54 protein-coding genes and 1 tRNA gene (1 of these 55 cut by a window edge) are annotated in these 56,515 nt (G+C 67.6%); 29 read left to right on the top strand and 26 right to left on the bottom strand.

The features are described from left to right. The 3 genes from E3O42_RS13035 to E3O42_RS13025 form a co-directional block, all read left to right on the top strand. Positions 1–277, top strand: the 3' portion of a protein-coding gene (locus E3O42_RS13035) for a transglutaminase-like domain-containing protein (RefSeq protein ID WP_134454343.1). Its footprint begins 2,060 nt before the window's first position; 277 of the gene's 2,337 nt are visible here — the last part of the coding sequence; its start codon lies beyond the left edge, outside the window; its stop codon occupies positions 275–277. Next, positions 274–909, top strand: a complete 636-nt coding sequence (locus E3O42_RS13030; protein ID WP_134454342.1) for an FHA domain-containing protein — start codon at positions 274–276, stop codon at positions 907–909. The genes E3O42_RS13035 and E3O42_RS13030 overlap by 4 nt, the downstream gene beginning before the upstream one ends. Positions 910–1,004: 95 nt before the next feature. Then, positions 1,005–3,962 (top strand): FtsK/SpoIIIE domain-containing protein, encoded by a 2,958-nt coding sequence (locus tag E3O42_RS13025; protein ID WP_134454341.1) that lies wholly within the window; start codon positions 1,005–1,007, stop codon positions 3,960–3,962. A 16-nt stretch (positions 3,963–3,978) separates the two neighbouring features. Here the strand turns inward: E3O42_RS13025 and ald are convergent, their stop codons facing one another. Together ald and E3O42_RS13015 are read right to left on the bottom strand one after the other, a co-directional pair. Next, positions 3,979–5,094, bottom strand: a complete 1,116-nt coding sequence (ald, locus tag E3O42_RS13020; RefSeq protein ID WP_134454340.1) for an alanine dehydrogenase — start codon at positions 5,092–5,094, stop codon at positions 3,979–3,981. A 70-nt stretch (positions 5,095–5,164) separates the two neighbouring features. Then, a complete protein-coding gene (locus tag E3O42_RS13015) occupies positions 5,165–6,874 on the bottom strand; it encodes a BCCT family transporter (protein ID WP_134454339.1) in 1,710 nt (569 codons plus the stop codon). 127 nt (positions 6,875–7,001) lie between these two features. Between E3O42_RS13015 and E3O42_RS13010 the strand changes: the two genes are divergently transcribed. After that, positions 7,002–7,664: a cob(I)yrinic acid a,c-diamide adenosyltransferase gene (locus tag E3O42_RS13010; protein ID WP_134454338.1), complete on the top strand. Its 663-nt coding sequence runs from the start codon at positions 7,002–7,004 to the stop codon at positions 7,662–7,664. Here the strand turns inward: E3O42_RS13010 and E3O42_RS13005 are convergent. Continuing rightward, positions 7,661–8,701 (bottom strand): asparaginase, encoded by a 1,041-nt coding sequence (locus E3O42_RS13005; RefSeq protein ID WP_134454337.1) that lies wholly within the window; start codon positions 8,699–8,701, stop codon positions 7,661–7,663. The two genes, E3O42_RS13010 and E3O42_RS13005, sit on opposite strands and share 4 nt — an antisense overlap. Before the next feature lie 2 nt (positions 8,702–8,703). Beyond that, positions 8,704–10,086, bottom strand: a complete 1,383-nt coding sequence (gabT, locus tag E3O42_RS13000; protein ID WP_134454336.1) for a 4-aminobutyrate--2-oxoglutarate transaminase — start codon at positions 10,084–10,086, stop codon at positions 8,704–8,706. A gap of 89 nt (positions 10,087–10,175) precedes the next feature. On the opposite strand from gabT, the gene E3O42_RS12995 reads away from it, so the two are divergent. Further along, complete coding sequence (locus tag E3O42_RS12995) at positions 10,176–10,664, top strand: OsmC family protein (protein WP_134454335.1); 489 nt, start codon at positions 10,176–10,178, stop codon at positions 10,662–10,664. 287 nt (positions 10,665–10,951) lie between these two features. Here E3O42_RS12995 and E3O42_RS12990 read toward each other — a convergent pair whose 3' ends face one another. The 6 genes from E3O42_RS12990 to E3O42_RS12970 form a co-directional block, all read right to left on the bottom strand. Continuing rightward, the gene (locus E3O42_RS12990) at positions 10,952–12,295 is read right to left on the bottom strand and encodes an aminotransferase class III-fold pyridoxal phosphate-dependent enzyme (protein ID WP_166787994.1); all 1,344 of its coding nucleotides are present in this window, start codon (positions 12,293–12,295) and stop codon (positions 10,952–10,954) included. 105 nt (positions 12,296–12,400) lie between these two features. Continuing rightward, positions 12,401–12,640 carry an EamA family transporter gene (locus E3O42_RS18980; protein WP_478213365.1) on the bottom strand — a complete coding sequence of 80 codons (240 nt, stop codon included), beginning with the start codon at positions 12,638–12,640 and terminating at the stop codon, positions 12,401–12,403. Next, positions 12,576–12,953: a hypothetical protein gene (locus E3O42_RS18605; protein WP_241984822.1), complete on the bottom strand. Its 378-nt coding sequence runs from the start codon at positions 12,951–12,953 to the stop codon at positions 12,576–12,578. The genes E3O42_RS18980 and E3O42_RS18605 overlap by 65 nt, the downstream gene beginning before the upstream one ends. Before the next feature lie 273 nt (positions 12,954–13,226). Next, positions 13,227–13,694, bottom strand: coding sequence for an SRPBCC family protein (locus E3O42_RS12980; RefSeq protein WP_134454333.1), 468 nt, complete (start codon positions 13,692–13,694; stop codon positions 13,227–13,229). Then, on the bottom strand, positions 13,691–14,047 hold the full coding sequence (locus E3O42_RS12975) for an ArsR/SmtB family transcription factor (protein WP_134454332.1): 357 nt from the start codon (positions 14,045–14,047) through the stop codon (positions 13,691–13,693). Before E3O42_RS12975 ends, E3O42_RS12980 begins: the two co-directional genes overlap by 4 nt. A gap of 52 nt (positions 14,048–14,099) precedes the next feature. Then, on the bottom strand, positions 14,100–14,783 hold the full coding sequence (locus tag E3O42_RS12970; RefSeq protein WP_134454392.1) for a lysophospholipid acyltransferase family protein: 684 nt from the start codon (positions 14,781–14,783) through the stop codon (positions 14,100–14,102). Between the two features lie 214 nt (positions 14,784–14,997). Here E3O42_RS12970 and E3O42_RS12965 point away from each other — a divergent pair, with 214 nt between their 5' ends. After that, positions 14,998–16,086 (top strand): 1-deoxy-D-xylulose-5-phosphate reductoisomerase, encoded by a 1,089-nt coding sequence (locus E3O42_RS12965; protein WP_134454331.1) that lies wholly within the window; start codon positions 14,998–15,000, stop codon positions 16,084–16,086. 12 nt (positions 16,087–16,098) lie between these two features. Here the strand turns inward: E3O42_RS12965 and E3O42_RS12960 are convergent, their stop codons facing one another. Continuing rightward, complete coding sequence (locus E3O42_RS12960; protein ID WP_134454330.1) at positions 16,099–17,016, bottom strand: Rossmann-fold NAD(P)-binding domain-containing protein; 918 nt, start codon at positions 17,014–17,016, stop codon at positions 16,099–16,101. A 174-nt stretch (positions 17,017–17,190) separates the two neighbouring features. Between E3O42_RS12960 and E3O42_RS18065 the strand changes: the two genes are divergently transcribed. Beyond that, the gene (locus E3O42_RS18065; protein ID WP_166787993.1) at positions 17,191–17,358 is read left to right on the top strand and encodes a hypothetical protein; all 168 of its coding nucleotides are present in this window, start codon (positions 17,191–17,193) and stop codon (positions 17,356–17,358) included. A gap of 255 nt (positions 17,359–17,613) precedes the next feature. Here the strand turns inward: E3O42_RS18065 and E3O42_RS12950 are convergent, their stop codons facing one another. The 4 genes from E3O42_RS12950 to E3O42_RS12935 all read right to left on the bottom strand — a co-directional run bounded on the left by E3O42_RS12950 (position 17,614) and on the right by E3O42_RS12935 (position 20,533). After that, complete coding sequence (locus tag E3O42_RS12950) at positions 17,614–18,036, bottom strand: hypothetical protein (protein ID WP_134454328.1); 423 nt, start codon at positions 18,034–18,036, stop codon at positions 17,614–17,616. A gap of 5 nt (positions 18,037–18,041) precedes the next feature. Continuing rightward, on the bottom strand, positions 18,042–18,452 hold the full coding sequence (locus E3O42_RS12945; protein WP_134454327.1) for a protein kinase domain-containing protein: 411 nt from the start codon (positions 18,450–18,452) through the stop codon (positions 18,042–18,044). Between the two features lie 231 nt (positions 18,453–18,683). Further along, a complete protein-coding gene (locus E3O42_RS12940; RefSeq protein ID WP_134454326.1) occupies positions 18,684–19,142 on the bottom strand; it encodes a hypothetical protein in 459 nt (152 codons plus the stop codon). Then, positions 19,139–20,533 (bottom strand): serine/threonine-protein kinase, encoded by a 1,395-nt coding sequence (locus tag E3O42_RS12935; RefSeq protein WP_241984821.1) that lies wholly within the window; start codon positions 20,531–20,533, stop codon positions 19,139–19,141. Before E3O42_RS12935 ends, E3O42_RS12940 begins: the two co-directional genes overlap by 4 nt. 69 nt (positions 20,534–20,602) lie before the next feature. Here E3O42_RS12935 and E3O42_RS12930 point away from each other — a divergent pair, with 69 nt between their 5' ends. The 3 genes from E3O42_RS12930 (at position 20,603) to E3O42_RS12920 (ending at position 25,172) form a co-directional block, all read left to right on the top strand. Further along, on the top strand, positions 20,603–21,979 hold the full coding sequence (locus tag E3O42_RS12930) for a M50 family metallopeptidase (protein ID WP_198414138.1): 1,377 nt from the start codon (positions 20,603–20,605) through the stop codon (positions 21,977–21,979). Positions 21,980–22,044: 65 nt separating this feature from the next. After that, positions 22,045–23,205 carry a flavodoxin-dependent (E)-4-hydroxy-3-methylbut-2-enyl-diphosphate synthase gene (ispG, locus tag E3O42_RS12925; RefSeq protein ID WP_134454325.1) on the top strand — a complete coding sequence of 387 codons (1,161 nt, stop codon included), beginning with the start codon at positions 22,045–22,047 and terminating at the stop codon, positions 23,203–23,205. Between the two features lie 197 nt (positions 23,206–23,402). Next, a complete protein-coding gene (locus E3O42_RS12920; protein WP_134454389.1) occupies positions 23,403–25,172 on the top strand; it encodes a proline--tRNA ligase in 1,770 nt (589 codons plus the stop codon). 77 nt (positions 25,173–25,249) lie between these two features. On the opposite strand, the gene E3O42_RS12915 is transcribed toward E3O42_RS12920, so the two are convergent. Further along, positions 25,250–26,083 carry a DUF1206 domain-containing protein gene (locus E3O42_RS12915; RefSeq protein ID WP_241984820.1) on the bottom strand — a complete coding sequence of 278 codons (834 nt, stop codon included), beginning with the start codon at positions 26,081–26,083 and terminating at the stop codon, positions 25,250–25,252. Between the two features lie 142 nt (positions 26,084–26,225). Between E3O42_RS12915 and nusA the strand changes: the two genes are divergently transcribed. From nusA to rbfA, 4 genes are all read left to right on the top strand, one after another. Beyond that, the gene (nusA, locus tag E3O42_RS12910; RefSeq protein WP_110126027.1) at positions 26,226–27,236 is read left to right on the top strand and encodes a transcription termination factor NusA; all 1,011 of its coding nucleotides are present in this window, start codon (positions 26,226–26,228) and stop codon (positions 27,234–27,236) included. Positions 27,237–27,244: 8 nt separating this feature from the next. Next, on the top strand, positions 27,245–27,502 hold the full coding sequence (locus E3O42_RS12905) for a YlxR family protein (RefSeq protein WP_134454324.1): 258 nt from the start codon (positions 27,245–27,247) through the stop codon (positions 27,500–27,502). Between the two features lie 76 nt (positions 27,503–27,578). Next, the gene (infB, locus tag E3O42_RS12900) at positions 27,579–30,422 is read left to right on the top strand and encodes a translation initiation factor IF-2 (protein ID WP_134454323.1); all 2,844 of its coding nucleotides are present in this window, start codon (positions 27,579–27,581) and stop codon (positions 30,420–30,422) included. Positions 30,423–30,605: 183 nt separating this feature from the next. After that, a complete protein-coding gene (gene rbfA, locus E3O42_RS12895) occupies positions 30,606–31,136 on the top strand; it encodes a 30S ribosome-binding factor RbfA (RefSeq protein WP_134454322.1) in 531 nt (176 codons plus the stop codon). A gap of 280 nt (positions 31,137–31,416) precedes the next feature. Here rbfA and E3O42_RS12890 read toward each other — a convergent pair whose 3' ends face one another. Genes E3O42_RS12890 through E3O42_RS12880 form a run of 3 tightly spaced genes read right to left on the bottom strand, consistent with a single transcriptional unit; the run spans position 31,417 to position 34,628 of the window. After that, positions 31,417–32,391 (bottom strand): aldose 1-epimerase family protein, encoded by a 975-nt coding sequence (locus E3O42_RS12890; protein WP_134454321.1) that lies wholly within the window; start codon positions 32,389–32,391, stop codon positions 31,417–31,419. Further along, positions 32,384–33,655, bottom strand: a complete 1,272-nt coding sequence (locus E3O42_RS12885) for a D-arabinono-1,4-lactone oxidase (protein ID WP_134454320.1) — start codon at positions 33,653–33,655, stop codon at positions 32,384–32,386. Before E3O42_RS12885 ends, E3O42_RS12890 begins: the two co-directional genes overlap by 8 nt. A 34-nt stretch (positions 33,656–33,689) precedes the next feature. After that, positions 33,690–34,628, bottom strand: a complete 939-nt coding sequence (locus tag E3O42_RS12880) for an HhH-GPD family protein (protein ID WP_134454319.1) — start codon at positions 34,626–34,628, stop codon at positions 33,690–33,692. Positions 34,629–34,651: 23 nt separating this feature from the next. On the opposite strand from E3O42_RS12880, the gene E3O42_RS12875 reads away from it, so the two are divergent. Beyond that, entirely contained in the window at positions 34,652–35,254 is a 603-nt protein-coding gene (locus tag E3O42_RS12875) for a nucleoside/nucleotide kinase family protein (protein ID WP_134454318.1), read from the top strand. Here the strand turns inward: E3O42_RS12875 and E3O42_RS12870 are convergent. Then, the gene (locus tag E3O42_RS12870) at positions 35,238–36,239 is read right to left on the bottom strand and encodes a ketopantoate reductase family protein (protein ID WP_134454317.1); all 1,002 of its coding nucleotides are present in this window, start codon (positions 36,237–36,239) and stop codon (positions 35,238–35,240) included. The genes E3O42_RS12875 and E3O42_RS12870 overlap by 17 nt on opposite strands. A gap of 36 nt (positions 36,240–36,275) precedes the next feature. Then, positions 36,276–37,733, bottom strand: a complete 1,458-nt coding sequence (locus E3O42_RS12865; RefSeq protein WP_134454316.1) for an MFS transporter — start codon at positions 37,731–37,733, stop codon at positions 36,276–36,278. An 88-nt stretch (positions 37,734–37,821) separates the two neighbouring features. Here E3O42_RS12865 and E3O42_RS12860 point away from each other — a divergent pair, with 88 nt between their 5' ends. The 5 genes from E3O42_RS12860 to E3O42_RS12840 are packed head-to-tail and all read left to right on the top strand — an operon-like array spanning position 37,822 to position 41,309. Further along, a complete protein-coding gene (locus E3O42_RS12860) occupies positions 37,822–38,469 on the top strand; it encodes a TetR/AcrR family transcriptional regulator (protein WP_241984819.1) in 648 nt (215 codons plus the stop codon). Positions 38,470–38,490: 21 nt separating this feature from the next. Then, positions 38,491–39,447, top strand: a complete 957-nt coding sequence (gene truB, locus E3O42_RS12855; RefSeq protein WP_134454315.1) for a tRNA pseudouridine(55) synthase TruB — start codon at positions 38,491–38,493, stop codon at positions 39,445–39,447. Beyond that, positions 39,444–39,812: a hypothetical protein gene (locus E3O42_RS12850; protein ID WP_134454314.1), complete on the top strand. Its 369-nt coding sequence runs from the start codon at positions 39,444–39,446 to the stop codon at positions 39,810–39,812. The genes truB and E3O42_RS12850 overlap by 4 nt, the downstream gene beginning before the upstream one ends. Positions 39,813–39,870: 58 nt before the next feature. Continuing rightward, entirely contained in the window at positions 39,871–40,335 is a 465-nt protein-coding gene (locus tag E3O42_RS12845; RefSeq protein ID WP_134454313.1) for a hypothetical protein, read from the top strand. A 32-nt stretch (positions 40,336–40,367) separates the two neighbouring features. Then, positions 40,368–41,309 (top strand): bifunctional riboflavin kinase/FAD synthetase, encoded by a 942-nt coding sequence (locus tag E3O42_RS12840; protein WP_134454386.1) that lies wholly within the window; start codon positions 40,368–40,370, stop codon positions 41,307–41,309. Here the strand turns inward: E3O42_RS12840 and E3O42_RS12835 are convergent. Then, positions 41,306–41,998 carry a maleylpyruvate isomerase family mycothiol-dependent enzyme gene (locus tag E3O42_RS12835; protein ID WP_134454312.1) on the bottom strand — a complete coding sequence of 231 codons (693 nt, stop codon included), beginning with the start codon at positions 41,996–41,998 and terminating at the stop codon, positions 41,306–41,308. The two genes, E3O42_RS12840 and E3O42_RS12835, sit on opposite strands and share 4 nt — an antisense overlap. A gap of 23 nt (positions 41,999–42,021) precedes the next feature. On the opposite strand from E3O42_RS12835, the gene E3O42_RS12830 reads away from it, so the two are divergent. Together E3O42_RS12830 and E3O42_RS12825 are read left to right on the top strand one after the other, a co-directional pair. Further along, positions 42,022–43,251, top strand: coding sequence for an MFS transporter (locus E3O42_RS12830; protein ID WP_134454311.1), 1,230 nt, complete (start codon positions 42,022–42,024; stop codon positions 43,249–43,251). Between the two features lie 91 nt (positions 43,252–43,342). Continuing rightward, positions 43,343–44,290 carry a sugar-binding transcriptional regulator gene (locus E3O42_RS12825; protein WP_134454310.1) on the top strand — a complete coding sequence of 316 codons (948 nt, stop codon included), beginning with the start codon at positions 43,343–43,345 and terminating at the stop codon, positions 44,288–44,290. 83 nt (positions 44,291–44,373) lie between these two features. Here E3O42_RS12825 and E3O42_RS12820 read toward each other — a convergent pair whose 3' ends face one another. Further along, positions 44,374–45,735: a zinc-dependent metalloprotease gene (locus E3O42_RS12820; protein ID WP_420897881.1), complete on the bottom strand. Its 1,362-nt coding sequence runs from the start codon at positions 45,733–45,735 to the stop codon at positions 44,374–44,376. Positions 45,736–45,875: 140 nt separating this feature from the next. Here E3O42_RS12820 and E3O42_RS12815 point away from each other — a divergent pair, with 140 nt between their 5' ends. From E3O42_RS12815 to E3O42_RS12805, 3 genes are all read left to right on the top strand, one after another. Continuing rightward, positions 45,876–47,000, top strand: coding sequence for a YlbL family protein (locus E3O42_RS12815; RefSeq protein WP_134454309.1), 1,125 nt, complete (start codon positions 45,876–45,878; stop codon positions 46,998–47,000). 87 nt (positions 47,001–47,087) lie between these two features. Continuing rightward, on the top strand, positions 47,088–49,997 hold the full coding sequence (locus E3O42_RS12810) for a UPF0182 family membrane protein (protein WP_174844268.1): 2,910 nt from the start codon (positions 47,088–47,090) through the stop codon (positions 49,995–49,997). A gap of 149 nt (positions 49,998–50,146) precedes the next feature. Then, positions 50,147–50,220 (top strand) — tRNA-Met (locus E3O42_RS12805). A 45-nt stretch (positions 50,221–50,265) separates the two neighbouring features. Here E3O42_RS12805 and E3O42_RS12800 read toward each other — a convergent pair. Further along, on the bottom strand, positions 50,266–50,583 hold the full coding sequence (locus tag E3O42_RS12800; protein WP_134454308.1) for a hypothetical protein: 318 nt from the start codon (positions 50,581–50,583) through the stop codon (positions 50,266–50,268). Between the two features lie 262 nt (positions 50,584–50,845). On the opposite strand from E3O42_RS12800, the gene E3O42_RS12795 reads away from it, so the two are divergent. Further along, positions 50,846–51,694, top strand: coding sequence for a hypothetical protein (locus tag E3O42_RS12795; protein WP_134454307.1), 849 nt, complete (start codon positions 50,846–50,848; stop codon positions 51,692–51,694). A 638-nt stretch (positions 51,695–52,332) separates the two neighbouring features. Here the strand turns inward: E3O42_RS12795 and E3O42_RS12790 are convergent. Both E3O42_RS12790 and E3O42_RS12785 read right to left on the bottom strand, forming a co-directional pair. Then, complete coding sequence (locus E3O42_RS12790; RefSeq protein ID WP_241984818.1) at positions 52,333–53,433, bottom strand: YVTN family beta-propeller repeat protein; 1,101 nt, start codon at positions 53,431–53,433, stop codon at positions 52,333–52,335. 146 nt (positions 53,434–53,579) lie between these two features. Next, complete coding sequence (locus tag E3O42_RS12785; protein ID WP_134454306.1) at positions 53,580–53,837, bottom strand: SHOCT domain-containing protein; 258 nt, start codon at positions 53,835–53,837, stop codon at positions 53,580–53,582. A 699-nt stretch (positions 53,838–54,536) separates the two neighbouring features. Between E3O42_RS12785 and E3O42_RS12775 the strand changes: the two genes are divergently transcribed. The 3 genes from E3O42_RS12775 to E3O42_RS12765 all read left to right on the top strand — a co-directional run. After that, complete coding sequence (locus E3O42_RS12775) at positions 54,537–55,172, top strand: DUF3105 domain-containing protein (RefSeq protein WP_134454305.1); 636 nt, start codon at positions 54,537–54,539, stop codon at positions 55,170–55,172. 273 nt (positions 55,173–55,445) lie between these two features. Next, positions 55,446–55,712: a hypothetical protein gene (locus E3O42_RS12770; RefSeq protein ID WP_134454304.1), complete on the top strand. Its 267-nt coding sequence runs from the start codon at positions 55,446–55,448 to the stop codon at positions 55,710–55,712. Between the two features lie 112 nt (positions 55,713–55,824). Next, positions 55,825–56,515 (top strand): cytochrome c biogenesis CcdA family protein (locus tag E3O42_RS12765; protein WP_134453953.1); only part of this gene is annotated, 691 nt, incomplete at its 3' end.

Raw genomic sequence — 56,515 nt, 5'->3', positions numbered from 1 at the left:
CGTCGGCGGGGTGCGCGCCCTCTGGCTGGCCGGCGAGGTGGACCGGGCCGTCTTCGCACCCGACGGGGCTGCTGAGATCGACCCGGACGGCATCTGGGTGTCGGTGCGTGAGCTGCAGAACAGCATGCGGGCCGGCCTCAACCGCCGCGACCGGCTGCGCGCGGTCATCTCGGTGCGGTCCTTCGGTCGCTACGCTAAGAGAACGGCCGGGCGGGATGGCCGGCGCAGGCGCAGGCTGTGGGGAGCTGGCGAGAGTACGAAGGGACCAGGTCAGTGAACTGCCAGATTTGCGGGGCGCACCTGCCAGAGGGCGCGATGTTCTGCGGCGGCTGCGGCAGCTCGACCTCGGCGACCCCCACGACCCGCAAGCGCGCGGACCCGCGCCCCAGCGACACCACCATCATCCAGCCGCTCGCGCCCCGGACCACGGTGATCTCAGTGCCACTGTGGCCGGCGGGCACCGGCCCAACCGATGACCAGCCTGCCGGTGCGTTGCCGGCGGATGCCCCGTCTGGCGAGGGAGGGCACCCGCCCGCCCGCCCTTTGGGTGCTCATGCGGAGGCACCGGCCGAGAAGGCGGAGCCCGCACGGTACACCCTGCAGTTCAGCACCGGCGAGACCGTCTCGGTGCGCGGCACCGGCCTCATCGGCCGGCGCCCCCTGCCCCAACCCTCGGAACGGTTCGACCACCTGATCCAAATCACCGACCTGGGCATGTCGGTGTCCAAGAGCCACCTCGAATTCGGCCAACACGACGGCGAGTTCTGGGTCAACGACCGGTTCTCGGGCAACGGCACGGTCGTGCGGCGCGCGCCGGCCCCGGCGCTGCGCTGCGAGCCGGGACGCCGGTACCTGGTGGCCCGAGGCGCCAGGGTCGAAATCGGCGACCAGTTCTTCATGGTGCTCTAGGCCCCGCGCCTCCTCCACACCCCCGCACAGTCCGGGTTGTGCACCGGGGCCGCCGGTGGGACCTCCCCTGCCTGCGGGGCGGGTCTGCTGGGAAGATGACCGTCGCCCCCGAACCGCCCACCATGGACCCGATCAGACTGCCGACCCCGCCGGCGCCACCCGGTCGCCCCGGCTTTCCCCTCATAGCCTGCGTGGCGCCCCTGGTTGCCGCCGGACTGATCTGGGGGATCACCGGGTCGGCGCTGGTGCTCGTCTTCGCGGTCCTCAGCCCGATCATCGCCGTCGCGGGGCTACTCGACGGGCGCCGGTCCACCTCGCGGCAGCGCCGCCGGGACGTCGCAGGCTACGCGGCCCAGATGGCCGAGGCACGGGATGCCGTCGATCAGGGTCTTGCCCGGCTGCGGCAAGAGGCCTGGAATGCCGCACCCGCGGCGCACTGGATGCTCCGCAACGCCCACGACGCCACCCGCTGGGCCGACCCGGCCACGGCCTCTCTCGTGCTCGGGGCCGGACCGGGCTTGAGCGGCCTGCGCCTGGAGGGCGGCGACAGCGCCGAGCAGCGCGAGCTGCGAGCCAGGGCGGCGGTGCTCACCGGCGCCCCCATCACGGTGGACCCGGCCGGCGGCATCGGACTCGTCGGACCCGGCCTGGTCGTCACGTCGCTCGCCCGCAGCCTGGTGGTGCAAATGGTGGGCCAGTTCAGCCCCCGCACCCTCGGTGTCCGGATTCCGGCCGGCGACGATTGGGCCTGGGCGGTCGGGCTTCCACACCGCTCGGCGGTGTCACCGGCCGGGTGGCTTACGATCACCGCGGGCACGCCAGAAAGGCCAAACCGGGCGGGTCAGCCCGGTCAGCCGGGGCAATCCGGCGGTGACTTCCGGATCGCGCTCGCCGAAGCCGGTGCCACGCTCCCGCCAGGCTGCGCGACCATCGTGCGGGTGCACGGGGCGAGCGAGGCGGAGCTCGTGCGAATGGGTGGGCATCCGGCCGGCCTGCACTTCGTGCCGCACCTGGTGGCCGAGCAGCAGACTGCCGGATTCGGTGCGATGCTCCGCCGTGAGGCGGAGGCGGCCGGGCTGGCCGGCTCTGGGGACGCCCTGCCGGAGACCGTCGCCTTCACACCGCTCTGTTCGGGGTGGGACGCTGATTCCGGCCGGGTTGCCGGCCGCACCGACGGGTCGCCGGGTGGCCTCGCCTGCGTCATCGGCGCGGGGGAGCAGGGACCCCTGAGCGTGGACCTGGTGGCCGATGGGCCGCACGCCCTCGTCGGCGGCACGACCGGCAGCGGCAAGAGCGAACTCCTCGTGACCTGGGTGGCGGCGCTGGCCGCCCGGTATCCGCCAAGCCAGGTCACCTTCCTGCTGGTCGACTTCAAGGGCGGAGCGGCGTTCGACACCGTGCGGGAGCTGCCGCACTGCGTTGGCCTGATCACCGACCTCGACGACCGCGACGCGCTCAGGGCCCTGGCCAGCCTCGCCGCCGAGCTGCGGCACCGGGAACGGGTGCTCCGCGACACCGGCAGTCGCGACATCACCGACCCGCGCAGCGCCGGCCGGCTGCCCCGCCTGGTCATCGTCGTCGACGAGTTCGCCACCATGCTGGACGCCTTTCCCACGCTGCACGCCCTGTTCGTGGACATCGCCGCACGCGGCCGGTCGTTGGGGGTTCACCTGGTGCTGTGCACGCAGCGGCCCGCCGGCGTGGTGCGGGACTCCCTGCTGGCCAATTGCAGCCTGCGGCTGTCGCTGCGGGTGAACAACGCCGCCGACAGCATGGCGGTGATCGGCTCCGACGCCGCCGCCCGGATCGACACCGGCCGGCCGGGGCGGTGCGTGGTGCGCCGGGGGCCGGCAGCCGCCCAGGCCTGCCAGGTGGCGACAACGACCGACGGCGACATCCAGGCCGTGCTGGATGCCCTGCCGGTGTCCACGCAACCACCGAGGCGGCCGTGGCTCGACCCGCTCCCGCGGCTGGTGACGGCAGGGCAGGTCGCCGCCCTCGCCGCCGAGGGGCCGCTGTCGCCGGCTTTCAAGCTGGGACTGGTCGATGAACCGGAGCTGCAGCGCTACACCGTGGCCGTGTACGACCCACGGGCCGACGGCCACCTGCTGGTGATGGGAGGTGCCGGCACGGGCAAATCGACGCTGCTGACGGCGATCGCGGCCCAGGCCCCACACCGGGTCGACCTCATCCCGGCCGACGTCGAAGCCACCTGGGACGCCCTGGTGCGGGCAAGGGCCGCACTCGACGGCCCGGCCGGCCCGGCGCCGGCAGGCGGCCGACGACACGACGCCGGCCCGGAATGCCGGGTGCTTTTGTTCGATGACATGGATGCCGTGCTCGCCCGCTGGGGCGAGGAACACCGTGCCGCCGCACTCGACCTGCTCATCGGGCTCCTTCGCGATGGTGCCCAGAGCGGGCTGCGCCTGGTGGTGACCGGGCAACGGCTCACCGGGGCGCTGCAGGCGCTGCCTGCCCTGTGCCAGAGCCGCCTGGTGCTGCGGCTGCCCAGCGTTTACGAGCACCAGGCCGTGGGGGAGTCGACAGCGAGCTACGACGAGACCGTGCCGCCCGGGGGCGGACTCTGGCGGGGTGCGCGCATCCAGCTGATGCAGGCCGAGCCCGCCGGGCGCAACCTGGAACCCGCCGCCGTCCCGTCCGTGCTCGACGAGGCGGGCGCGTCGGTGCTGCTCGTGGTCGCGGGGTCAGCCGCCCGTTCGGCCGCTGCGATCCGGGCGGCCGCCTCGCCGGCCTTCCCGCACGTCGCCCTGCTCGGCGCGCACCCGTCGGCTGGAGCCCGGGACGATCGCTTGGTAATCTCAGACGTCGCCGCCGGTACCGTGCTGGTGGGTGACGCGGACACCTGGCAGGCGCACTGGTCGTTGCTGACCGGGCTACGGGGCGTGGCGCCGTTGGTCTTCGATGGCGCCAGCCTGGCCGACTTCCGCCTGGTGACCCGCCGGCGCGACCTGCCCCCGGCACTGGCTCCGGCCGGTTCGAGGGGCTGGCTGGTGCGGCCCGACGGCACCGTGCATCGGGTGACAGTGCCGTAGCCTCTCGGGCAGCGGCTTAGGCGAGCACCTCGGCGACGGGCCGGAACGTCAGCGCATGGGCGGCGGCGACCGGCGCATTCGTCAGGGCCCCGCCGTAGGTGTTCAGCCCAAGCGCGAGCGCAGCGTCGGTGCGGAGCGCCTCACGCCAGCCCAGGTTCGCGATGGCGCGCACATAGGGCAGGGTGGCGTTGGTGAGGGCGTAGGTCGACGTGCTCGGCACGGCGCCCGGCATGTTGGCCACGCAATAGAACAGCGACCCGTGCACGGCAAAGGTGGGCTCGGTGTGCGTGGTGGCGTGGGTGTCGGCGAAGCAGCCGCCCTGATCGACCGCGATGTCCACGAGAACGCTGCCCGGCTTCATCCGCGACACCAGCTCGTTACTCACCAGCTTGGGCGCCTTCGCGCCCGGGATCAGCACGGACCCGATCACCAGGTCGGCCAGCACGAGCGCGGTGTCAATCTCGAACGCGTTCGAGGCGATGGTCTTCACCCTGCCGTAGTACTGGGTATCCAGCTCGCGGAGGCGGAAGAGGTTCGTGTCCAGGACGGTGACCTCGGCGCCCAGCCCGATCGCCACCTGCATGGCGGCGGTCCCGGCGACCCCGCCTCCGAGAATGGTGACCCTGGCCGGGTGGGTGCCCGGCACACCCGGCACCAGCAGGCCAGGCCCGCCGTTGGGCTTGAGCATGGCGTTCGCGCCGACGATCGGAGCCAGCCGGCCGGCGACCTCGCTCATGGGCGCCAGGAGGGGCAGCGACCGGCCGGGCAGCTGCACGGTCTCGTACGCGATGCCGGTGACGCCGGCCGTCAGCAGTGCCTGTGTGAGGCCGGCTTCCGCGGCCAGGTGGAGGTAGGTGAAGAGTATGAGGTCGTCCCTGAAGTAGGCGTACTCGCTCTGCACGGGTTCTTTTACCTTGAGCAGCAGCTCGGCCCCGGCCCAGGTGGATGCGGCGTCCGGCATGATCGTGGCGCCGGCGGAGCGGTACTGCGCATCCGTGATCGATGAGCCGACCCCCGCACCGGTCTCGACGAGGACCTCGTGGCCGTGCAACACCAGGTCGTGCACGCCGGCCGGGGTGATCGCCACCCTGAACTCGTTGTTCTTGATCTCGCGCGGGACTGCAATTCGCATGACGCTCCTGAGCCTGGTGGGGCAGGCTGGTTGGGGCCAGCCTGGGAGCACAGCCTACTGCCGCCGTCGTCTAACCGAGCCTGTCGCCGGGCGGTGGCGGCGCGGCGCCCGGTGGCGGGCCGGCGCCGTCCCCGTCGGAGGCCTGCCGGGTGAACGGCACCGTGCCGAGAACCTCCGAGGAGGTGCGCACCGGCCCGAGCGTGCGCTGACGCAGCGGGTCGCGGCGCAGGTCGACGTACAGCGATATACACAGGCCCATGATTATCAGCACGAATGGGGTCGCCGCCAGGATGGTGAAGGTCTGCAGCGCGCCCAGTCCGCCCACGAACAAGAGCACCGCGGCGACGGCGCCGGTGAGCACAGCCCAGAAAATCACCAGGGGCTTCCACGGCTCCTTCCGGCCCCGACTCGAGAGCGTCCCGAGCACGAGGGCACCGGCATCCGCCCCGCTGACGAAGAACACCGCCGTCAGCACCATCACCACCAGGGCCGAGCCGATGAAGAACGGGTATTGCTGCAGCGCCGCGAAGAACCCTGCCGCCTCGCTGCCGGTGCCGGCGATGTCAACCCCATTCAGCTGCAGATGCAGTCCGGCCCCGCCGAATACCACGAACCAAAGGATACTGACCGCCGTGGGCACCAGCAGCACACCGAGAACGAACTCGCGAATGGTGCGGCCGCGCGAGATCCGGGCGATGAATGTGCCCACGAACGGGGTCCAGGAGATCCACCACGCCCAGTAGAAGATGGTCCAGCTGGCCAGCCAGTCGCTGCCGCCGAACACCGCCGAATGGAAACTCATCGGCACGAGATCGGTCAGGTACGCGCCGACGGCCGACGGAAGCAGGTTCAGGATGAACACCGTCGGCCCGACCACGAAGACGAACACCACGAGCACGGCGGACAACACCATGTTCGTGTTGCTCAGCCACTTGATCCCCTTCGCGAGCCCGCTCGCGGCGGAGAACACGACGCCGACGGTCAACACGCAGATGATGATGATCGGCAGGGTCGTCCCCGGCTCCTCGGAGAAGGTGCCGGTGCGCAGCAGCGAGATGCCGGCCGCGATCTGCAGGGCGCCCAGACCGAGGGACGTCGCCGACCCGAACTTGGTACAGATGATCGCGAGAATGTCGATCGGCTTGCCCCAGCCCCTTGTCTCGATCCGCTCCTTGCCGAAAATGGCCTGGAACGGGGAACTCATCAGGTTGCCGCGGCCCATTCGATAGGTCGAATATGCCAGGGCCAGGCCGACAACCGAGTAGATCGCCCACGGGTGAAGTCCCCAGTGAAAAAACGTGTACGCCATTGCAGCGTTGGCGGCATCGGGACTGTTCGGCGCCGCATCGACGAAGGGCGGCGGCGAGGCCAGATGGGTGACCGGCTCGAAAACGCCGTAGAACATCAGCCCGATCCCCATGCCGGCGCTGAACATCATCGACACCCAGGAGAGCGTCGAGAACTCGGTGCCCTGCCCTTCGCGCGAGAGCGGAATGCTGCCGTACCGGCCGAACGCCAGAACCAGAGCAAAGATGACGAAGCCAGACGCGCCGAGAATGAACAGCCAACCCATGTTGCCGGTAACCCAGCCGAGGGCGGATGCCGCGGCGTCGCCTACGGCCTGGGTGAAGAGCACCCCGAGCAGGCAAACCAGCACGATGATACCGGCGGAGACGCCGAAGACGGTTTTGTCGACGGTGGCCCAACCCGCTCGGGCGGGTTCGCTGACCGCGTCACCGAAAGCGGACTCTGTACTGTCGTCGGAAGATTTCCTGGACATTTCTTTCCTCGCTGATCGAACACCCGTCGATCGATGCTCCGTGCGAACAAGCGAGATGAGCAAAAGACCTGCCCGCGGCGTCCCCCAACGCTACGCGGATGCGGGGGACATTACTATAGTTACCGCTATGGCTGATCTCGACGATCTCGAAACTGCCGGACCGGCGTTGTACACCGGGCGCGGGGATTCCGGGCGCACAACCTTCGGGCGGCACGGCGACGTCGCCAAGACCGACGTGCGCGTCGCCGCCTACGAAGACTGCGACGAGGCCAACGCTGCGGTGAGTGTGGTGATGGCGGTGGGCAATCTCCCGATCGGGATCACGTCCACCCTCGCCAGTGTGCAGAACGACCTGTTCGATCTGGTCGCCGACCTCGCCGTCCCGCTGGACGACCCGGTGGCCGCGACCGCACGGATCAGCGAATCGCACCTGACCCGCCTCGAGCGAGCGGTCGACCATTTCGAGCGGGAGGCCACCGACCTCAGCGGCCGCGTGCTTCCCGGCGGCACCGTGGCCGCCTCGCTGCTCTATCAGGCCCGCGCCGTCGTGCGGCGTGCCGAACGCACGGTATGGGTCGCGGTGGAAGCGCACCCTTCGACGGTCAGCCCGCTGTGTGCGCGCTATCTGAACCGTCTGTCAACGCTGATGTTTGTGCTGGCCCGGGGCGCGAACGCCGAGCACGGTGACGTGCAGTGGGCGCCCGAGGCGTCGGCGCTGGCTATGGCGCAGGAAGACGGCGACGACAGCCCAGGCGCCGCGGCCACTGACGGGGCGAGCGAACGTCCCTAGACGTAGCTGGCGCGGATCTGGCCGATCGGCTGGCCGCCGCCGTGCACGGCGACCTTCAGTTCGGGGATGATCGCGTCGATGTCGGCCCGACGCACGGCGCCGGCATCCGCCAGCAGGCTCAGCGCCACGACGGTGGCCGCGCGCAGGTTGCCGTCGAGGATCTTCAGCGCCACAGTGGTGCCGTTCTCGGCGGAGGCCACCATGATGCCCTCTGCTCCGCCCTTGACGAACAGGCCCAGGCGCTCGATCGTGATCGAGTCCGGCAGGCCGGGTCCGGCGATCACCCATCCGTTTTCCCGCACCGCCTCGGCCAGGAACCCGGCTTCACGGTAGATGGCGAACGGTGAGCTCGACTTCGATGTGGCGATGCGGGCTATGCCGCGGGCCAGGGCGGTCAACGACAGTGCGTGCACCGGCGCTCCGCACCCGTCGACGCCGGTCGCGGCCGGACGCTCGCCGGTGAATCGCTCGACGACGTCGAGAATGCGTTTCTGCAGCGGATGCTCCGGGTCGAGGTACCCGGTGATCGGCCAGTGATTCTGCACGCAGGCGACGAGCATCGCCGCGTGCTTGCCCGAGCAGTCTGAGTAGATCGGGGCGGGTCCGGCGCCCTGGCGCACCAGGGAGTCGCGAGTGCCCGAATCACCCGGCCAGGTGGGCGTGCAACCGAGGTCGGCCTCGGAGAGCCCGGCGCGGGCCAGGAGACCGCGCACCAGGTCGGTGTGCTTCTGGGTTCCGGAGTGGCTGGATGTCGCGATCGCGGCATCCTCTCCGCGTAACACCACGCCGCTAGCCATCACCGCGATGGCCTGGAACGGCTTCATCGACGAGCGTGGGAACACCGGAGCGTTGACGTCGCCGAGGGCGCGGAGCACGGCGCCGTCGCTGCCGAGGACGACCGCTGCCCCCGCGTGGCGAGATTCAATGAAGCCGGAGCGTTCCACGACGGCCAGTTCGACGGAGTCGATCACTTCGATGGTTCCCGCGGTGGCGGGGGCAGCGGCCCCGAAGGCGGCAGGCGTGGTCGACGTCGTCATGATCAGAGCGTCGCCATCGCGTCGTCGATGACCGACAGGGCATCGGCCAGGAGCGCGTCCGTCACGGCCAGGCTCGGCAGGAACCGCAGCACGTTGCCGTAGGTGCCGGCCGTGAGCAGCAGCACGCCGTGCTGCGCCGCGTAGGCCGCGATGGCGGTGACCGCGGCAGCGTTGGGCGCCTTGGTCGTGTTCTGGGTGCCGGGCTGCACGAGCTCGATGGCGATCATGGCGCCGCGGCCGCGGATGTCGCCGATGATGTCGTACTTGTCGGCCAGCGCGGTCAGACCGGCGCGAAGGGACTTCTCGATGCGCTGGCCCTCGGCCAGGAGGTTGTTGTTCTCGATCGCGTCGAACACCGCGATCGCGGCGGCGCAAGCGACAGGGTTGCCGCCGAAGGTGCCGCCGAGCCCACCGGGCTGCGACGCGTCGAGGATCTCGGCGCGGCCGGTCACGGCGGCCAGCGGCATGCCGCCGGCGATGCCCTTGGCCACCAGCACCAGGTCGGGCTCCCAGCCGAAGTGTTCGCTGGCGAAGTAGGCGCCGGTGCGGGCCATGCCGCTCTGGATCTCGTCGGCGATCATCACGACGCCGTTCGCGGTGCACCATTCCTGCAGCAGCGGAAGGTAGCCCTCGGCGGGAACCATGAAGCCGCCCTCGCCCTGGATGGGCTCGACGACCAGGCAGGCCAGGTCGCTTGCGCCGATGACCTTCTCCAGGTACGCGATGGTGCGCGCGGCGGCCTCGGCGCCAGAGAGACCGTCGTGATAGGGGTATGAGCTGGGGGCGTGGTAGACGTCGCCGGCCAACGGGCCGTAGCCGGTGGCGTACGGTGCGGCCTTGTAGTTCATCGCCATGGTGAGCACGGTGCGACCGTGGTACGCGTGGTCCAGTACGGCCACGGCGCGGCGGCCGGTGTACTTGCGGGCGATCTTCACACCGTTCTCCACGGCTTCGGCACCCGAGTTGATCAGCACGGTCTTCTTGGCGAAGCTGCCGGGGGTGTGCGCGGCGAGCAGCTCGGCGACGCGCACGTACTCCTCGTACGGCGTGATGGTGAACAGGGTGTGCACGAAGTCGTTCAGCTGGCCTGTCGCGGCCGCGACGACGCTGGACTCCGAGTGTCCGATCGTGGTCACGCCGATGCCGGCGCCCAGGTCGATGAACTGGTTGTCGTCGAGGTCGACGATGATCGCGCCGCTGGCCTTCTTGATGTAGACCGGCAGCGCGGAGCTGACGCCGGTGGAGACCGCGGCGAGGCGTCGCTGGTGCATCTCCGTCGATCGCGGGCCGGGAATGGCCGTTACGATCTTGCGTTCCTGGGTCACGGTGTAGACCGGGGACGAGGGGGCGGATGCGGCAGCGGAATCAGTCAGCGTGTCAGTCATGATCGCGCCAGTTTACCGCCCGCACGAGCGAGCAGTCGGGCCATTCCCTGCGAGAATTGCCAGCAAGAGTGAAACCCTAAGGAGACGCCATGATCGGTGCACATCACTACGCCGTGCAGATCCACTGGACCGGCAACCGGGGCACGGGCACCAGCAGCTATCGAGCGTACGGCCGCGACCATGTTCTCACCTCCTCAGGCAAGGAAGCGATCGCCGGATCGGCCGACCGCACCTTCCACGGCGACGCCGACCGGTGGAACCCCGAGGAGCTACTGCTGGGCGCACTCAGCCAGTGCCACCTGCTCTCCTACCTGCACGTTGCCGCCAAGCACGGGGTGGTCGTGGTCGGCTATTCCGACGACGCCATCGGCACCATGGCGCAGACCACGGATGGTGGTGGCCATTTCACGGCCGCCACCCTGCGCCCCCGGGTCACCATCGCCGACCCCGACCAGGCGGAGCTGGCCCAGTCCCTGCACGCTGAAGCATCCAAGGCCTGCTTCATCGCCGCGTCGGTCAACTTCCCGGTCGGCCACGAACCGGTCACCATCATCGCGGAGCCGGCCTCGCTGCTCTAGGCGGCGGAATTGAATGCGTGGCGATCGGGAGAGTCGCTGGTCCGCTCGTGCTCGACTACCACGCCAAACTGAGTCGGCCGGACCACGAAGCCTTTGTCTGAGGGTCGCTGGCCTCGGTAACCTTTGCTGACCACCAGCACCACGCCGACGCTCTGGTATCAGCTATTGTTCGGGCGGCCTGCGATGCGGGCACTCTTCGCTCGCCCTCCACACTCGCAAAAACGCGCCCATCCCGCTGGTCGAGGTTCTCGAGACCTGGCGGGATGGGCGCGTTTGTGGGCTGGCGCTTACTTCTGGCTGGCCGCGAACAGCGTGAAAGCCTCTTCGAGCACCGAGGCGGCGTCGTCGATGAGGGCGTCGGAGATGACCACCGATGGCATGATCCGCAGCACGGAGTCCCAGCTACCGGCATCCAGAACGATGACGCCGTTGGTGGTGGCGTGCTTGAGCACGAAGGCGAGCGCCTCGGGGAACGGCTTTTTGGTGCCGGGGTGCACGAGCTCCACGCCGAACATGGCGCCCTTGCCGCGCACATCGCCGACGATGTCGAATGTGTCTGCCCAGCCGCCGATGCGGGCCCAGAGGGCCTTCTCCACGCGCTTGGCCTCGTCCAGCAGGTTGTCGCGCTCGATGATGTCGAACACCGCCAGGGCCGCCGCGGTCGAGACCGGGTTGCCGCCGAAGGTGCCGCCGATGCCGCCGGGCTGCACGGCATCCATGATCTCGGCGCGGCCGGTGACGGCGGCCAGCGGGAATCCGCCGGCGATGCCCTTGGCCGTAGTGACCAAGTCAGGCACGACACCGTGGTGCTCGATGGCGTACCAGGCGCCGGTGCGGGCGATGCCGGCTTGGATCTCGTCGGAGACGAAGACGATGCCGTTCTCGGTGCAGAACTCGCTCAGGCGCTTGAAATAGCCGGGGGCGGGGATGACGATGCCACCGTCGCCCTGGATCGGCTCGACGAAGAACGCCGCGATCTCCGACGCGCCGATGTGGGTCTGGATGTAGTCGATGGTCTTTTCGGCCGCTTCCTCGCCGGACAGGCCGTCCTGGTAGGGGTAGCTGGTGGGCACGCTGTAGATCTCACCGGGGAACGGGCCCATGCCCGCGCGCTCCGGCCACGGGCGGTAGGTCATCGCCATGGTGAGGTTCGTGCGGCCGTGGAACGCGTGGTCCAGGCTCACGATGGCGCGGCGACCGGTGTACTTGCGGGCGATCTTCACCGCGTTCTCCACGGCTTCGGCTCCGGTGTTGACCAGGATCGAGTGCTTCACGAAGTCACCGGGGGTGATCTCGGCGAGCTTCTCGGCAACGCGCACGTAGTTCTCGTACGGAGTGACGGTGAACAGGGTGTGGGTGAGCTTGCCGGCCTGCATGGCGGCGGCCGCGGCGACATCCGGGTGGGCGTGGCCGATGGTGGTCACGCCGATGCCGCAACCCAGGTCGATGATCTGGTTGCCGTCCACGTCGACCAGGATCGCTCCGGCGCCATGGTCCATATAGATGTTGGCGAGGGTGCCCGCACCACGAGACACGGCGCGAACGCGTCGTTCCTGCAGCGCGATTGACCGTGGGCCCGGGAGGGCGGTGACGAGCTTGCGCTCCTGGCTGACCGAGAAGGAAGAAGACATGCCCCCCAGCTTACGGACGTCGGCTGGGTGGGCGCCCCGCGCAGTCCGGGCCAGCTGGGCATTCGTGCAGCCGACGACGGAGAACTTCGTCGGTGGTCGTCACGGTCAGCCTGCAGGTATCGCACGTGAATCCAGGTGGTGTGTCGGGGCGAGGCGGTGCCCCTGCTCGAGGGAACGGCCCCATGCTGTTCCCGCCAGGATGAGTGCGATACCGAAGCATCCAGCCAGGGCCACAGTGTCACGTGCGATCGCAACTCCGACGATTGCAGCCCAGATGGGCTCAGTTCCGAGGAGGAGGCTCACTCTCGATGGCGAGGTGCGCCGGACCGCCCAGGTTTGCACCAGGAACGCGAAGACCGTGCAAGCGAGAACGAGGTATGAGGAACAGGATCGCTCGTCCGGGGTCGAGGTGGGCCAGAAAATGCGGGATCGAGTCGCCGTAGACCAGTGAGGCCGCCGAGAAGAGTGTCGCGCAGGTGGCCAGTTGCACCGTCGTCAGGTGAAGCGAGTCCATCGGTGTGTTGCCGGTGAGGGTGAACATGGAGGTGACGTGGATGGCGCGAACGATTGCGGCAACGAGGATGAGGAGGTCGCCGAGGCTCGGCGTTTGGAATACGCCGTTGCTGGCGAGCAATGCAACCCCACTGATTGCAATCATTGCGGCAAGGAAAAACCTGCCGGGCAGTCGTCGACCGGATGCCGCGGAGTCGAGAATCGGGGGGAGTGAGACACGCATCATGCACCGGATCAACGAGTTCTCCGTGGCTGGCGCAGATCAGGGCGATAGTCGCGACTCTCACCCGCTGATCAACTCTCTACTCATGAGAGAGGAGCAGTCGGTCGGTACGTCGACTGGGCCCTCGTTCCGATGGACCAGGACTGGGCGGCCCGCTTGTTCGCAGGCCGCCTGCCGGCAATCCAGCGGACACCGTTACTCGACGAGTTCGGCGAGCTGACGGATGACCGTGCCCCAGCCGTCGTGGAAGCCGAGCTCCTCGTGCTGGACGCGGTCGGCGAGGTTGCGGTGCATCGCCGTCGCGGTGTATTCGGTGCCGTCGGGGTGATCCTGCATGGTGATCACGGCGGTCACGAACGAGGCGTCGGCCGGGCGCCAGCCGGCCACGAGGGCATCCGTGTAGACGATGCGCTCCAGCTCGTCGACCGCGAGAAAGCAGCCGGTGATGTGCGCTGCGAACTCGAGGCCTTGGTCGCTGATCTCGGTGCGGAAAGAGCCGCCCGGGCAGAGGTCCATCTCGCGAACCCGGCAGATCGTGGGCGCCGGCACCCACCAATGTTCGAACCGGGCCGGCTCGGCCCAGGCCGCCCAGACCGTGGCGCGTGGGGCCCGGATGATGCGGGAAACGGTGAGGTCAAGTTCGGAGTGAGCGGACGCAGTCATGAGAGAGTCTCCGTGTCGAGGCGGGTGTCGGGGTCGGCGGCGGTGACGAACTGCTCGAGGCGGTCGGTGCGGCCCGCCCAGATGCCGCGCTGTTCGCTGAGCCAGCTCTCGATCGCGTCGAAAGAGGCGCGTTCGAGCGTGCAGACGCGCACGCGTCCGGTCTTGCGGGTCGTGATCAGCCCCGTCTTTTCCAGGTAGCCGATGTGCTTCATGAACGAGGGGAGCGCCATACCGAATGGAGCGGCGAGTTCACCGATGCTCGCAGGCCCGGTGCCCAGCCGGCGGAGCACGGCCCGGCGGGTGGGGTCGGAGACGGCGGCGAAGACACCGTCTAGTCTTGAATACTGAGCCATGCGGCTAAGTTAGCCGACACTTGTCACTAAGCGCAAGGGCTAAGTATAAAAGCTACCGGAGCTCCCGCCACCAGATGGCGCGCTTGACGCGCTGCACCACTGTCGTCGGCGGTGATTCGTTGTAGCTGTGCGCCAGTTCCTGCCCGGTCAGCTCATGGATCGCTGCCATGATCTCGTCGGTGGCCTTGCGGCGGGCGCGGCCAGAGTCGGGGGCGCCGTGCACGCTCACGTCGATCGGCTCGCCGAACTTCACGCTGATGCGGCGGATGCGTGGCATCTTCGAGCCCACCGGCATGATCTCCTCCGTGCCGATCAGGCCGACCGGAACCACGACGGCGCCGGTGGTGAGGGCGAGCCAGCCCACTCCGGTGCGGCCGCGGTACAGCCGACCGTCGAGTGACCGGGTGCCCTCCGGGTAGATCGCGAAGGCGCTGTCCGACTCGAGGATGTCCTTGCCGGCGTCGAGGGCGACCTGGGCGGCCTGGCCGGCGCCCCGTTCGACACCGACGGCGCCGATGGAGGTGAAGAACTGGCGCGAGACCCAGCCCTTGAAGCCTGTACCGGTGAAGTACGTGGACTTGGCCAGGAACTGCACCCGCCGCGGGGCGGTGAGCGGAATAACGATGCTGTCGATGAACGACAGGTGGTTGCTGGCCAGGATCACCCGGCCCTCGCGGGGGATGTTCTCCTTGCCCGTGATGCGCGGCCGGAAGACCAGGCGGGCGATGGGCGCCATGATGCCGTAGCCGAGGAAGTAGACGAACCCCGGTCGCTTGGTCTTCACCGGCGTCTCGACGATCTCGTCGGCCGCCGGCACCTGTTCGACGGGGGCTCCCGGCGCGGTTTCGGGCTCGGATGCTGGGTCGTGCTTGGCTCCGGTCACTCAACGACCCTACAGCGCGAGGTAAGTCGCGCCGGGCATATATCCACGGTGCGCCTAGCATGGGGGCGTGCAGCGAATCATCATTCTCGGGTCCACGGGCTCCATCGGAACCCAGGCGCTCGACGTCATCAAGGCCAACCCGACCCGCTTCGAGGTGGTCGGCCTGTCGGCTGGCAGCAACCGCGTACTGTTGGCCGAGCAGGCCGCCGCGTTCAACGTCGACGACACGGCCGTCGGTGCCGCCGAGGCCGAGCAGCTGGTGCGGGATGTCGACGCCGACGTCGTGCTCAACGGCATCACCGGGTCGGTCGGGCTGGGCCCGACCCTCGCCGCACTCAAGGCCGGCCGCACCCTGGCGCTGGCCAACAAGGAGTCCCTCATCGTCGGCGGCGACCTGGTCAAGGCGCTCGCCGCGCCCGGCCAGATCGTGCCCGTCGACTCCGAACACTCCGCCATCGCGCAGGCACTCCGCTCCGGCACCGCCGACGAGGTGCGCCGACTGGTGCTCACCGCCTCCGGCGGCCCGTTCCGCGGGCGCAGCCGCGCCGAAATGACCGACGTGACCCCGCGCGAGGCACTCGCACACCCCACCTGGGACATGGGCCTGGTCATCACCACCAACTCGGCCACCCTGGTGAACAAGGGACTCGAGGTCATCGAGGCGCACCTGCTCTTTGACGTGCCCTACGACCGAATCGACGTGGTCGTACACCCGCAGTCGCTCATCCACTCGATGGTCGAATTCATCGACGGCTCCACCATCGCCCAGGCATCGCCGCCGAACATGCGCCTGCCCATCTCGCTGGGCCTGGACTGGCCCAACCGGGTGGCCGCGGTCGGCGTGCCGATCGACTGGACCACCCCGCACACCTGGACCTTTGAACCCCTCGACGACGAGGCATTCCCCGCCGTAGAGCTGGCCAAGCAGGTCGGCCGCGCTCGCGCCACCTACCCGGCCGTGTTCAACGCCTCCAACGAGCAGGCGGTGCTGGCCTTCCACGCCGGCCGGATCGGCTATCTCGACATCGTCGACACCGTGCAGCGAGTCGTGGAGGCCCACGAGGCGCAGGGCGAGCTGACCCTCGAATCCCTCGCCGAGGCCGAACGCTGGGCACGGGCAAGGGCCGACACCATCATCGATACGATCGCCCGCTGACCCCCGCGCCGACTACGACCCGCTGTAGCTCTCCGCCACGGTGACCAGGGCCGCATCCCACGGCGTGGCGGCGACGCCGAGCTCGCGCTCGGTCTCGGCGGAATCGATCACGTACGGCACCTGGAACTGGTAGCTGGACTTGTAGACCTCGCGCATCAACGGGCTGACAGCGCCGAGTGAGCGCAGCATCCACGAGGGGTACCCGGCCACGGTGCCGTGACTGCCGTTGCGCGCATTCAGCTGCCCGGCGATGTCGGTGCGGCTGTGGGCGCCGCTCGGCACGTGCCAGAGGCGACCCCACGCCCCGGAATACCCGGCCGCGGCGATCATCGTGGCGGCGATATCCGGGAGATAGCTCCAGCTGTGCACGAGATCGGGCCGGCCGACGACCCTGGCGGTCTTGGATGCCAGCACCGCGTCGAAGAACCCCTGGCCCAGGTGGGCGGTCCCGCTCACGCCGGCGCCGAAGTAGTCGCTTGCGCGCACCTCCACGGCCCGGATCTCGCCTCGCTCATGCGCGTCCCGCACCCGGCGCCAGCCGTCGCGGCGAATAAGGCCCTTTGATTCCGTCGTGGTCTCGGGGGAGTGCTCGGTCATCGGCCCGGTCGGCGATCCGTAGGGGTAGAGGTTTCCCATCACCACCAGGCTGGCGCCCGTGACGGATGCCGCGGCGATCGCCGCCGCGAAAACCGGCGGCCACCGCCGCGCCCAGTCCGGGTATGGGGGATTGGTGCACAGGAAGATGGTCTGCATCCGCTCTGCCGCGATGCAGAACGCGACTGGGTCTGACGCGTCAAGCACGCGGGCGAGGGCGCCGGCCACGGGGCTGCCGGAACGGGTGGCCACGGTGACATCGTCACCGCGGGCCACGAGCTGGCGGGCCAGTTCCCCGCCGATCCAGCCGGCTCCGACGATGAGGTGCTGGGGCATGGGATCCTCCGGGAAGAGTGGGCCGACGGGGACAGGCTACCGGGTCGGGGACCGTGCCGCTCCTCAGTCGTCTCCTTAGCCGCGGTCGCCGGACTCGCCGGACTCGCCGGAGTTGTCGGGCTCGTCGGGCTCGTCGGGCCCGTCGGTGGGTTCGGGCTCGGGGCGGGAGCCTGGGTGGCCGGGACCTCCGGCTCGGTGGTGCGCTGCGACGGGTCGTTCGGCGTTTCGGTGGAGGGAATGGGGGTGTCGGGGATCGTCGGTGCCGCGGGGGTCGAGGCCGCGAGCGCTGCGACCAGGTCAGCGTCGACGAGGGCGATGGCAGCGTGGATCCTCGCCGCCTGAGCCTCGGTGAGCCTGCCGTCCGTGACGGCAGCGTCCACCGCGGCCTTCAACTCGGACGCGGCGGACTGCGCGCCCGCGTAACCCCATCCGCAGCGGCTGTCGTCACCGCGAGAACGGCGGCCTGCAGGTGCACCGTCGTGCCGGCCGGCACGCCGGGCGCGCCGCTCGTGCACCCCACTAGCGTGCCCGCGACCACAAGAGCGGCCGCAGCACCGGTTCGGATGCGGCTGCCCAGCGTGACAGGGTGTCGACGATTCACGGGTCGACGCTCTCTTGCAGCTGCTCGAGGTGGTCTCCGAGCTGACCGTCGACCGCCGGATACTCCGGCGGTTCCGGAGCCGGCTCCGTGTGGGGAACAACGAACAACACGGCGGCCGCGGTGAGCAGCGCCACCAGGACTCCGCTGACCACGAGCGGCCACCGGCGCGACGTGCGTGACCGGCGCGAGTGGGCTGCGCGCTCGTCTTGCGGCGTCGGCGTCGTCGCTGGGACGTCAGGTGTCACATCACGCTGCAGCGTCGTCGGCAGGTCAAGCGGTCGGGTGGCGCCGACCTCTCGCGCCACGGCAGCTGGCAGCTCCGGGCCGGCCGGGGGAACGTCGGCGGAGGGGACCAGGGCGAGCAGCCGACCGGCGGCCTCAGCGGGCCGGAGACGATCCTCAGCGTCGCGCGCCGTCATCCCGGTCAGCAGTGCGCGCCACTCGGCGCCGTGCGGTGGGCAGCGTCGAACAGCCGGGCGATCCCTAAGTCGGCGAGCTTGGCGCGGACGAATCTGCCCGGGAAATCCGACGGTGCCAGCAGCACGTTCGCGGGCTTGATGTCACGGTGGGTGATTCCCAAGGAACCCATGCAGTGCAGGGCCTCACACAAATCGGAACCCAGCCTCGCGACCTCGCCAGGGTCCATCGGGCCGGCCAGGAGGTGGCTGCGGAGATCCGTGCCATCGACGAACTCGGTCGCGATGAACGACCGCGGGACACCGTCGACCGCCTCGACGCCGGAGTCATACAGCGTGACGAGGGCGAAGTGATTGAGATGGGCCAGTACCGCCCACCTCGTCGCTGTGCCGCGCCGACCCGGCACCATCGGCAGCATCGAATCGCATCAGCTTCACGGCGACGGTGCGTCCCAGGGCCAAATCAGACGCCTGGTAGACCACAGCCATCCCACCCGACCCGATCAATTTATCGAGGCGGTATCGATTCGCGAAACGCCTAGTCGCACTCGTCACTGTTCTCGCAGTCGGTGTCTGTCGTATCCTGGCCGGGCGCCACGGGCGTGGGAGCTGCCGCTTGCGTCACGGTCGGAGTCGGAGTGCCGCTGCCGTTAGTCTTCGTTCTTTTTGCCCTTGTCATTGTCTTTGTTGTCGTCTTTACCCTTGTCGTCGTCATCGTCAGCAGGCGTGCTGACCGGCTCGGGTGCCGGCGCCTCCACCGGCGCTTCCACTGGTGCGCTCGCAGCGATCGAAGCCGCGAGGTCGGCCCCCACGAGGTCGATGGCCGTCTGAATCTCGGTGGCCCGTGCCGCGGTGACGGCGTCTTCGGCCGACGCGGCGGTCAGGGTGGCCTGCACGGTGCCGAGCTCGGCCTGCGCCGTCGCGAAGTCCCCGGCGGCGGCCGCGGAGCTCACCGCGAGGACGCCGTCCTGCAGCTCGGCCGCCGTGCCGGCGTCCAGCGCGGCGGTGGCGCCTGCGCAGCCGGCGAGCAGGCCGCCGGCGAGGCCGATGCCGGCCACGGCGAGGACGAGCCGGGCGCGCTTGGTGCGGAAGGTCCGGGTGGCGATCATGGGTTCACGCTCTCTTGAAGCTGCTGGAGGTGGGTGCCGAGGTCGCCTTCGACCACGGGGTACGCGGGCGGCTCGGGGGCCGGATCGCCCGGCTGCACAATGAACACCAGAGCGATGACCGCGGCCAGCGCGATGAGTGCCCCAATAATCAGCGGTCGTCGGCCGAACCTGGACGAACGACGGGTCCGCTTGCCGGCGGCCGGCACCGTGGCTCCCGCCGGTTGCAACACCGCCGTGCGGTCCTGCCGCGCGGTCGCGTTCAGGCGCTCCGTCTGCGCTGTGAGATCCGCCGGGCCGGCGGAGGGGAGCACCCGAGTGGGCTCGTCGCCGGTGGCCGCGGGCATCCTCTCGGTGGGAGTCGCGGGGGCTGCGTTCATGGGCGCGATGTTCATCGGCGCAGCACCGGCAGCCATCACCTTGGTCGAGTCGTCCTCCGATGCCGGTCCCGCGGCGAAGGAGGACTCGGTCGACCCTGCGGGAACAAGCTCGCGCAGGCGCACCGCGGCTTCCGCTGACGTTAGTCGGTCGGCCGGTTCGCGGGCGGTCATGCCGGCGAGCACGGCGCACCACTCGGCGCCGAGCTCCGCGGGGATCTCCGGCTGGCGTTGCAGCCGGGCCATGGCCGATTCGATCGCCGTGCCCGGGTAGCTGCGGGTGGCGGTGAGGCTCTCGAGAAGCACCAGGCCGAGGGAGTACACGTCGCTGGGAGGCCCGATCGGCTGGCCCAGCGCCTGTTCGGGGCTGAGATAGCCGGCGGTGCCGAGCACCGACCCTGTGCGGGTGAGGTGGGTGGCGTCGAAGAGCCGGGCGATGCCGAAGTCGGCCAGCTTCGCGTGCGAAACCCGGCCGGGAAAGTCCGACGGGGCCAGCAGCACGTTGGCGGGCTTGATGTCCCGGTGGATGATGCCTCTCGCGTGCACGTAGTGCAGCGCTTCGGCAAGGTCGGCGCCCATCCGGGCCACCTCGGCAGAGGCCACCGCGCCCTCGTTGATGCGGCTGCGCAGGTCGGAACCGTCGACGTATTCCATCACGATGAACGAACGGGTGACGCCATCGACGTATTCGGTACCGGCGTCGAACAGGGTGACCAGCGCGAAGTGGTTGAGGCTGGCGAGCACCATGACCTCGCCGCTCTGTCGTTGCGGGCCTGAATCGTCGGCGGTGTCCATCCGGAACAGCTTGAGCGCGACGGTGCGGCCCAGGGCCAGGTCGGCGGCTTCGTAAACGGTGGCCATGCCACCGGTGCCGATCAGCCGGTCCAGACGGAACCTGTCGGCGAGGACCAGCCCGATCAGGCTGTCTGACCGCGACGGATCGCGAAGCGGTTCGGTCGGTGCAGACAGGGAGGGCCTCCGGGGCAGTGAATCGGGATGTTCGCGGGTGAGTGGCAATTCTGTACGACGAGCCGGTGCCGGTCAACGACCAGCCGACTTGCAGCTAGAGAAGGATAATCTACGGATGTGGAAACCGTGCTGTTATATATTCTGGGCGTAGCCGTGGTCGTCGTTGGCCTCGCGCTCTCCATCGGCCTGCACGAGATCGGCCACCTGGTGCCGGCCAAGCTGTTCGGCGTCAAGGTCACCCAATACATGATCGGCTTCGGGCCCACAGTGTGGTCCAGACGCAAGGGCGAGACCGAGTACGGCGTCAAGGCGCTTCCCCTCGGCGGATACATCTCGATGATCGGCATGTTCCCGCCCTCGAATGGCGGCGTCGCCCGAGCCAACAGCACCGGGTTCTTCAACCAGCTGGTGCAGGAGGGCGAACCCACCAAGAAGCCCGGCGCCCTGGGCACCATGGTCGAGGACGCCCGCCAGGCCAGCGCCGACACCATCGGCGAGGGCGAAGACCACCGCGCCTTCTACAAACTGCCGGTGTACAAGCGGGTCATCGTCATGCTCGGCGGGCCCACGATGAACCTGCTCATCGCCGTGGTGCTTTTCGGCGTGCTGCTGATGGGCTTCGGCACCACCCAGGCCAGCACCACCGTCGGCAGTGTCAGCGCCTGTGTGCTGCCCGCCACCAGCGACCGGCAGACCTGCGCCGAGGGTGACGAGGCCGCGCCAGGCGCAGCCGCCGGCCTCAAGCCCGGCGACCGTCTGGTGAGTATCGACGGCACCGCGATCACCAGCTGGGACCAGTCCACCGAGATCATCCGCGAGTCCTCCGGCACGCCCCTGCAGGTGATCGTCGAACGCGGCGGCGCCGAGCAGACGCTGGTCATCACCCCGAAACTCACCGAGCGCTACGTCACCGACGACGCCAACGAGATCGTCATCGACGCCAGCGGCACCCCGCAAACCATCGAGGTCGGTTTCGTCGGCATCGGCCCTGCAGGCGAACTCGTGCAGCAGCCCATCACCGCCGTGTTGCCAGCCGTCGGCGAGAACATCTCCGGCGTCTTCCACATGATCCTGAACCTGCCCCAGCGCTTGATCGACGTGGCCAATGCCGCGTTCGGCCCGGGGGAGCGGGACCCTAACGGCCCGATCAGCGTGGTCGGTGTCGGCCGGGTCGCCGGCGAGATCGCCAGCATCGACACCATCCCGTTCGACAGCAAGGCCGCGAGCCTGATCGGCCTGCTCGCCTCGCTCAACATCGCGCTGTTCGTCTTCAACCTGGTGCCGCTGATGCCCCTGGACGGCGGCCACGTCGCCGGAGCCCTGTGGGAGGGCATCCGCCGGTGGTTCGCCAAGCTGTTCAAGCGCCCCGACCCGGGCCCCGTCGACACGGCCAAGCTCATGCCGCTGACCTTCGCCGTCGTGGTTGTGCTCGGCGGCATGAGCCTGCTGCTCATCTACGCAGACATCGTCAAGCCGATCAACCTGTTCGGCTGACCTCGCACCCCGCCCGCTCGGGAAGGGTTCAGTTTCACCGGATGCCCGACGCGTAAGCTACATTCGTGGCCGCTATAAACCTGGGTACGCCCAAAGTCCCCGTAATCCTCGCTCCGCGACGCAAGTCTCGCCAGATCAAGGTCGGAAAGGTCCTCGTCGGAGGCGACGCGCAAGTCAGCGTGCAGTCGATGACCACGACCCCGACGACGAACATCAACGCGACCCTGCAGCAGATCGCCGAACTCACCGCCTCCGGCTGTGACATCGTGCGCGTCGCCGTGCCGAGCCGTGACGACGCCGAGGCGCTGCCGATCATCGCCAAGAAGAGCCAGATTCCGGTTATCGCCGACATCCACTTCCAGCCGAGCTACGTGTACGCGGCCATCGACGCCGGCTGCGCGGCCGTGCGGGTGAACCCCGGCAACATCCGCAAGTTCGACGACCAGATCGCTAAGATCGCCGCCGCAGCCAAGGCCGCGGACGTCTCCATCCGCATCGGCGTCAACGCCGGCTCGCTCGAGCCCAGCCTGTTGCAGAAGTATGGCAAGGCCACCGCGGAGGCTCTCGTGGAGAGCGCCGTGTGGGAGGCCAGCCTGTTCGAGGAGCACGACTTCCACGACTTCAAGATCTCGGTCAAGCACAACGACCCGGTGATCATGGTCAAGGCCTACCGTCTGCTGGCCGAGCGCGGCGACTGGCCGCTTCACCTCGGCGTCACCGAGGCCGGCCCGTCCTTCCAGGGCACCATCAAGAGCGCCACGGCGTTCGGCATCCTGCTCGGCGAGGGCATCGGCGACACCATCCGCGTGTCCCTCAGCGCCCCGCCCGCCGAGGAGATCAAGGTGGGACTGCAGATCCTGCAGTCGCTGAACCTGCGCGAACGCAAGCTTGAGATCGTCTCCTGCCCCAGCTGCGGCCGTGCCCAGGTGGATGTCTACAAGCTCGCCAACGACGTCACCGACGGTCTCGAAGGTATGACCGTGCCGCTCCGCGTGGCCGTGATGGGCTGCGTCGTCAACGGACCCGGTGAGGCCCGCGACGCCGACCTCGGCGTGGCATCCGGCAACGGCAAGGGCCAGATCTTCGTGCGCGGTGAGGTCATCAAGACCGTCCCGGAGTCCGAGATCGTGGCGACCCTGATCGAGGAGGCCAACCGCATGGCCGCCGAGATGCCGCCAAGCGAAGACTCCCTCGGCGCCCCCGTCGTGACGGTCGGCGCCAACTAGCCCGGCCTTGCCGGCCCCTCGGGCCGCCGCTCCTCCCACGGGCGCACCTTCGCGCTGACTGTTGCCGAAGCGGACATTTGCGTCCGGCGTACCGGGCGCAATTGTCCGCTCGGGCAACAGTTACGGTGGGCGCGGCTGCTGGGATCGCGCCGACGGGCGGCCTGCTCGCGCCGTAAAGTAGGTGCGTGCCTATTCGTATGTCGAACTACTTCCTCCGGACCCTTCGCGAAGACCCCTCTGATGCCGAGGTCACCAGCCACCGCCTGCTTGTGCGGGCCGGCTACATCCGGCGTCAGGCTCCGGGCATCTTCGCCTGGTTGCCGCTGGGCCTGAAGGTCAAGGCGAAGATCGAGACCATCATCCGCGAGGAGATGGCCGCCGCCGGCGCCTTCGAGGTGCACTTCCCGGCGCTGCTGCCGCGCGAACCATATGAGACCACCGGCCGCTGGGACGAGTACGGCGACGGCCTGTTCCGTCTGCAGGACCGCAAGGGCAGCGACCTGCTGCTGGCCCCCACCCACGAAGAGGTCTTTACCCTGATGGTGAAGGACCTCTACAACAGCTACAAGGACCTGCCCCTGTCGATCTTCCAGATCCAGGACAAGTACCGCGACGAGGCCCGCTCCCGTGGCGGCCTGTTGCGCGGCCGCGAGTTCACCATGAAGGACGCCTACTCCTTCGACCACACCGACGCCGGCCTCGAAACCAGCTACCAGGCCCAGCGCGACGCCTACGAGCGCATCTTCACCCGCCTCGGCCTCGAATACGTTGTGGTGCAGGCGGATGCCGGCGCCATGGGCGGATCCAAGAGCGAAGAGTTCCTGCACCCCACCCCGGTCGGTGAAGACACCTTCGTGCGCTCCGCCGGCGGCTACGCGGCCAACGTCGAGGCGTTCCGCACCCTGGTGCCCGAGTCGATCGACGTCACCGGTTTCCCCGCCGCCCAGGTGCAAGACACCCCGGACACCCCCACCATCCAGACCCTCGTCGATTCGGCCAACGCCAGCCAGCCGCGCCCGGATGGGCGGGAGTGGACCGCCGCTGACACCCTCAAGAACGTCGTGCTCGCCCTCGTCCAGCCCGACGGCAGCCGCGAGATCGTGGTCATCGGCCTGCCCGGCGACCGCGAGGTCGACCTCAAGCGCGTGGAGGTGGCCTTCGCCCCCGCCGAGGTCGAGGCCGCCAACGACGGCGACTTCGCCAAACTGGCCAAGATCCCCGGCCGCCCCGGCTTGGTCAAGGGCTACATCGGCCCGTGGTCTGCCGCCAGCGCGATGCTGGGCGCCGAATCGGCCACCGGCATCCGCTACCTCGTCGACCCGCGCATCGTCGACGGCACCGAGTGGATCACCGGCGCCAACGAGGCCGGGCGTCACGTCTTCGGACTCGTCGCCGGCCGTGACTTCATCGCGGACGGCACCGTCGAGGCTGCAGATGTGCGCGCCGGCGATCCGGCCCCAGACGGTTCAGGGCCGGTGGAACTGGCCCGCGGCATGGAGATCGGCCACGTTTTCCAGCTCGGCCGCAAATACGCCGAGGCGCTGGGCCTGAAGGTTCTCGACGAGAACGGCAAGCTCGTCACCGTCACGATGGGCTCATACGGCATCGGCGTCACCCGCGCCCTCGCCGTGATCGCCGAACTGAACAACGACGAGAAGGGCCTGATCTGGCCCGAGGCCGTGGCACCGTTCGACGTGCACGTGATCGCCACCGGCCGTGACGAGATCGTCTTCGAGACCAGCGAGGCCGTGACCGCGCTGGTCGAGGCCTCCGGTCGCGACGTGCTGTACGACGACCGCCGCAAGGTTTCGCCCGGCGTCAAGTTCGGCGACGCCGAACTGATCGGTATCCCCACCATCGTGATCGTGGGCCGCGGCGCGGCCGACGGCATCGTGGAACTGTGGGATCGCCGCAGCGGTGAGCGCACCCAGGTGGCCGTAACGGAGCTGGCTGCCCACTTCGCCTAACCAGCCCGAAAGCGGTCATCCGGTTGCCTCAGCGAGGCTGAAGCAACTGGATGACCACTTTCGCGAGCAGGCTCAAGTTAGAGGCGGGCGAAACGGGCGCGGAACAGGCAGTAGACGCCGTAGGCGATCAGGCCCACGCCGACGAGCACCAGGATGACCATGCCAAAGGGCAGGGCGGCGAGCGAGCGCAGTGCGCCGTCTAGCCCGGTCGACTGGCTCGGGTCCACCGTGAACCCGGCCACGATCACCAGGACGCCGACGACTCCCACGGCGATGCCCTTGGCCACGTAGCCGGCGACGCCGAGCCCGACAGTGGCCTTGCCCATCGTGCCGGACGGCACGGCCAGGTCTTCGGTGAATTTCTTCGTGGCGCCCTTGTAGACGAAGTAGGCGCCGATCGCGAGCACGCCGAGTCCGATCAGCATGAGCAGGATGGGCCCGCCAGGCAACGCAAGGATTGTCGCGCTGGCGGATGCCGTGCTCTGCGACGAGTTGGCCGACCCCTGTAGCGCCACCGTGAGGGCGGTGGCGGCGACCGCGAGGTAGGCGACTCCCTTTCCGATCTCCTTGAGACGGTGAGCCCAGACCTTCTTGGGGTCACCGCCCGGCACCAGGAACCCCTGCAGGATCTGCCACACGCCCAGCGCGGCCAGTCCGACCACGATGAGCCAAAGCACGAAGATTCCACCTGGGGACTGCGCGACCTGCACAAGCGCGCCGGACTGGTCGGCGCTTCCACCGGCACTGCCGACCGCGACACCGATCGCGATGGCTCCGATCAGGCCGTGCAATAGTCCGTTCACGGCGTAACCGACCCTGGCCAGGGTTTCGAGGTGGCGGCTGTTGCCTGCCTTGCGTGCGGCATCGCCGGCCGACTGGGCGCCCGACTGCGCGGGGGAGCGTGTCATCATGCGGCTCATGCTAGCGCTGAGGCAGGCTCCACGGGTGAAGTCGGGCCGGCGCGGGTGACGGGCGCGCCGGGATTCCGGTACCGTAGGGAGAAGCCCGCTGCGCGGTTTCGCGGCGGCAAGATCTGAATAGAGGAGGCCGGCCATGGACATCGACCTCAGCGTGTTGCGGCTGATGGAGCGCGAGAAAGAGATTCCTTTCGAGGAACTCGTGCAGATCATCGAGCAAGCAATTCTGACGGCCTACCTCAAGCACACCCACCAGGGTGAGCCGCTGAAGCAGGCTGCGGAAGAAGAACCCGGAGCTCGCGTCGTACTCGACCGCAAGTCCGGTCACGTCGACATTTACATTCCTGAGCACGACGAAGAGGGCAACATCATCGGCGAAGCCGTTGACAACCCCGACGACTTCGGTCGCATTGCCGCATTCGCGGCCAAGCAGGTCATCAACCAGCGCCTTCGCGACATCGCGGATGACGCGGTGCTCGGTGAATTCAAGGGCCGCGAGGGCGAGATCGTCGCCGGCGTGATCCAGCAGGGCCCCAACCCCCGCATGATCCACGTCGACCTCGGCACCATCGAGGCGATCCTTCCCCCTGAGGAGCAGGTGCCCGGCGAAAGCTACGTGCACGGTTCGCGCATCCGGGTGTACGTCACGGCCGTCGGCCGCGGCATGAAGGGCCCGCAGATCACCGTCTCACGCACGCACCCGTCGCTCGTGCGCCGCCTGTTCGCGCTGGAGGTCCCCGAGATCGCAAGCGGCGTCGTGGAGATCGTGTCACTGGCCCGCGAGGCCGGCCACCGCACCAAGATCGCCGTGCGCGCCACCGAACCCGGCGTCAACGCCAAGGGTGCCTGCATCGGCGAGCTCGGCCAGCGCGTTCGCGCGGTGACCGCGGAGCTCAACAACGAGAAAATCGACATCGTCGACTACTCGCCCGACCTCGCCACCTTCGTGGCCAGCGCGCTCTCGCCCGCCAAGGTCACCAGCGCCTACGTCATCGACGAGTCGATCAAAGCAGTTCGGGCCCTCGTGCCCGACTACCAGCTGTCGCTCGCGATCGGCAAGGAGGGCCAAAACGCCCGCCTCGCCGCCAAACTGACCGGCGCCAAAATCGACATCCAGCCGGACAGCATTCTGGAGGACGACGAATAGGGGGTACGATGGATCCCGTTAGAACGTGCATTGGATGCCGTTCCCGCGCCTCACGCTCCTCACTTCTGAGGATCGTCGCCCAGAATTGTGACCTGGTGGTTGATGAAACCGCCACCCTCCCTGGGCGAGGCGCGTGGATTCATCCCACCATCGCGTGCTTCCAGGAGGCCGTGAGGCGACGCGCTTTCGGGCGTGCTCTTCGGGTGACCAGCCCCCTGGACGCAAAACAACTAGAGAACAGGCTGACTTGGCTAATGGATAACTAATGAGCGGCTCGAAATGAGAACCGTCCGTTACTAACGGTCTGCCCCTTTCCGGGTGCAGGCCCGGAACAGGAGAATTGTGGCTGCGAAACCACGCGTACACGAGATCGCAACTGAGCTCGGTGTCGACAGCAAGGTAGCCCTTGCGAAATTGAAAGAGATGGGCGAGTTCGTCAAGGGACCGTCTTCCAGCGTTGAACCCCCCGTTGCACGCCGTCTGCGCGCAGCACTTGAGGCTGACGGAGTCGCCACCGGCGGCGCCGCTGCCGCTCCGGTGGCCCCGGCCGCCGCAAAGCCCGCGTCGACCTCCACGGCCAAGCCCGGTGGCGCACGTCCGTCCCCGGCACGTCCCGCCGCACCGGTGCCCGCACCTGTCGTCGAGGCTCCCGCCGCGGATGCTCCGCCGATGCCGGCCGCACCGCTGACCGTCGCCGAGCGCCAGGCCGCAGCCGCCGAGAAGGCCGCAGCAGCCGAGAAGGCCGCCGCCGAGTCCGGCGCCGCCGCGACCGAGACCGCGACCACCGAGGCAGCCACCCCGGCCGCCAAGGCCGACGGCGACGCGGCTCCGGCTGCCAAGCCCGGCAGCAGCAGCGTCCCGCGTCCGGGAGCGCGTCCGGGAAACAACCCGTTCGCCAGCAACCAGGGCATGGGCAAGACCCCCACCCCGCGTCCGGGCAACAACCCGTTCGCTAGTGCGCAGGGCATGGGACAGCGTCCGCCGTCCACGTCCTCGCCCAGCAACATCCCCCGTCCCGCCGCACCCCGCCCCGGCGCCCCGCGTCCGGGTGGACCCGGCCAGGCACCCCGCCCGACCGGCTTCGGCCAGCGCCCGGGTGGCTTCCAGCGTCCCGGTGGCGCACCGGGCGGCGCCGGTGGCGCACGCCCCGGCTTCACCCGTCCCGGTGCACCTGCCGGAGCACCCGGCTTCGGCCCGCCCCGCCCCGCCGGTGGCGGCGGCGCCGGTGGTCGTGGCCGTGGTCCCGGCGGTGGAACCGCTGGTGCGTTCGGTCGCGGAGGCGGCAAGAACAAGGCACGCAAGTCGAAGCGTACGAAGAGGGCTGAGTTCGAGCTGCGCGAGGCTCCGTCGCTGGGTGGCGTCAGCGTCCCCCGTGGCGACGGCGGAACCGTGGTGCGTCTGCGCCGCGGTGCCTCGATCACCGACTTCGCCGACAAGATCGACGCGAGCCCGGGCAACCTGGTCACCGTGCTGTTCCACCTCGGTGAGATGGCAACGGCGACCGAGTCGCTCGACGAGGCCACCTTCGATGTGCTGGGCAGCGAGCTGGGTTACAAGATCCAGATGGTCTCGCCCGACGACGAAGACCGCGAGCTGCTTCTCGCCTTCGATATCGACATCGACCAGGAGCTGGCCGACGAGACCGACGAAGAGCTCGAAGTCCGTCCTCCCGTCGTCACCGTCATGGGTCACGTCGACCACGGTAAGACCGCGCTGCTCGACGCCATCCGCAACGCCAAGGTCGCTGCCGGTGAAGCCGGTGGCATCACCCAGCACATCGGTGCCTACCAGGTGGTTACAGAGCACGAGGGCATCGAACGTGCCATCACCTTCATTGACACCCCCGGCCACGAGGCGTTCACCGCCATGCGTGCTCGTGGTGCGCAGGTCACCGACATCGCGATCCTCGTGGTCGCGGCCGATGACGGCATCATGCCGCAGACGATTGAGGCGCTCAACCACGCCCAGGCCGCCAACGTGCCGATCGTGGTCGCAGTGAACAAGATCGACAAGGCCGGTGCGAACCCGCAGAAGGTGCGCCAGCAGCTCACCGAATTCGGCCTCGTCGCCGAAGAGTACGGCGGAGACGTCATGTTCGTCGACGTGTCGGCGAAGAACAAGATCGGCATCCAGGAAATCCTCGACGCCGTCCTGCTCACCGCAGACGCCGGACTCGACATGCGCGCCAACCCGAACAAGGATGCCCGCGGTGTGGCCATTGAGGCCAAGCTCGACAAGGGCCGCGGTGCAGTCGCCACGGTGCTCATCCAGTCCGGAACGCTGCATGTCGGCGACTCGATCGTCGCCGGTACCGCCTACGGCCGCGTACGTGCGATGGCCGACGAAAACGGCAACGCCGTTCTCGCTGCCACGCCGTCCCGTGCCGTCCAGGTGCAGGGCCTCTCGAGCGTTCCCCGCGCCGGTGACACCTTCCTCGTTATCGAGGAAGACCGCACCGCGCGTCAGATCGCCGAGAAGCGCGAAGCCGCCGAGCGCAACGCCCTGCTGGCCAAGGCCCGCAAGCGCATCAGCCTCGAGGACTTCACCCGTGCACTCGAAGAGGGCAAGGTCGAATCGCTCAACCTCATTATCAAGGGTGACGTTTCCGGTGCCGTTGAGGCACTCGAAGAGTCGCTGCTCAAGATCGAGGTCGACGACTCCGTACAGCTGCGCATCATCCACCGTGGTGTCGGTGCGGTCACGGAGAGCGACGTCAACCTCGCCACCGTCGACAACGCCATCATCATCGGCTTCAACGTTCGTCCCGACACGAAGGCGCGCGAACGTGCGGCTCGTGAAGGCGTGGACGTGCGTTTCTACTCCGTCATCTACAACGCGCTCGAGGACATCGAGTCTTCCCTCACCGGAATGCTCAAGCCCGAGTTCGAAGAAGTGCAGAGTGGTATCGCCGAGATCCGCGAGGTCTTCAGCTCGTCCAAGTTCGGAAACGTCGCCGGTGTCATCGTGCGTTCGGGAACGATCACGCGAAACGCCAAGGCGCGGGTCATCCGCGACGGCATCGTCGTGGGCGACAACCTGGCCATCGAGTCGCTGCGTCGCTTCAAGGATGACGTCACCGAGGTGCGTACGGACTTCGAGGCCGGTATCGGTCTTGGTAAGTTCAACGACATCCAGATCGGCGATGAGATAGAGACGATCGAATTGAAGGAAAAGCCGAGAGGTTAATAACTTCTCGTTGCAAGGGGTCTCCGCTTGATCCCCCCTCAGGGGAAGAGCGGGGACCCCTACCCCGATTCCCCTGAGGGGGATCAAGCACCGACCCCCACTCCCCCAGAAACGCCAGCGTCAATACGATGGTTGGGGAGGGCTTGAGAGTGTTAAGAAGTACCCACAAACTAGGAGTAGATCATGGTAGATCCGGCACGCGCTAGGAAGATGGCGGACCGCATCAAGGTCATCGTGGCCAAGCGGCTCGAACGCGGCATCCGCGACCCGCGACTGGGCTTCGTGACCATCACCGACGTCAAGGTCACCGGCGACTTGCAGCACGCCTCGGTGTTCTACACGGTCTACGGCTCCGAAGATGAGCGCAAGGACAGCGCCGCAGCGCTCAAGGCCGCCACCGGCATGATGCGCAGCGAGGTCGGCAAGAACATCACCGCGCGGCTGACACCCTCGATCGAGTTCATCGCCGACGCCATCCCGGAGAACGCCGCCCTCATCGACGACCTGCTCCGTGAGGCACGCGAACGCGACACCCAGGTGGGCGAGATGGCCCGCACGGCCGTCTACGCCGGCGACGAAGACCCGTACGTCAAGCCCCGCGAATACGCCGAGGACGACAACGCTGACGAAGACGACACCGACGAGGACGAGGTGGAGGCCGCGCCGGCACCCACCGGCCGGCACGCCGCTGCCACGGAGCCCGACGCGCTCTAGCGCTCAGCAACACGAATCGCCGTACAAGGCCCCTTGACGACAAGCCGCGTCAAGGGGCCTTTTGTGGCATCTCGGCTCCCTCGCGAGGTGCCGCAAAGTGCCGCTTCAGCGCGCGCGAAGGGTCGTCTTGCGGTAAGTCTGTGTAACTGGTTGCGAGATGGCACTTGGCGCCCCTTTTGCGCGCCCGAAGGGTCCCAAAGTGGCAAGTCGCGGGAGAGAGAGCCGGTGAGATGGCAGTTGGCGCCCCTTCGGTGGTCTCAGGGGACCTGACCCTGGGGGGTCAGGCCTCGGTGGCGGCGATGGTCCAGTTGGCCGAGAAGGAATGGCCGGGGGACAAGAGCACCAGGTCTTCCCCGGTCGAGAGGGCATCGGGGGGACAGGTCATCGGCTCCACGGCCAGACCGATGCGGCTGCGCTCGGGCGCCGGACGGTCGGCGGTGTGCACCTGCAGCCAGGGCAGCTCGGCTCCGAAGCTCATGCGCACGCCGGTGCCGGCCGGGCTGGTGAGGGTGACACTCGCCGACCCATCCGCCTCGCGTGCGATGGCGGTGAACGCGTGGTCGATGAAGGTGTCGCCGATGACCCGGGGCGTGCGGAAGTCGAACTCCGGCGTGGTCTCGACGGGGACCGTGGCCACGGGGCTGAGCCGGTCCGGGGTCACCGTGAGATAGGCAGCGGCCGGGAACCCGAGGGTCCAGTCGTCGACGCTGCCGGGACCGGCCACGAGGTAGGGGTGCGGGCCGGTGCCGTATGGGGCCGTTGCCGCCCCGAGGTTCGTGGCCGTCACCGTGCTGGTGAGGCCATTGTCGTCCAGGCTGTACGTCACCAGGACGGCAATGCGGTGCGGGTAGCCGTCGCTGGGCACGATCGTGATACCCAGGGTCACCGAATCGGCAGAACGCGCCTGCAGCGTCCAGTCGGCCCAGCAGACCAGCCCATGCAGGGCGTGTGAGCGGCTGGGCTCGGTGAGCGGCAGCTGGTAGTCGACGCCCTCGAAGGAGTACGTTCCGTCGACAACCCGGTTCGGCCAGGGGGCGAGCACGGCGCCCCGGTAGCCGGGGCGCACCTCGTCGGCGTCGAACGGTACGACGAGGTCGCGGTCGTGCCAGGTAAGCAGGCGCAGGCTCGCGCCGACGCTGGCGATCGTGGCCGAGTAGCCGTCATGGCTGATCGTGTACTGCAGGCCGGAGAGTGGCAGGACGGACGCATCCGCGCCGGTGAAGTCGGTGGTGGATGCGCCGAAAGCGTCAGTCATGGGACAGTACTCGTTTCAGATAGGAGTTCTCGAATCGTCCATCGGGATCGACCCGGCGCACGTGTGCCGCGAAATCATCGAGGCGGGGATAGGCCCGGCGCAGCCCGGCCGGCGACATCGTGGCGACCTTGCCCCAGTGCGGGCGCGGCGCGAACGGCTCCAGGGTGTGCTCGATGAGGGGCAGCACCGACAGGATCTCGGCCGCCAGCGGCTTCCAGGTGAAATGGATGGCGAGCGAGTCGCGGGCGTAGCTCGGGCTGAGCCAGGCGGTGTCAGCGGCCACGCTGCGCAGCTCGGAGATGTGCAGCAGCGGTGCAATGCGGTTGCCGATAGCGCGCAGGGCGGTGATCGCGGCGACGGCGTGTGCGGCCGGGATCAGGTATTCGGACTGGATCTCCTCGCCGTGGCTGGGCTGGAACTCGCTCCTGAAGTGCGCAAGGCGTTCATTCCACGGGCCGGGCTCGCGCAACTGCCCGGTCACGCTTTCGGCGGTGACACCGGGCAGCGGGTGCAGTGCCACCGTGGCCTCGGTAGCGCCGAGAGCGGCGAGGTCCAGCTCGGGGCCATCCACGTCGAGCCGACGCTTGGACCACACCTGGTGGGTATTCTCGCCCTGGAAGGTGGTGAACACGCTGACGCTGTAGCCGCTGGACATGATGGCGGCCCAGTTGGCCAGGGCCGCGGTCCAGGACAGGCCCTCGTGCACGTACTGGGAAATCTGGAAGTGCGGCTGCACCCTCAGGGTGACTGCGGTGACGATGCCCACCGCACCCAGGCCCACCACGGAGGCCGCGAAGTCGGGGTCGTGCTCCCGAACCACTTCGACCTCGCCGGATGCGCGCACGATCTCCAGCGCCAGAACCGACGACGCCAGCGACCCGTTACGCACGCCGGAACCGTGCGTGCCGGTCTGGATGGCGCCGGCGACCGAGATGTGCGGCAGCGACGCGAGGTTGGGCAGGGCCAGGTCGCGTTCGGCGAGGTAGGCGCCGACCTGGGCGTAGGTGCTGCCGGCGCCGACACGCACGCTCACCGCGGTGCCGTCGTCGCCGAACTGCAGCTCCGGCTGGTCCACCAGTTTGTCGAGGGCCACCTGTGTACCCGCCGTGTCGGCGATGGTGGAGAACGAGTGCCTGGAGCCCAGCGCCTTGACACGGCTGCCGGCCTCGCCCGCCGCTGTGACGATGGCCGATACCTCAGCCGCCGTTGCGGGATGCCTGATGTCGTCGGTGGAATACTCGACATTGCCGGCCCAGTTCTTCATTGAGACCATTTCTGCTAGTGGGAACGCAGGGTTTTCACCCCTGCGAAAGAGCGTACCGCCCGGGTTCGACGAGAACCGCGAGGCCGTCGGCGAGGAGCCCGGCCAGTGCCCGGTCGCGCTGTACGGCATCCGGCCACACACCGTCGATCTCAGCGTCGGTCACCGGATGGTGCGTGGCCCGCAGCTCGGCCATGATCAGCCCGCGCACCTGCCGGTCGCTGCCCTCGAACTTCTTCTGCACGGCCTTCTTCGGTCCGGTGTAGGCCGGGTAGCCGGCCGCACGCCAGGCGCAGGCATCACGGATCGGGCAGTCCGCGCACCGCGGGCTGCGGCTGGTGCAGACGATGGCGCCGAGCTCCATGATGGCCGCATTGAACAGGGCCGCCGGAACGGGTTCGGCCGGCAACAGCGCCGACATGGAGTCGAGGTCCCTGGTGCGGCTGGGCGGTGCGGGTTGGGCCTGTCCGGCCACGGCCCTGGCGATGACCCGGCGGGTATTGGTGTCGACCACCGGATGCCGGTGGCCGTAGGCGAACGCCGCGACCGCCCTGGCCGTGTAGTCGCCGATCCCGGTGAGGGCGAGCAGGTCGTCGACGTCTTCTGGCACGATGCCGCCGTGCCGTTCGGTGATCTGCACCGCGGCGGCGTGCAGCCACAGCGCACGGCGCGGGTAGCCCAGGCTCGCCCAGGCCCGAACGGCCTCGCCGGGTGGAACGGAAGCCAGATCGGTGGGTGTCGGCCAGCGCTCGAGCCATTCCGCGAGACGCGGGATGACCCGGCTCACCGGGGTCTGCTGCAACATGAACTCGCTCACCAAAGTGCCCCAGGCGCTGAAGCCGTCGCGCCGCCAAGGCAGGTCGCGGGCGTTCTCGCCGAACCAGACACTGATGCTGCGGCTGAGGGCGGGGCCGACCGGCGCGGTACTGACAATGGCACTGTCGACGGGGGCGGTGCTCTGGACTGTGACGTTCATCGGTTCTAACCTAGGCTCGATTCATGAAGCTCGTTTCCACTCCCCGCGTCGAGTACCTGCGTACCCTCGCGACCGAGATCCTCAACCTGAACGGCCGGGGGCGGGTGATCGTGGCCGTCGACGGCGCCGACGCGGCCGCCCGCACAGCGTTCGCCGACGATCTGGCCGCGGTGCTCGACGAAGCCCAGATGCCCACCTTCCGGGCGTCCCTGCGCTATTTCCAGCGGTCCAGGGAAGACCTCGGCCGGTTCGGCGCCGACTCCCCGGAGCGCTTCTACAGGCACGGCTTCGACTATTCGGCGCTGCGAAGGGTGTTGCTCGAACCGTTCAGGCTCGGCGGCAGCACCGGCTTTGTCACCCAGGTGTTCGACCCTGACCGGGACAGCTGGATCGAACCGACCTGGACCACGGCTCCAACGGACGCGTTCCTGGTCATCGACGGTGAGTTCATCAACCGCAGTGAGCTGCGGGATGCCTGGAATTACCGCATCCTGCTGGAGAGCGAAGCGACCTCGGAGTCCGACTACCTCTACCAGAAGGAGGAACGCCCCCGTCAGGTGGCGTCGGCCGTGATCGACCTCAGTGAACGCCACCGTCCCCAGCGGGTGTTCAGCGACTCTTGCTGAACCGCGCCAGCACGTCGTCGGGGCTGAGGAACGTCCCCCGTTCCTCCACCTCGTGCACCAGGGCTGTCAGCCGGCTGTTCACCGGGGCCGGAACGCCGGCGGCAGCGGCCTCACGCACCACCACGCCGTTGAGGTGGTCCACCTCGGTGCGTTGGCCGCGGGTGACGCTTTGCAGGGTGGAGCCCAGGTTGGGCACACTGCCCATGCGGGCGCGCATCCTCAGCGGCAGCAGCTGCCCGGCCCAGGCGGGCAGCAGCGAGAATGCGCGCAGCCGGCGGTCGCCGAGCGCCTGCATCGCACCGAACCGGATGCCGCGGCGCATGCCCACCCGCACGGCCTCGCGCATGCTCAGCGTCATCAGCCGGCGCAGGCCCCGGTGCGCGACGACGCCCTGAACGCTCAGCCCGGTGATCGCGGGCAACGCGTTGAGCATGTTGACGACGAGCTTGGTCCACTGGGCGCCGACGAAATTGTCGACGGCCCGGCAGGGCACCGCCTCGGCGAGCACCGCCTGCCAGCGACGGGTGGCGGCGTCGGCCGGTCCGGAACCGCGGCCGAGGTAGGTGGGCGCGGCCGTGGTGACCGTGACCAGGCCCGGTTCGGTGTGATTCGCGGCGATGATCGACAGTGCGCCGAAGCAGTCAGAGCGGGGGAGTAGCCGCCGGGCGGTGTCGACGCCGTCGAGGCCGTTCTGGATCACGATGACCGCGGCGCCGTCGAGCACGGCGGCGTTTTCCGCAATCGCGGCTTCGGCATCCTGCGCCTTGGTGCACACCAGGGCCAGATCGGGCGTCTCGACCAGCCGTTCGAGGGCCGTGGGATGCGCCGTTGCCGGGCCGAATCCGCCCTCGAGACGGATGCCCCGCTCGCGGATCGCGGCCAGCCCGGCACCGCGCGCGGTGACGGTGACCTCATGCCCCCCCACGCTGAGGAGGGTGGCGAAGGTTCCGCCCAGGGCGCCGGCGCCGATCACAGCAATTCGCATGACCTCAGCCTAGAAGCCCCGGCCGGGCAACCTGGACTACCCGCGAACGAGGAGGGCTTCCGCGGGCAGAAGCACCGTCGTCGGAGCCTGGGCCACCCGGCGTCCCGACGGCAGCGCGAGCGCGATCAGCGCCGCGACAGCGAGCACCCCGGCGCCGACCAGAACGGCCGGCACCGCGGCATCCACGTACCCGGTGGGGGTCAGCGTGCCGCCGTTGCCGGTGAACACCGCGGTGAGCACCGCGACGCCCAGCGCCACGCCGATCTCGCGGAAGGTGGAGTTGGTGCCCGACGCCTTGGCGTGGTCGTTGGGCACCATGTTGGCGAGCACGGCGGTGGAGCTCGGCGCGAAGACCAGCCCCATGCCCAGCCCGGCCAGGATGAACGCGCCGACCAGCTCGCCGTATTCGACGTCGGCCGACATCGTCAGGGCCACCCAGAACATCGCGATCGAGAGCAGGACCAGCCCCAGCACGATCGGCAGACGCGTTCCGGTTCTCGGGCTGAGCATCCCCGTCAGCGGTGCCACGATCATGGGAGCCAGCGTCCAGGGCATCGTCATCACGCCGGCCTCGAGCGGGCTGTGGCCCTGCACGATCTGCAGGAACTGAATGAGGATGAAAATCGAGCCGAAGATGCCGAAGCTGAAGGTGATCCCCACGAGGTTCGCAACCGTGAAGCTTCGGTCGCGAAACAGCCGCAAGGGCAGCAGTGGCGCGGATGCCCGCCCCTCCCACCAGACGAAGGCGAGCAGAAGGATGCCGCCGCCGATGAGCGCCGTGAGGACCTCTGTGCTGGTCCAGCCGGCCTCATTGCCCCGCACGATTCCGTAGACGATCCCGAAGACGCCGCCGCCGACCAGCACGAGGCCCACCACATCGGCGCGCAGCCGAGCACCGAAGCTGTTGGGCAACGCGATCAGGGCGAGCGGGATCGACAGAAGGCCGAGCGGTACGTTCAGCCAGAAGATGGCCTCCCAGTTCCAGCCTTCCACCACAGCGCCGCCGATGAGCGGGCCGAGCGCCACGCCGAGGCCGGCGATGCCGCCCCAGATGCCGATGGCCGCCGGCCGGAAGCGGTCGGCCACCGACCCGACGAGCAGCGTCAGGGAGAGCGGCATGAGCGCGGCGGCACCCACTCCCTGAAGCGCACGGGCGGAGATCAGCATCCACGGCTCGACGCTGATGGCACAGAGCGCTGATGCGGTGGTGAACACCGCGATGCCGGCCAGGAACACGGACCGGCGGCCGAAGCGGTCGCCGATTGCGACGGCCATCAGCATGAATGTGGCGAAGCTGAGCGAGTAGGCGTTGACGACCCACTGCAGTTCTTCGATGGTGGCGTTCAGGTCGGTGTTGATCACCGGTAGGGCGCTGGTAACCACGAGGTTGTCCAGAGTGGCCATGAACATGGGCAGCGACGCGGCGACAACGGCAAGCCAGACGGGCACCCGGCGGAGGCGCCTGTCGGCCGGCGGGGTGGAGGTGGTGGTCATGGGAGATCCCTTCGGGAACGAAGCCAGAATGTTGTAATTGAATGATTACAAAACAGGAGATTAGTAATCGACTGATAACCTGTCAAGTGTGAACGAGACATCCGGCATCGCAGCCGCCCAGCCCACCGAGCGCATTCCCGCTGCAGAACGCCGCGAGCAGATCCTGGCCGCGGCCAGCGTGGTCTTCGGCGAGCGGGGCTATTCCGGCGCGACCACCGACCAGGTGGCCAGGGCCGCCGGCATCAGCCAGCCTTACGTGGTGCGTATGTTCGGCACCAAGGAGAACCTCTTTTTGGAGGTGGTGGCCCGGGCTCTCGAGCGCCTGGTCGCCGGTTTCAGGCAGGTCCTCGCCGAACCGCGCGAGCACGGCGATGACGAGCGGGAACTGCTGATCGCGCGGCTCGGCGCCGCCTACGTCGACCTCATCGAAGATCGAGGCATCCTGCTCTCCCTCATGCAGGCTTTCCTCAGCGGGCACAACCCTGTCGTCGGCGCCAAGGCCAGGGCCGGATTCCTCGAGATCTACCGGATGCTGCGTGACGAGGCCGGATTCCCGCCGGACACCATCCGAGGGTTCCTGGCCGACGGGATGCTGTTCAACACGCTCCTGGCCATTCGGCTGCCCGACATCTTCGACGAGGATCCCGACGCCGAAGAACTCATGCGGTGCACGTTCCGTGGCAAGCTCGACCTTGTGCTCGGCGCTACAGCCGCCGAGGCCGCAAAGCATGCCTGACCCCAGCCCCAAAGGACCCAAGTGAACGCCCCACGCCGCCCGCCCGGCAGCACCGCAAGCGGCCTCGTGCTGATCGACAAGCCCCAGGGCTGGACCAGCCACGACGCAGTCGCGCGCACCCGGCGCCTCGCAAACACCCGCAAGGTTGGCCACGCCGGCACCCTGGACCCGATGGCGACAGGCCTGCTGATCCTCGGCATCAACAGTTCCACCCGGCTGCTCACCTATGTTGTCGGGCTCGATAAGGAGTACCTGGCCACCATCCGGCTGGGCGCAGCGACGACCACAGACGACGCCGAGGGCGAGGAGCTCACCCGCGCGCCCGCCGTCGCCGTCGGCGCGATGGCCGAGGCCGCCATCACCGACGGCATCCAGGTCCTCACCGGGGACATCAGCCAACGGCCGAGCGCCGTGAGCGCCATCAAGGTAGACGGCAAGCGGGCCTACGCGAGGGTGCGTGCCGGCGAAGACGTCGAACTGCCCGCACGTCCCGTCACCGTGAGCGAGTTCGAGCTGCTTTCCAGCAACCCGGTCGACGGTTTCCTCGACCTCGAGGTGCGCGTGGTGTGCTCCTCAGGCACCTACATCCGTGCGCTGGCCCGCGACCTCGGTGCGGGCCTCGACGTTGGCGGCCATCTCACCAGCCTCCGCCGCACCCGCATCGGCCCGTTCGGCATCGCCGCCGCCGACCCCCTCGACCAGCTCGACGTTGCCCGCGCCCTGATCGGGCCGGCGGATGCGGCGAGCCGGCTCTTCGGCCGGCTCGACCTGAGCGAGCAGCAGGCTATCGACCTCGGCCACGGCAAACGCATCGACGCGCCCGTCGGCGCGACTCACGCTGGACCGATTGCCGCCATCGACCCGACCGGCCGGCTCGTCGGCCTCGTCGAGTACCGCGCCGGCCAAGCCAAGTCGATCGTCAATTTCCCGCCAGACGAACCAGCGGCCGGCTCCGCCGCGGCGGAGGACGCCTCGTGATCGAGTGGTTCACCTACCTGCAGCTGGCGATTGCCACCGCTGCCGGCCTGCTCTGTCTGGGCCTGGGACTTGCCGGCCGCAAGCCCTCCGACCTCAGTATGGGGGCGACCCTGCTCGTGGAGCTGCTCCTGATCGCTCAGCTCGCGGTGGCCCTGGTCGCGCCCCTCACCGGCAACCACGCCACCGGCAGTCTGCTGGAGTTCTACACCTACCTCGTCAGCGCCATCCTGCTGCCGATCGCTGGGGGAGTGTGGGCGCTTATCGAACGCAGCCGGTGGAGCACGGTGATCCTCGGGGTGGTCTGCCTGTCGGTGGCGGTCATGCTCTACCGGATGCTGCAGATCTGGACCGTGCAGGGCGTCTGAGCCGCTGGAGGACAACCGGCACCGTTCGGCCCGGAGATGCTGCGATAATTACTGAGCGATGAATGATCTCAAGACCGACTCCGGAGACAACGCCACCGGCACGACGAATCCCGGCCGGGTGACCGGCATCGGGCGTGTGCTGATCATGGTCTACGGTGTCCTCGCGCTCGCCGCCACCGGCCGATCCTTCGTGCAGATCGTCGGCAAATTCGACGGGGCTCCGCTGGCGTACACCCTGTCGGCCCTCGCCGCGGCGGTCTACATCGTCGCGACCGTCGCCCTGATCAAGCGCGGGCAGTTCTGGTACCGGGTCGCCTGGATCACCATCGGCTTCGAACTGCTCGGCGTTCTCGTGATCGGCACCCTCAGCTTGGTCGACCCGCAGCTGTTCCCGCACGACACCGTGTGGTCGGTGTACGGCCGCGGCTACCTGTTCATCCCGTTGGTGCTGCCGGTCCTGGGCATGTGGTGGCTGGCCCGCCACGCCCCACAGCGCGCCGGCCGGAACGGTGCCCCGGCATGACCGCCGCCCAGACCACGCCAACGACAGCGCCCATGAAGGTCTTCAACGGCAGCGGCGCCGTTCCGGCCGATTGGCCGGCTTCGGCGGTGAGCATCGGCAAGTTCGACGGTGTGCACGCCGGCCACCGCGCCGTGATCGCGGAGCTCAAGACGCTCGCCCGCCGGGAAGGCCTGGCCGCGGTCGTCGTCACCTTCGACAGGCATCCGCTCGCCCTGCTGAACCCCGACAAGTGTCCCGCCGAGCTGGTCAGCGTGCAGCAGAAACTCGACCTGCTCGGTGGCACCGGCATTGAAGCCACCGTGGTGCTCGCCTTCGACACGGCGCTCTCGTCGCTGCCGCCAGAGGACTTCGTGCGTGACATCCTCGTGAACACGCTGCACGCCCGGCACGTGATGGTGGGCCGGGACTTCAGGTTCGGCGCGCACGGTGCCGGCGACGCCGACCTGCTTGCCGAGCTCGGCCGCCGGTATGGCTTCGACGTGCGCCTTATCGACGACGTCACGCCGCTCGGGGAGCGCCGGGTTTCGTCGACTTGGATCCGCGAGCTGCTCTCCGACGGCGACGTGCGGGCGGCGACCCGGCTGCTCGGGCACACACCCACCGTGCGCGGAATGGTCGTGCATGGTGCGGCCAGGGGGCGCGAACTCGGCTTTCCCACCGCGAACCTCGCGCCGGAGGCCGAGGGGCTGATTCCCGCCGATGGCGTCTACGCCGGCTGGCTCACGGACAACGGGGTGCGCCATCCCGCAGCCATCTCCATCGGCAACAACCCCACCTTCGACGGCGTGCCGCAGAAACAGGTCGAGGCGTACGTGCTCGACCAGGAGATCGACCTGTACGACCACGTCGTCGAGGTCGCCTTCGTTGAGCACATTCGCGGGATGGTCGCGTTCACCGGCATCGAGCCGCTGATCAGGCAGATCGAGGACGACGTCGTGAAGACCCGCGCGATCCTGCAGCTCCCACCGGCCTAGCCGGCCGGCTGCTCCGGCGGCGCCTGAACAGTGGGTGCCCCCGCGGGCAGCGGCCCACGACCGAACAGGAACAGGATCAGCTCCGATGCCTGACCCCGCAGCGGTTCGCCGTGGCCGACGCTCCATTCGGCATCCGTCGCCACCAGCCTGCGGGTGCGCAGCACTGCCGTGATCTCGGTGGGGGCGATCAGGCTGCGCCGCAGCGCCACCGCGCCGCCGGCGGTCGCGTGAATCGGCAGGGTCAGACCGAGTGGATGCGCCACGTCCAGGCCGTGCACCACGGCCTCGGTCAGTTCGACGATGCCACCGCGGCCCGTGGTGGCCTTGGCGGCGGCGATCTCCCGCAGCCGCGCCACGAGCTGCTCCGGCTCGGCTGAGGCCGCGGCGCGGCTCACGACATCGATGGCGCGCGCCGGGCGCACGAAGTGCCCGACGTACGCGCGGGTGGCGCTGCCGACGAGTTCCCGCTTGGTGCTGCCGAGCCGCCAGACCAGGTGGCCGGCGACGTCGCGCACGCGCCAGCCGGTGCAGAGGCTCTGCGCTTCCCACTGCTCGGGCGTCAGCCCGGCGAGCAGATCGGCGATGGCCGTGAGGGTCGCTGCCAGGTGCCCCGACCAGCGCGCGTTCACGCCGGACTCGTTGCCGACGCTGCGCAGGCTGAGGGGGAGGAGTCGCGCGAAATCTGCCATGCCGTCCAGCCTAGACTTGCGGAGTGTCAGAACAGTCTCCCCGCCCCCTGTGGACCGGGCGAACCCTGGCGCTTCTGGGCATCGTCCTGGTCGCCGCCAACTTGCGCACCGCCGTCGCGGCTCTCTCGCCCATCGTCAGCCAGATCTCCACCGACATACCGCTGACCGCGACGGCCATCGGCATCCTCGGCATGCTGCCGCCGGTCTGCTTTGCCGTTTTCGGTATTTTCACCCCGGTCTACACGCGCCGGCTCGGCCTGGAGAACGTTCTCGTGTTGGCGCTCACCGCGATTCTGATCGGGCACCTCACTCGCAGCCTGGCCGGCTCACCCCCGGTTCTGGTGATCGGCAGCGTGGTCACGTTCGCCGGCCTCGGTGTGGGCAACGTGCTGCTGCCACCCCTGGTGAAGAAGTACTTCCCCGACCGGATCGGCCTGGTCACGTCGCTCTACGTGACGATGCTGTCGCTGAGCACCCTGTTCCCGCCACTGATCGCGGTTCCGGTCGCGGATGCCGCCGGCTGGCGGGTGTCCCTCGGGCTCTGGGTGCTGCCGGTACTGGTCGCCCTCGTTCCCTGGGTGACCATGTTCGTGCGGCACCGGGTGCAGGTGACTCCCGGCGCCGTCGTCGACGAAGCCGAACCGGCGCTGGTGGGCCGGATCTGGCGTTCCTCGATCGCCTGGGCGCTGGCCGTCGTGTTCGCGGCATCGTCGCTCAACGCCTATGCGATGTTCGCCTGGCTTCCGCAGCTGCTCATCGACACCGCCGGCGTCACCCCCGCCCAGGCCGGTACCCTGCTCTCGGTGTACGCGGCAATGGGGATTCCCTGCGCCCTGCTGATTCCCTGGCTGACCGCCCGGATGAAGAACGTGGCCGCGCTCGTGTATCTTGGCGCTGCCGTCTTCCTGCTCGGTGACCTGGGACTTCTCCTGGCCCCCGGCATGCTGACCTGGCTCTGGGTGGTCCTTGCCGGGCTCGGGCCGTTGCTGTTCCCTCTCGTCCTTGTGCTGATCAACCTGCGCACCCGTACCCATGCCGGGTCGGTCGCCCTGAGCGGGTTCGTGCAGAGTGTCGGCTACACACTCGGCGCGCTCGGCCCGCTGAGTGTGGCCCTGCTGCACGAGGTCACCGGGGGCTGGACGGCGCCGCTGCTGTTCCTGATCGGCACGGCGCTGGCGGTCACCGTGGCCGGCGCCGTCATCGCCCGCCCCCACCTCCTCGAGGACGACCTGGAGCGCCGGCACCGCGCGTGAGCCCATGCTCATATGAGCAAGATCGGCAACGAGTGTTGTACCGGTTGGAGAACTCCACTTACGCTAGGGCCACGTAGGAAGGCACCAACGAATGACCGACATCGACGAGCTGCTGTCTATTCGGGCGGCCGAGCTGTATTACGAAGAAGACAAGACCCAGGACGAGATCGGCACGATCCTCAGGATCACTCGCTGGAAAGTCGGCAGGCTACTGGCCCAGGCCAAGGCGAACGGGTTCATCCGCATCGAGATCGTTCATCCCCGCGCCCGCCGTCTCGGCATCGAACGACAACTACGCGGAGCCACAGGCCTCGCCGACGCGATCGTGGTCTCCACAGCCGGTGTCGTCGACGAATTCGACCTGCAGAAACGCACCGCGCAGGCGGCCGCCGACTACCTCAGCGCCCTACGTCCGGTGCCGCGCACGCTCGGCATCAGCTGGGGCCGCACCCTCTACGACATCTCGGTTCAGCTCAAACCCGGCTGGGCCAGCGGCGTCAATGTCGTGCAGATCAACGGCGGGGTGAGCCTGAACGCCCGGCCGGGAACCGCCGCGGCCACCGCCGTCAGCATCGCCCAGAAGGGCGCAGGCCAGTTCACGCTGTTGCCCAGCCCCGCGATTCTGGAGCGTGTCGAGACCAAACTGGCCATCGCCTCCGACCGTTCTGTCGCGGCGGTGCTTGAGATGGGTTCCTCGGCCTCCGCCTACCTGTTCAGCGCGGGCCAGGCCGACGCGGGCTCCGCCCATATCGACAGCGGCTACCTCACGCAGGACCAGGTCGACGAGCTCGTGCGCAAGGGCGCCGTCGGCGACGTGGTTGGCAGGTTCATCGACAGCTCGGGCCAGATCGTCGACCAGGCGTTGGACGAACGCACGTTCGGCATCCCGCTCGAGCAGTTACGCCGAGCGAAGACGTCCATCGCCGTGATCAGTGGCGCACGCAAGCACGCCATCGCCCGATCCGTCGTCCTCAGCGGCCTGTGCACGGTCTTGATCACCGACGAAGACACCGCCCAGGCGCTGATCAAGGCCGCCTGACCTCTCCGCGAACCGTGAGCTAAGCACCTAAGAACGCAAGTTCTTGGTGCTTAGCTCACAGTTCGCGAGAGGGGGAACGGTGGCTACGCCTCGTGGGGGCGGTCGGGGTTGTCGTCCCTGAGGAGGTCGGCCAGGGCCTGGTCGACGTCGTCCAGCACGGGGGGCTCGCCCTTGGCCGTGGAGGTGAGACGGGCGATCAGGGCTTGCGGGTCGTCGAGGTCCTCGGACGTCGGCAGGATGTCGGGATGCGCCCACAGGGCGTCCCTGGCCTCGTTGCCCACGGCGTCGGTGACGGCCTGCCACATCGCGGCGGCCTCGCGCAGTCGGCGGGGGCGTAGCTCCAGGCCCACCAGGGTGGCGAAGGCCGACTCCGCCGGCCCGCCGGATGCCCGGCGTCGCTTGACAGTCTCGTTGATCGCGTCGGCGCGCGGCAGCCGGCTGGTGGCTTCCACGGTGACCACGTCGACCCAACCCTCGACCAGGGCGAGCATGGTCTCGAGCCGGCCGAGAGCGGCCAGCTGCGCGTCGGACTTGGGTGGGATCAGCGAGCCGTTCACCATGGCGTCGCGCAGTTCCTCGGGGTTCGACGGGTCGAAGCCCTCGGCGAGGGACTCCAGGCGGTCGGTGTCGATGGTGATGCCGTGCGCGAAATCGGTGATGGAGCTGATCATGTGCAGGCGCAACCAGCGGGAATGCCTGAACAGGCGCGCATGGGCGAGCTCACGCACGGCGAGGTAGATCTGCACCTGGTCGGTCGGCACATCCAGGCCTTCGCCGAACTCGGCGACGTTCTGGGGGAGCAGGGCGGCCTGCTGGTCACTGAAGAGGGGGATGCCGATGTCGCCGCCGGAGACGACCTCGCTGGCGAGCTGGCCGACAACCTGGCCCAGCTGCATGGCGAACAGGGTGCCGCCGAGGCTGCGCATCATCTGGCTGGCGCCGGCGAGCATGCCCTTGAGCTCCTCGGGGGCCTGCTCGGTGAGCACGTTGGTGAGGGAGTCCGAGATGCTCGTCGCCACGGGCTCGGAGAGCTGGCTCCAGAGGGGCATGGTGGCGGTCACCCACTCCTTGCGGGTCATCAAGCGCGGTACGACGGTGAGCTCGGCGACGTTGATCACGTCGTCCAGCCAGAGCGCCGCGATGTGGAAGGCCTGCTCGAACTCGGCGCGCTGGGCGTCGATCGTGCTGAGCTGCCCGGTGGCCGCGCGTTCCTGGCCCTGCTGCAGGGCGATGCCCCAGTTGATGCCACCATCGTCTCCGCCCTTCAGGGCGCCCTGCAACTGGTTCATCAGCGCCGCCACACTCGCGGGATCATTCGGGAGTCCGGCCGCGCCGGCCAACTGGCCGGGGTCGATGGACGACTTACCCGACAGGATGTCTCGGAGCATGTCCCGGAATTCGTCTTCTGGGTTCTGACCCTCGTCGGGTCGGGAGTCATCGGCCACTTCAGGCACCTCTCAGTTGCGTCCCTCTACGCTAGCCCGAGAACCCCGGCTAGAACTGGGAAATGACCTACGCTGGGTTCTTGCGTTGTCGCCTGTAGCGAACAGCTTGCGAACTTCCGTTCATCCTTCTAAGGAGCCTGGTGGCCCTCTTCACCGCTGAACCACATCCGGGCTCCGACCGACCCCGCCGGGCTTCCCGCACCGGGTGGGTGGTGCTGGGCATCGCGCTGGTCACCGGGCTCACACTGGCCATCGTGCCGTCTCCATACGTCGTCGAGAAGCCGGGTCCCGTGTACAACACGCTGGGCTCGGCCAAGTACGAAGGCAAGAAGACCGACCTCATCACGATCCCGGACGAGACGGTGTACCCGACGGAGGGCACGCTGGACCTGCTCACGGTCTCGGTGCTCGGCAACCCGGACAACCGCCTGAACTGGTTGACGGTGGCGTCGGCCTGGCTCGACCCGAGCCAGGCCGTGGTGCCGATCGAGTCGGTCTTTCCGGCCGACGTCACCACCGAACAGCGCGACGAGCAGAACCAGGCGGCCATGGTCAACTCCCAACAGGACGCCATCGCCGCGGCGCTGACCAACCTCGGCTACGACTACCCGACCGAACTGAGCGTGGTGTCGCTGGCCGACAAGGCGCCGGCGGAGGGCCTGATCGGGGCCGGCGACCTGATCGAGACCGTCAACGGTGAAGCCGTGGCGGACATCACCGCGCTGCGGGCCGCGCTCACCGCCAACGGCGCCGACGCCCCCGCCACCGTCGGGCTGCGCCGCGACGGCGCCGAGCAGAGCGTCGAGGTCGCCCCCATCGACATCGACGGCAACGTGGTGCTGGGCATCAACGTCAAGTCGGACTACAAGTTCCCCTTCGACGTCAACATCCAACTCGACAAGGTCGGCGGGCCCAGCGCCGGCATGATGTTCGCATTGGGCATCATTGACAAGCTCACCCCGGACTCCATCCATGGCGGGGCGGATGTCGCAGGCACCGGCACCATCGATCAGTCCGGCACCGTCGGCCCCATCGGCGGAATCCGCCAGAAGCTCTTCGGTGCCAAAAACGCCGGTGCCGAGTGGTTCCTGGCGCCCGCCGCCAACTGCGACGAGGTCTCCGGTCACATTCCTGATGGCCTGACCGTTCTGGCCGTGGGTACCCTCGACGAGTCCCTGACGGCGCTCGATGCCATTCGCACCGGAGCCGACACCGGCGACCTGCCGACCTGCCCGGGGCCTGACAGCACGGCTACTTCTGGGTGAGCCCTCAGCGAACTTGGGGTTTGCCCTGAGGAGGCCTGCATAGAATGAGGGTCTGACCCCCGATCTATCAGAGCAAGAGGCCAATTCGTGACCACATCATCCGCCGGAAGCGCTCCACGCCGGAGCCGTGCCCCGCTCGCCATTACGGCAGCGATCATCGCCGGGCTGGTGATATTGTTCTTCATCTTCGCCGGGCTCTACGCCGACGTGTTGTGGTTCGACCAGCTCGGCTTCCTCAGCGTGCTGACCACGCAGTGGATCGCCAGCGCGGTCCTGTTCGTTGTCGGGTTCCTCGGCATGGCTGTGCCGGTGTGGGTGAGCATCCAGGTCGCTTACAGGCTGCGCCCGGTCTACGCCAAGCTGAACTCGCAGGTCGACCGCTACCAGCAGGTCATCGAGCCACTGCGCCGGCTCGCGATGTACGGCATCCCCGCTCTTCTCGGCCTTTTCGCCGGCGTCGCCGCCGCGACGCACTGGCAGACGATCCTGATGTGGCTCAACCGTACCGAGGCCGGCACCACCGACCCGCAGTTCGGCTTCGACGTGTCGTTCTACCTCTTCGACCTGCCCTTCTACCAGTCGCTGCTGGCCTTCAGCTCCGCCGTCGTGCTCATCTCCGCGCTGGTCGCCCTCGCCACCTCCTACCTGTACGGCGCCATCCGCATCACCGGCCGTGAGGTGTTCGTGGCCAAGGCCGCCCGCGTGCAGATCGCCGTCACCGCCGCGATCTACCTGCTGCTGCAGGGCGTGAGCATCTGGCTCGACCAGTACTCCACCCTCACCCAGGCGAACGACCTGATCACCGGTGCCGGCTACACCGACGTCAGCGCCACCATCCCTGGGCGTGCCATCCTGGCAGGCATCGCGGTCTTTGTCGCGATTCTCTTCATCGTTACGGCCTTCATCGGCCGTTGGCGCCTGCCGGTGATCGGCACCGCGCTGCTGATCGTGAGCAGCCTGCTGATCGGTTCGCTCTATCCCTGGGTCGTGCAGCGCTTCCAGGTGGACCCGAGCGCGAAGACCCTCGAGGCGCCTTACATCCAGCGCAATATCGACCTCACCAGGGATGCCTATGGTGTCGCCGATGTCGAAGAGATCCCGTACACCGCGACCACCGAGGCCACTCCCGGCGCCCTGCGCGAAGACGCCGAGACCACCGCCAACATCCGCATCCTCGACCCTGCCCTGGTGAGCGACGCGTTCGCCCAGCTCGAGCAGTTCAAGCAGTACTACCAGTTCCCCGCCAACCTGGACGTGGACCGGTACACGATCGACGGCAAGTCCCAGGACACCGTGGTGTCGGTGCGTGACCTCGATCTCGGCGGTCTGAGCAGCGAGACCTGGGTCAACTCCTCCGTCGTCTACACGCACGGCTACGGCGTCGTCGCGGCCTATGGCAACCAGCGCTCGGCCGACGGCCAGCCGGTGTTCCTGGAGTCCGGCATCCCCACCTCCGGATCGCTGGGCGAGTTCGAGCCGCGGGTGTACTTCGGCGAGACCTCACCGACCTACTCGATCGTCGGCGCGCCTGAGGGCACCGACCCGATCGAGCTGGACTACCCGTCCGGCGAGGACGGCGCCCAGCAGACCTACACCACCTTCACGGGTGACGGCGGTCCGAGCCTGAACGGCCCGTTCAACAAGCTGATCTACGCGCTCAAGTTCCAGTCCGAGCAGATCTTCCTGGCCAACGCCGTCAACGACGAGTCACAGATCCTCTACGACCGCGACCCGATCACCCGCGTGCAGAAGGTCGCCCCGTACCTCACGCTCGACTCCGACCCGTACCCGACCGTCGTCGACGGGCGCGTCAAGTGGGTTGTCGACGCGTACACGACCTCTGCCAGCTACCCGTATTCCACCGCGGTGAGCCTGAGCGATGCCATCGCCGACACCGAGACGCCCGAGCAGCCGTTCGCGCTGGACAACATCAACTACATGCGCAACTCCGTCAAGGCGACAGTGGATGCCTACGACGGCTCCGTGACGCTGTACGCCTGGGATGAGGAAGACCCGCTGCTGCAGACCTGGCAGAAGATCTTCCCGTCGACGGTCGAGCCGATGAGCGAGATGACCGGCGACATGATGAGTCACGTGCGCTACCCGGCCGACATGTTCAAGGTGCAGCGCGCGGTCCTGGGCAAGTACCACGTGACCGACCCCGGTTCGTTCTACTCCGAAGACGACGCCTGGACCACGCCGAACGACCCCGTGTCGCCGAGTACCAACACCACCCTGCAGCCGCCGTACTACCTGACGATGCAGATGCCCGGCCAGGATGCGCCGTCGTACTCGCTGTACTCGACCTTCATCCCCAACGCGTCCGGTGAGACCAGCCGGAACGTTCTGACGGGCTACCTCGCCGCCGACGCCGATGCGGGTGCGACCGACGGTGAACGTGCGGAGGGCTACGGCAAGCTGCGCCTGCTGACCCTGCCGAACGACATCACGGTGCCCGGCCCGGGCCAGGTACAGGCCAAGTTCAACGGTGATCCCACGATCTCCGCCGAGCTCAACCTGCTCAAGCAGGGACAGTCCAGTGTGCTCAACGGAAACCTGCTGACACTGCCCGTCGGTGGCGGTCTGCTGTACGTGCAGCCCGTCTATGTGCAGTCGACCGGTGAGACCAGCTACCCGCTGCTGCAGAAGGTCCTGGTGGCCTTCGGCGACCAGATCGCCTTCGAGGACACACTCGATAACGCACTCAACGTGCTCTTCGGCGGTGAGTCCGGGGCCAACGCCGGCGACACCGACGTGCCGGCCGTGGAAACGCCCGCCCCGGGCGAGGCTCCCGTCGACGGAGGCACAGCCCCGTCGACCACGACCGGTGACCCGGCGACGGATGCTCAGATCAGGTCGCTCCTCGCGGAAGCCAAACTGGCCGTGACCGAGAAGCAGGCGGCCCTGACGTCGGGTGACTTCTCCGCCTTTGGGGTTGCCGACAAGAAGCTGAACGATGCGGTCGCCGAGCTGCTGGTGCTGCTCGACCAACAGTAACGCGTAGTTCGCCGCCTCATCCGTGCGCGGGTGGTGCGCCGGGGACACCCGGTCGCACCACCCGCGATTTGTCTGTGCGGACGCGACGCGCCCGGGTGGAGTGGCCGATTCGAAGGGCTTGGGGAACTGTGGTAACTTAGTTCTTGTAGCGCGGGGTGGAGCAGTTCGGTAGCTCGCTGGGCTCATAACCCAGAGGTCGTAGGTTCAAATCCTGCCCCCGCAACTAAGGGCGTTTCACGGAATGCCAAGTTGATTTTCATGAAATTGACTAAGAAGGATCGGATCGGCAGAAATGCCGCCTCGGTCCTTTCTTTTTGCCCACCCGGCAGAGTGCACGCACTCGGCGCACGACCGACGACCGGTCGTTAAACAGAAATAGCCTGCTTTTCGGCAGGCCGTATTCTTCGTTCGAACGGAACTTAGTTGTTTCTCCCGGCGCGCTTTGTCCCTCGGCTTCGAAGAAGGTCACTATTCGTCGAAGGTTAGCCGAGACGGCTGTTAGAGCCATCGCTAAATAATGAAACGCGAATCCGCGGCCGGACCTCTTTCGCCGGTTGCCGATGTCTTCGGCGCTCGACTGCGTCATGTGGTTATCAGAGGACTCGACGAGGTTGCGCATCCCGTAGTGGCCCGCCCATACCTCACTCCGGAGGGGAACTTCTGAACGAACTTGATTGGCTGTGCCTTGCTGCTTTTCTTCGGACCGGTGCTCTCAGGGATCCGCATCGGCACAGTTATTGTCTCGCGCTTGTGGGGCTCCGGGAGTTGCACGACGGGCCCCGTGAGTTCGGGGTATGAGAAGCGCTGAAAGCCGTCGATGTTGGGAATCCCTTTGTTAGCGCCGACCGTTGTTTTCCACCCGCGAGCATCCGAAGCGGGAGATCGGCCGGCTCGTCGGCGTCTCGCGCGGAACGGCGGAGCGGGCGCTGGAAACAGACCGGCTGCCGAAGTACCAACGGCCCGCGGTGGGCTCGAGCTTCGACGCGTTCGCGCCGCAGGTTCGGGCGTTGTCGGCCGTGACGCCGACGATGCCGGCGTCGACGCTGGCCGAGCGCGTCGGCTGGCCCGGCGCCGCGTGGGTGTTCCGCGACAAGGTCGCCGGGATCCGGCCCGAGTATCTACCGCCGGATCCCGCAGACCGCCTCGTACACGAGCCCGGCCGGCAGGTCCAGTGCGACCTGTGGTTCCCGCACGAGCCGTTGCCACTAGGCAACGGGCAAGAGGGCACGCCGCCGGTGCTGGTGATGACGTCGACGTTCTCCGGGTTCTTCCAAGCGCTGATGTTGCCGTCGCGGAAAACACCGGATCTGCTCGGCGGGTTGTGGTCCCTGCTCCAAGCCGCAAGCGGTGCCCAAGCGCCTCGTCTGGGACAACGAGACCGGCATCGGCAAGGGCAAGCTCACCGAGCCCACAGCCGCGTTGGCGGTAGAGATTGCGGAGCAGGCGAGAAGATCTATGGGCGTGGGTCAGTGCTGTGGCGGGGGCGATTGGGCTCGGCTTGCCTTATCGTCTTCGGCGCAAAGCATGGAGCGTCGATGGATCAGGTTGAGCTACTCAGCGACTCGCCTCCGGCTTTCATTCTCCCGCAGGCCGCCCCCGGACATGACCTCGTCCTTCTCGGTGGGATCCTCGTTGGTTCCGCGGGGGTACGAGTGCCAACGGTCGATGCCATTGGCCGGATGCCGCGCTATCGATGACTAATGCTCGGTGCGATGGAACCAAGCCGTCGTGGCAGCGGCCGTCGAAGATGATCGTGGGGATCTTGATGGTGGCGATTTCGTCTTCGATGACGGCCTTGTTAGCGGCGATGATGTCGGCGACCTGATCGGAGCCGGCCGCCGCTACCACGACGTCGGTCTCATCCTGCCCAGTCCGAATACGCTTAGCCAACCAGTCAGGGTCGCAGTGGCTTCCTCGGCGTGCATCGATTTGATGGTTTCCTGCCAAGGCAGCCCGGTCTCCGCCTTCTCGGTGAAGATGCACTCGAGGATTTGCCAGTTCACTGGGGTCTCGGCGCCGTCCAGCGGGTGCAGCCGCAGTGACTCGAGGTACTCCCTAACGAGCCAAGAGTTCGGGAGCTTATAGCCGTCCGTGCCGGCGATCGGTTGGCGATGTAGGTGAGGTAGTAGTTCTGCTCAAAGCCCGACTCCTCGACGTTCTGGAACAGCGCCTTGCAGAATGTGCACCCCGGGTCGACGACCTCGACGGCGACGGGGTTGGCCGCATCCTGGATGAGGTATATGGCGTTAGTGGGGAGGTAGTCCTCGACTGTCCAGGTCTAAAACCGGGCAGGGATGGCCGCGGCTATCGATGACCTCGCGAGCGCACTCCTCCGTCAGTGGCCCATGCCGGCCCCATCGGCACCGTCCATATTCAGGTCCAGTTCGACGGTCGGTGCGATTCCCGCTGCCTGGGTTGAGAAGGTGATCCCATTCGGCATTGACCCGACGGGGATGCTGGCAACAACTTTCAACGTTTTCAGGTCGAGCACCGAGACCGTGTCGTCAAAGGTGTTGGTGATGTACGCGTGTCGACTCGTCGGGTCGATGGTGACACCGTGCGCGCCGGCACCGGTCTCAACCGTGCGGACAACGGAGAACGTTGTCGTGTCGATGATGGAAACAGTTCTACTGGGTTGATCTTCGGTGCCTTGATTGGCTACCAGTAGGTACTTGTTATCGGGACTTACAAACGTTTGGATTGGTCCGTCGCCCACGGGAATCGTGGCAACGAGTTGGCGTGTAGTGGTGTCGATTTTGGCTACAGCGTTCTCACCGTTTAGCGATGCGTAAGCAAACTCCCCGTCGGGCGAGAATGCGACCTGTGCGGGTGATTTGCCCACCTCGATCTCGTCGACCTGGGTGTTGGTAGCAGTGTCAATGACGCTGACCGTCGTTCCCTTAATGTTGGCCACGTAAATGGTGGCGCCATCGGGGCTTGGCCGTAGTCCGTGAGGTCCGGCGCCGACGGGGATCGTAGCGATCGTCGTCATGGTGGCGATGTCGACGGCTGACACGGTGTTGTCGGCATTGTTGGTCGTGTAAGTGCGGGTCTCGTCTGGGGTCACGATGACGTGGGCGGGCATCGCACCCGTGGAAACCGCGCCGTGGACCTCGTTGGTTTCCGAATCGATCTCCACAGCCATCGCCGTCGTGCCGCTCACAGCCCAGATGGAGCTACCACCCTGGGTGGCTTGCACGTTGTGAGGGCTGTCGATACCGGTGAGGGTGGTAGCGACCGTGTTGGTCGCGGCGTCGATTGCGGTGAGGCTGGCGCCGTCTTCGTTCGCGACCCAAATGGTGCCGGCGACCATGTTGTTGTGAGTGGCCGCTTGCGCGTCGGAGTTTCCGGTGGTGCTTGCAACGACTACCGTCGTGGCGACAACGGCCGCGACGCCGGCTGTGACTGCAGCGGTCAAGAGAGTGCGTTTCTTCATGAGTACTTTCGTTTGGTATTTCCTGTCGCCGGTTCAGGCGTGGGATCCTGCACGCACGGCAAACTTCCGCCGGCAATGGCCGCAGTGGAGCCGAAGAGGAGTAATTTCTCGTGCCGCCCACTGAGGCGGCGTACCCCTGAGCGCGCTTAGCGCACCTTGCCCATCACAGAACTCAGTTCTTCGTAGGTAGTGACGTCGATCTCACCTCGGGCCAGCCGGCGCTTCAGGATGTCTGCTGGAGAGTCGGTCTTGAATTCTTGTGTCGCTGCCGGTGTAGTTGCGTGCCTGGGCTGAGCGACCATTCCAACGATCATCCATACAATTGCGACGATCAGTGCCACCCAAAGCAGACTCATCAGGATCCAACTAGCCCCGCCCATTCCGCCCGCATAATTTCCCATCATGGTGTTTCCTTTCGTCTGAGCCAAAGGCGCTCATACGTCGAGTCTTCCGTGCTCGGATATTGAACTGTCGAAGGAACTGTGAAGTTTCCGTATGGTTCTTTCGAAACTTGATCGTTCCTTTACTCGGGCTTCATCGTTTTCGAGGAGCGGGCGGAGGAAAGTGGAACGATGAGCACTCCACCAGTCAACCGTGACGATGTCTTAGTCGTCGACCCGGTGCCCGCCACCGCGACTGCCGCGCGCCGACCCCGCACTGTACGGACAGTGATTACCGGGAGTTTGGGAGGGATCGCCGGTCTGGCCCCGCACGTCCTCCATCACATCGGCCCTCTCGTCGGTTCGGCCCTCGTGGCCGGTAGCGGCGGAACTGTCCTTTTCGGTGTTCTCGGCCTCGTAGCGTCGGTGCCGATGCTCATTTCGCTGCGCCGCAGATTCGCGAGCTGGTGGGCCCCAGGTATTGCCCTCGTACTGTTCATCGTGATGTTTCTTGTTTCCTCCTATGTCCTTGGCCCACTGATAAGCGGTTCCACTCCAAAACCCTCCTCGGGTTCTTCGCAAGTGGACCACGAAGGGCATCACCCCTAAGCCCGGCGCCCGGTAGACCAGGCACACCTTGCCGGCGATTTACTCAGGCGACGGATGTGCCGCCAGCGCCCATTACTTGACTGAACAGAACCCATAGAAATGGATTGATCAAAAATGGAATCAAACAGCGCAAAAAAGCTTGGACGTCAAGCAATCGTGGAGGCCGCCCGCGCGAAGTTCAAAAAGGACGAGCGGCGACGAAAAGTATTGTTTCTCGGGTCAGGTGCAGTCGTCCTTGCTGCTGCGTTGGCGACGGTCGGCGTCGTCGTCTTCGGGGGCTCGCAAGGAGAGCCAGATGCCGGCCCCACGCCCGTAGGGACAATCGACGGGGTGAAGAGCTTTTCTGAGCTAGGCCGTGACCACGTGCTCAGCACGGTTGCCTTCCCGGCGTTGCCCCCGGTCGGCGGGGACCACTCCGCGGATTTGACGAACTGTGGCGTTTACACGCAGCCGGTGGACTCGTGGCGTGCTGTCCATTCCCTTGAGCACGGTGCCGTCTGGGTGACTTACCAAAGCGACCTCCCCGCATCGGAGCTTGACGTCCTTACCTCCAACGCCGCACGGAACTCGTATGAGATTTTGAGCCCGTACCCCGACCTGCCAGCACCGATCATTGCTTCGGCTTGGGGGAAGCAACTCCAGGTACAAAGCGCTGATGACCCGCGACTGAGCGAATTCCTCGCGACCTACTTACAAGGCCCACAGACCCCCGAGCCCGGCGCACCCTGTTCTGGGGGAGTACAAGGCTGAGGCTTTCATCAGAGGAGGAAAGCAATCTTTACCGTTTCTTCGTCAAACCTGCACCGGGAGGAACGGGTAGAGGGACCACAGTCAGAATAAGAAATTTCGGTAGGAGGACGTGATGGTCGTAAGTACCTGGCCGATTCTCGCCGGAATTTGTGTGGTCTTTGTCATCCTCGGCGGGTGGGCGATCGCTCAGATCTTCCCCGTGAATAGTCGAGGCAGTGACACACCACCAGAGGACGCAGTCCACCCAACCGAACCCCAGAAAAGAGAAGGTCCATGAACGGGCACAACCACGGCGGCAAGTCTCATCTCATCGGCATGATCGTGATCGGTGTCGTCATCTTAGGCGGGCTGCTTGTGGCCGGAAGGTCGATCGGTGAGGCGCTTCCCATCGCAGCGGTTCTGGCTTGCCCCGTAATGATGATCGGGATGATGTTCATGATGATGCGCGGCAAGAACAAGAACAATGACACCGCACAGGACTCCCATGTCCACGGCACAACCTCCACCGACGAAGTCGCAAAGACGACAACTCAGGTCTAACAGCACGTGCCAGGCGACGGACTTGGTCCTACCGGCCCGCATCCGCCGTAGCCCGACAGCACCCGTCCCCACGGCACAGCGGTAAGCTTGTCCGCCTTAGAAGGAGCCACACATGGAGCAGGTCCTGCTCTCCACCACTATTCTTGCGTCGTTTTTAGGCGGCATTGTCGCTCTTTTGGCCCCGTGTTGCGTGTCGGTGATGTTGCCGGCGTTCTTCGCGTCCAGCTTCCGCCGTCGCGGCCAGATTTTGGGAATGACACTGGTTTTCGCTGCGGGTGTCGGCACGATCATCCTGCCCATTGCGTTGGGTGCCGCTATCGTGAGCCGTGCCCTGGGGCAGTACCACTTCTGGATCTTCAGCGTGGTGGGAATTGCCATGGTCGTTGTGGGTGTCGCCACATTGGTGGGGTGGAAGTTGATGCTCCCGATGCCATCGGGGAAGAGTTCGGGGTCAGGAATTGGCTCCGTGTACGGGTTGGGCGTGTTTTCTGGCGCGGCGAGTGCTTGTTGCGCACCGGTGCTGGCCGGAGTTGCCGCGATGTCTGGGGCGGCGTCGTCCATTTCTACCGCCGCGCTGGTGGGTGTCGCTTACGTGTTCGGCATGGTCGCGCCGCTCTGCGTTCTGGCGCTGGTGTGGGATCGGAAGGATTGGAGCAATAGCCGTCTGCTCACGGCGCGCACTGTCGCCCTGAGGCCCGGCGGGCGACGGCTGCCGCTGTCGAGCCTGTTGTCCGGCGGCTTGATGCTCGGGATGGGCATAGTGACCATGATCATCGCGGTTCGAGGCATCGGCATGGCGCCCG

This window comes from Cryobacterium adonitolivorans (assembly GCF_004402695.1).
In the GTDB taxonomy this organism is placed as follows: Bacteria; Actinomycetota; Actinomycetes; order Actinomycetales; family Microbacteriaceae; genus Cryobacterium; species Cryobacterium adonitolivorans.
The sequence above is the reverse complement of the archived record's forward strand: the minus strand, read 5'-3'. Positions and strand labels throughout refer to the sequence as shown.

What these genes read in the sequence shown, in the direction of transcription:
- E3O42_RS13025 (WP_134454341.1), top strand. Translation starts at nt 1,005, where the DNA reads ATGACCGTCGCCCCCGAACCGCCCACCATGGACCCGATCAGACTGCCG.
- E3O42_RS12880 (WP_134454319.1), bottom strand. Translation starts at nt 34,628, where the DNA reads ATGAACGTCACAGTCCAGAGCACCGCCCCCGTCGACAGTGCCATTGTC.
- E3O42_RS12950 (WP_134454328.1), bottom strand. Translation starts at nt 18,036, where the DNA reads ATGACGGCGCGCGACGCTGAGGATCGTCTCCGGCCCGCTGAGGCCGCC.
- E3O42_RS12845 (WP_134454313.1), top strand. Translation starts at nt 39,871, where the DNA reads ATGAATGATCTCAAGACCGACTCCGGAGACAACGCCACCGGCACGACG.
- E3O42_RS12990 (WP_166787994.1), bottom strand. Translation starts at nt 12,295, where the DNA reads ATGTCTTCTTCCTTCTCGGTCAGCCAGGAGCGCAAGCTCGTCACCGCC.
- E3O42_RS13005 (WP_134454337.1), bottom strand. Translation starts at nt 8,701, where the DNA reads ATGACGACGTCGACCACGCCTGCCGCCTTCGGGGCCGCTGCCCCCGCC.
- nusA (WP_110126027.1), top strand. Translation starts at nt 26,226, where the DNA reads ATGGACATCGACCTCAGCGTGTTGCGGCTGATGGAGCGCGAGAAAGAG.
- E3O42_RS12775 (WP_134454305.1), top strand. Translation starts at nt 54,537, where the DNA reads ATGGAATCAAACAGCGCAAAAAAGCTTGGACGTCAAGCAATCGTGGAG.
- E3O42_RS12800 (WP_134454308.1), bottom strand. Translation starts at nt 50,583, where the DNA reads ATGACGCAGTCGAGCGCCGAAGACATCGGCAACCGGCGAAAGAGGTCC.
- E3O42_RS12975 (WP_134454332.1), bottom strand. Translation starts at nt 14,047, where the DNA reads ATGGCTCAGTATTCAAGACTAGACGGTGTCTTCGCCGCCGTCTCCGAC.
- gabT (WP_134454336.1), bottom strand. Translation starts at nt 10,086, where the DNA reads ATGACTGACACGCTGACTGATTCCGCTGCCGCATCCGCCCCCTCGTCC.
- E3O42_RS12970 (WP_134454392.1), bottom strand. Translation starts at nt 14,783, where the DNA reads ATGGCGCCCATCGCCCGCCTGGTCTTCCGGCCGCGCATCACGGGCAAG.
- E3O42_RS12945 (WP_134454327.1), bottom strand. Translation starts at nt 18,452, where the DNA reads ATGCTGCCGATGGTGCCGGGTCGGCGCGGCACAGCGACGAGGTGGGCG.
- E3O42_RS12885 (WP_134454320.1), bottom strand. Translation starts at nt 33,655, where the DNA reads ATGAAGAACTGGGCCGGCAATGTCGAGTATTCCACCGACGACATCAGG.
- E3O42_RS12870 (WP_134454317.1), bottom strand. Translation starts at nt 36,239, where the DNA reads ATGCGAATTGCTGTGATCGGCGCCGGCGCCCTGGGCGGAACCTTCGCC.
- E3O42_RS12840 (WP_134454386.1), top strand. Translation starts at nt 40,368, where the DNA reads ATGAAGGTCTTCAACGGCAGCGGCGCCGTTCCGGCCGATTGGCCGGCT.
- E3O42_RS13010 (WP_134454338.1), top strand. Translation starts at nt 7,002, where the DNA reads ATGGCTGATCTCGACGATCTCGAAACTGCCGGACCGGCGTTGTACACC.
- E3O42_RS12825 (WP_134454310.1), top strand. Translation starts at nt 43,343, where the DNA reads ATGACCGACATCGACGAGCTGCTGTCTATTCGGGCGGCCGAGCTGTAT.
- E3O42_RS12785 (WP_134454306.1), bottom strand. Translation starts at nt 53,837, where the DNA reads ATGATGGGAAATTATGCGGGCGGAATGGGCGGGGCTAGTTGGATCCTG.
- E3O42_RS12790 (WP_241984818.1), bottom strand. Translation starts at nt 53,433, where the DNA reads ATGAAGAAACGCACTCTCTTGACCGCTGCAGTCACAGCCGGCGTCGCG.
- E3O42_RS12980 (WP_134454333.1), bottom strand. Translation starts at nt 13,694, where the DNA reads ATGACTGCGTCCGCTCACTCCGAACTTGACCTCACCGTTTCCCGCATC.
- E3O42_RS12890 (WP_134454321.1), bottom strand. Translation starts at nt 32,391, where the DNA reads ATGACTGACGCTTTCGGCGCATCCACCACCGACTTCACCGGCGCGGAT.
- E3O42_RS12960 (WP_134454330.1), bottom strand. Translation starts at nt 17,016, where the DNA reads ATGCCCCAGCACCTCATCGTCGGAGCCGGCTGGATCGGCGGGGAACTG.
- ald (WP_134454340.1), bottom strand. Translation starts at nt 5,094, where the DNA reads ATGCGAATTGCAGTCCCGCGCGAGATCAAGAACAACGAGTTCAGGGTG.
- E3O42_RS12940 (WP_134454326.1), bottom strand. Translation starts at nt 19,142, where the DNA reads ATGATCGCCACCCGGACCTTCCGCACCAAGCGCGCCCGGCTCGTCCTC.
- E3O42_RS12865 (WP_134454316.1), bottom strand. Translation starts at nt 37,733, where the DNA reads ATGACCACCACCTCCACCCCGCCGGCCGACAGGCGCCTCCGCCGGGTG.
- E3O42_RS12920 (WP_134454389.1), top strand. Translation starts at nt 23,403, where the DNA reads ATGTCGAACTACTTCCTCCGGACCCTTCGCGAAGACCCCTCTGATGCC.
- E3O42_RS13015 (WP_134454339.1), bottom strand. Translation starts at nt 6,874, where the DNA reads ATGTCCAGGAAATCTTCCGACGACAGTACAGAGTCCGCTTTCGGTGAC.
- E3O42_RS18605 (WP_241984822.1), bottom strand. Translation starts at nt 12,953, where the DNA reads ATGATTGCAATCAGTGGGGTTGCATTGCTCGCCAGCAACGGCGTATTC.
- E3O42_RS12770 (WP_134454304.1), top strand. Translation starts at nt 55,446, where the DNA reads ATGAACGGGCACAACCACGGCGGCAAGTCTCATCTCATCGGCATGATC.
- E3O42_RS12875 (WP_134454318.1), top strand. Translation starts at nt 34,652, where the DNA reads ATGAAGCTCGTTTCCACTCCCCGCGTCGAGTACCTGCGTACCCTCGCG.
- E3O42_RS12915 (WP_241984820.1), bottom strand. Translation starts at nt 26,083, where the DNA reads ATGATGACACGCTCCCCCGCGCAGTCGGGCGCCCAGTCGGCCGGCGAT.
- E3O42_RS12905 (WP_134454324.1), top strand. Translation starts at nt 27,245, where the DNA reads ATGGATCCCGTTAGAACGTGCATTGGATGCCGTTCCCGCGCCTCACGC.
- rbfA (WP_134454322.1), top strand. Translation starts at nt 30,606, where the DNA reads ATGGTAGATCCGGCACGCGCTAGGAAGATGGCGGACCGCATCAAGGTC.
- E3O42_RS12835 (WP_134454312.1), bottom strand. Translation starts at nt 41,998, where the DNA reads ATGGCAGATTTCGCGCGACTCCTCCCCCTCAGCCTGCGCAGCGTCGGC.
- E3O42_RS12995 (WP_134454335.1), top strand. Translation starts at nt 10,176, where the DNA reads ATGATCGGTGCACATCACTACGCCGTGCAGATCCACTGGACCGGCAAC.